This window comes from Sphingopyxis witflariensis (genome assembly GCF_002205635.1).
Classification (GTDB): Bacteria; Pseudomonadota; Alphaproteobacteria; order Sphingomonadales; family Sphingomonadaceae; genus Sphingopyxis; species Sphingopyxis witflariensis.
In genome coordinates this window covers 1-57671 of the sequence record NZ_NISJ01000007.1, presented here as the reverse complement: position 1 = coordinate 57671, position 57671 = coordinate 1, and the positions used below count along the sequence as shown (strand labels likewise).

The window sequence follows — 57671 nt, the reverse complement described above, 5'->3', positions numbered from 1 at the left end:
GTTGCTTCACCGCGGCCGCCGAGGACCCCTTGGACGCCAGATAGGCCGTGAATTGTTCGGGGGTCTGCTTGAACCGCAGCGCGAGGCGCGCAAATTGTTCGTTGATCAGATTCTCGTCGATCGTGATTTCGGCTGCCCGGGCTTCCTGGATCTGCAGCTTTTCGTCGATCAGATTGCTGAACACCTGGCTGCGCAGCCTTTGTTCTTCTTCGGCCGGCAATTCGACATTGTTGTTCGCAATGCGGATCAGCGCCATACGCTGGGCGATGTCGGTCGCCGTGATGATTTCGCCATTCACCGTCGCCGACGGGCGATAGACATTGGCCTTTGCATCGCCATAAAGCTGGACATTGCCCGGAATGGCGAGGCTGGTTGTCGGGACTTCGTTATCGGCAACGGTCTGCGCCAGCACTGGGGCCGCGCCGACGCTCGCTACGGCGATCAGGCCGATGATGGTCGAAAATTTGGTCATTGCTACCCTATTCGAGAAATAACGGCTTGCTCCGTATCAGCGGAGACGCCTGATGGTCCAGCGCAATCCGCTATTCGGACCTTTTACGGAGGCCGGGTTAGGCTTGCGACGCTGAACGCAAGCTGAGCGGAGTCGGCAGAGGGGAGATGTGCGACGGGGCGCCGGACTGCTTTTGCTGAACAAAAGCAGCGATCAGAACCCCAGATTGCGAAAAGCGATGCGGAAGGAAAAGCTGTTGCCGCGCCTTGCGTCGCCGGTGTCGATATAGTCGCGGCGCCAGGTCAGTGCGATCGACAGGCATTCGTCGTCATAGGCGACGCCCAGCCGGTGCCGAATCGGCTCGAACCCGTCGGCCTGGCTCCCCGGATCGTCATGCTGGCTGGTCAGGTCGACGATCGCCGAGCCGAAAATCGACCAGTTGTTCGCAACCGCCACACGGCCGCCGACGCGCGCTTCCTCGCGGTCCTGCAAATCTTCGGCCAGCATCGTGATATCGCGATTGAGCCGTGAATAGCCGAGTACGGCATAGGTCGACCGGCTGCCGATCGTCGCGTCGAACTCGTTACGGCGAACCGCCAGATTATCCTTGTCGAGGCGGAAGCGGTGGGTCAGGCGCAGGAAATCCTGATAGGCGATCGTCGTCCGCCCGACGATGTCGGACGTCCGGTCGGTCAGGCCGGTGCCATCGGGAAACAGCGACGATTTTTCGGACAAGCGATAGCTTTGGCCGACGACGCTGTTGACGCTGAACCCCGGCCGCGTGAAATTCCATTCGACGCCATAGGTGATGCGCGCGCCATCCTCGAACCGGTCATGACCGTTGAAGCGGTTGATCGCGAACAAATTGCCGTCCTCAAGGTCGAAAGCACGCGAATCCTCGTTCGGGATGTCGAGATTCCGGATCGGCGGGGTCGCGACGACCTGAACCCGCGGGGTCAGTGTCTGGGTGCCGCCCATGAATTCGCCGATGAACGGCCAGCGCATGTCGGCGGCGACCGCAGCGATTCCGCGGGCCTGCCAGCCCGATTTGCCGCGATAACCTGGAACGGCGGTCAGCAGATTTTCATCGCTGTGATACACATCGCCGCGTACCAGCGCGGTCAGTGTGACTTCCTGGCCCAGACCGGTCAGACCGCGCAGATCCCAGCGTGCACCGGCAAAGGCGCGCTGCGTATCCTGTCCCGCGGTACGCCCGATCGCCAGCGTGTTGAGCTGGAGCTCGACCTGCCCGCCCAGCAACGGGTCGGCCAGTCGCTGGCGATAATCGATGATCGGCAGTGCGATTGGCTGCTGTCCCTGGACGTCGCCCGCGCGCAGCGTCTGCGTCGCCCAGCCGGCAATCGACAAATAGCTTTGGCCGCCGATCCGTTCGAGTTCGAAGGTCGAACGCAGCCGGTCATCGCGGCTGATGTCGTACCGGCGCATGAAGGTGCGGTCGGTGGTGATGCGGCCCGAATAGCTGAAGCTCCAGCGCGGATCGAACTGGAACTTGCCCGCGCTTTCCAGATAGCCGCGGAATTCCTTGCTCTGAACGACGCCTGATCCCGTTCCCGTCAGGGGAACGACCGAACTATAGGTCGCATAGCCGTTCAGGCGGAACGAGCCGATGTCGGTCAGGGCGCGAAACTCGCCTTCGATCATCGGCGCCGCATTGGTGTAGACATGCGGTGTGATGGTGGCGTCGCGGTCGGGTGCGACGCGCAGATAATAGGGCACCGCGATTTCGAACCCGTTGGTGCGATCGAACCGCACTTCGGGAACCAGGATTCCACTTCCCGCTTCGCTGTTTGAAGGATGGCTGAGTCCGGGCAGCGGGATCAAAGGCAGGCCGAAAATCTCGACCCGCGCGCCCTTGTAGCGAATCTTGTTCTTCGCGTGATCATAAATCACCCGGACGGCGCGGATCCGCCATGTCGGATTCTTGGGGCACCCCGCATTATCCTCGACCGGACAGGGGGTGTAGGCGGCATTTTCCAGCTCGATATTGCCATTTTCGAAGCGGGTGCCGCGTATCGCAGCGAGGCGCGAGCCATTGTCGAGGACGACCAGAAGATTGTCGACGACGCCGTCGCGCAACGTGTCGGTGAGTTCGATCTTGTCGCCATAGGCGGTGTCGCCCTCGGGATTGGTGATCGCGACATTGCCCTCGGCGAAGACCTGGCCCGTCTTGCGGTTCCATGTGACCTTGTCGGCGCGCATCGCAATCGCTTCGCGATTCATCGCGACATGGCCCTCGGCGACGACGATTTCGGTGTCGGTATCGTAATTCAGATTGTCGGCCGCAAACCCGATCTGGTCTTCGGCATCGACAGCCGGGGCGTCGGCGACCGTTGGAGCAACGTCGGGAGTTTGCAGGTCGGGCTCGCCAGAGGCCTGCGGGGGAGCGGGCGAGTCGCCTGCGCTTTGGGCGTTCACCGGGTTGGCGACGATCGCCAGACCACTGGCGGTTGCCAGCCACAACAGCCGCCTGTTCGCTGCCCACGGGAGCAAAGCCAATGTCATTGCGTTACTTTGTCCCACACCTTTGTCGCGTCCGCCCGGGCTTGGACCGGCTGCTTTGTTTTTGCAACTCGCAAGCGAAACCCCTATCGGTCCGGCACGTTCCAATCAATCATCGCATAAGAGAGTTACAGGATGGACATTCAGTTTGTCGCACAAATCGATGCGTCTGCCGACGTCGTCGCCTTTCCGGTCCGCAAGGGCGAGCTGGCCGGGCTCGGCGGAGCGCACGGCGCACTGCTCGCCGCGGCCGCCGGGCAGGCACGCTTCGAGGGTGCGGCGGGCACGATCGCCGAGACCGCGGCGGTCGATGGCGACCGCGCGCTGCGGCTGATTCTCGTCGGGATCGGCGAAGGCACGGCGCATGACGTCGAACGCGGTGGCGCAGCGCTGACCGCGCGGCTCCAGACCAGCGGCGTGACGGCGGTTCAGGTCGATTTCGCGGGCGCCGGAAACAGCGACGAGGATGATGTGCTGGCCTTTGCCATGGGCGCACGACTCCGCAACTGGCGCATCGACACCTATCGCACGCGCCTCGCCGACAATGCGAAGCCCAGCCTGAAAATCATCACCATCGCGTCACCGCATGGCGATCTGTCGGGCCGCTGGGCCGAATCCGAAGCGATTGCCGAGGGGGTCGCGCTGACCCAGTCGCTGGTCGCCGAGCCGCCGAACATTCTTTATCCCGAGACGTTCGTCGAGCGCTGTCAGCATCTGGCTGACCTGGGCGTCGAACTCGAAATCCTCGACGAGCGTCAGATGAAGGCGCTGGGCATGGGCGCGCTGCTCGGCGTTGCACAGGGCTCGACTCGCCCGCCACGCCTTCTCGCAATGCGCTGGAACGGCGGCAAGGTAGGCGAAGCCCCCGTCGTGTTCATCGGCAAGGGCGTCACCTTCGACACCGGCGGCATCAGTTTGAAGCCCGGACCGGGCATGGACATGATGAAATGGGACATGGGCGGCGCGGGCGCGGTCGCGGGCGCGATCAAGGCGATCGCGGGCCGCAAGGCGAAGGCTAATGTCGTCGGGGTGGTCGGCCTCGTCGAAAATATGCCCGACGGCAATGCGATGCGCCCCGGCGACATCGTCACCACCATGTCGGGTCAGACGGTTGAAGTGCTCAACACCGATGCCGAAGGACGTCTGGTGCTGTGCGATGCGATCAGCTGGGCGCAAAAGGCCTATAGCCCGAAGGTGATCGTCGACCTCGCGACGCTGACCGGCGCGATGGTGATTTCGCTCGGCCATGAATATGCCGGCGTCTTCGCCAATGATGACGGCCTCGCTGCGCAGCTGATCGCGGCGGGCGACACCAGCAACAACCGGCTGTGGCGCTTCCCGCTGTCACCCGCTTACGACAAGCTGATCGACAGCCCGATTGCCGACATGAAGAATATCGGCCCGCGCGAAGGCGGATCGATCACCGCGGCGCAGTTCCTGAAGCGCTATGTCGACGAGGGCGTCATATGGGCGCATCTCGACATCGCTGGCACGGCCTGGGCCGACAAGGATGGTCCGGTGTGGGCGAAGGGCGCGACGGGTTATGGCGTGCGCCTGCTCGACCGCTTCATCGCCGAAAATCACGAAGGCTGAGCTGAACGGGGTAGGGGAGCATGGCGCGCGTCGACTTTTACCGGCTGACCCGCGACCCGGTCGAACGGGTGCTCCCCGTCCTCGCGACGCGCATCTTGAGCGCGGGCGACCGCTTGCTGGTCGTTGCCGCGTCCGCGATGCAGCGGCAGGCGATCGACGAGGCGCTATGGACGCTGCAACCCGCAAGCTTCCTGCCGCACGGCGCGGCCGGATCGCCCGACGAAGCGATCGAACCCATTTTGATCGCGGGCACAATCGATCCGACGCCTGCCAATGGCGCGCGGCTGGTCGCGCTGGCCGATGGTGAATGGCGCGATGAGGCGCTGGGCTTCGACCGCGTCTTCCTGCTTTTCGACAACAGCCGCATCGACGACGCGCGCGCGACATGGCGCACGCTCGCGGCGCGCGACGATGTCGACAATCGTTTCTGGAAACAGGATGAGAATGGGCGTTGGTCGGAGGGGCCATAGGCTTTGCATGCTGTGAGATATGTCACCGACAAGGAGGCCGGACGCGTGCCAATGGGGCTCGAAATGTTTCAACCCTGACAGGAGATCCTGCCATGACGACCCGCGTAAAATTCCCCGTCTTCGCCGCCATGGCCGTCGCGCTGCTCGTGGCGGGGTGCGGTTCGAAATCGGAGAAGGAGGTCGCCAGCGGTACTTATACCGACCCCGAAACCGGCAAGACCGCCGACTACAAGATCAGCGGCGACGGCGAAAACGGCAAGGTGACGATCAAGACCGAGGAGGGCGAGGTCCAGTTCGGCGGCGTCGCCAAATTGCCCGCAGGCATCACACCCTATCCGGGGTCGAAGATGACCGGCGGTTTCGCTGGTTCGGGCAAGGACGGAAAAGGCGGCCTCGCGAGCTTTGAGGTCAAGGGCAAGGCCGCCGACGTCGTCGCCCATTATCGCAAGCAGATCGACGGCGCCGGGATGAAGGTGACCTCCGAAATCGCCGCCGAGGATACGATCATCATTGGCGCGGAAAAGCCGGGCGACGCAAAGACGACGATCCAGATCAACGCGACGCAGAATGGCGACATGGTCGAAGGCGCGATCACCTACAGCGGGGCCTGACCCCGCCGCCTGTGGTTCGCGCTCTTTTCTTGCGGTGCAGCAAAAGCGCGGCTAGAGGCGCGGCCATCGCAACAGACAATAAACCAGGAGCTTTCCCATGGCGGTTACCCGCACCTTTTCGATCATCAAGCCCGACGCCACGCGTCGCAACATCACCGGCGCCGTCACCAAGATGCTGGAAGAAGCCGGTCTGCGCGTCGTCGCGTCGAAGCGCATCCACATGAGCCGCGAACAGGCCGAAGGCTTTTACGCGGTCCACAAGGAACGCCCCTTCTTCGGTGAACTCGTCGAATTCATGATCAGCGGCCCCGTCGTCGTCCAGGTCCTCGAGGGCGAGGACGCAATGCAGCGCAACCGCGACATCATGGGCGCGACCAACCCCGAGAACGCCGAGCCGGGCACGATCCGCAAGGAACTGGCCGAGAGCATCGAAGCGAACACGGTTCACGGTTCGGACAGCGACGAAAATGCCGCGATCGAAATCGCGTATTTCTTCAAGCCCGAAGAAATCGTCGGCTGACTCCAACGGGACAACTAACAAAAAAGGCCGCCGGAGCGATCCGGCGGTCTTTTCTGTTTGGTTGTAATGACAATTTTCCGAATCGTCATTGCGAGGAGCGGAGCGACGCGGCAATCCAGAGTGTGTCTAACCCGTTCTGGATTGCTTCGCTTCGCTCGCAATGACGAGCGTAATCAAAATTCGTCGGCGATGCCCATCAGTCCCGCCAGCTTCTTCGGTGCCACCGCGAGCCAGCTCTTGCGCAGCCATTCACCCACGGCCTCCCAGTCATTGTCGCCGCTATCGAGGCGCACGCCGACCCAGCTGTCGCCGAAATAGGCGGGGCGGTAATAGCGGTCTTCATCGAGTTCGATGAGCATCGCCTGTTCCTCGGCGCCGCTGATCTTGACCAGGATCGCGATCTTGCCGTCGCCATGATGGTCCTGCGTGAAATAGGCGAACTTCTTGCCCTTCACGATCCCGAAGCAGGGCATACCGTGCGAGGTGACTTCGTCGGCCTCGGGCAGCGCCATCGCGAGGTCGCGGACGCGGCCGAGCAGATAGTCGGGGCTGCGCTCGCGCATCACAAAGGCGGCGAGGGTGGGCGGATAAAGCTGATGCTCGGCGAACTGGACCCGCTTGGCGAGGCTTTCGGCGGTATCGCCGGGCGCGATCGCGACCGGGGTCTGCGCGAGGACGGGGCCGTCGTCGACCCCCGGGGTGACGATATGGACGCTGCATCCGCCAAAGGCATCGCCCGCGTCGATCGCGCGCTGGTGAGTGTCGAGGCCCTTGTAGAGCGGCAGCAGGCTGGGGTGGATGTTGAGCATCCGGCCCTGCCAGCGGGCAACGAAATCATCGCTGAGGATGCGCATATAGCCGGCGAGCGCGACAAATTCGGTTCCCGCTGCGCGAAGCTGTTCGTCGACGAGAGCGTCGAAGACGTCGCGCTTCATGCCCTTGTGCGAGAGGCCCCAGGTTGGGATGCCTTCGGCGCTGGCGAGCTTGAGGCCCGGTGCATCGGGGGCGTTGCTGGCGACGAGGATGATCTCATACGGGCAATCGGCGGCCTTCGCGGCGTAGAGCAGTGCCGCCATATTGGTGCCTGTGCCCGAGATCAGGACGGCGACTTTGGCCTTCGTCACAATCGCTTCCCCTTTTTCGTCATGCTGAACTTGTTTCAGCATCCATGGTAAGACATCGCGGTCTCAGGCCATGGACCCTGAAACAAGTTCAGGGTGACGAATTTATCAACCGTTGTGCGTCGCGGTCCAGGCCGCTTGCGCGCTCCAGATTTCGGTGCTGCCCGTGACCGTACAGCCCTTCGTACCCTCGGCGATATGGCCGATGCGGTGGACGGTCTCGCCGGCTTCGGTCAGCGCCGCGGTCACCGCGTCAACATCGGCTTCCGCAACGACGACGGCCATGCCGACGCCGCAGTTGAAGGTGCGCGCCATTTCTTCGGGCTCGATATTGCCCTGCGCCTGCAGGAACGCCATCAGTCGCGGCTGCTCCCACGCATCGGCATCGACATGCGCGTGGAGGTTCGCGGGCAGGATACGCGGGATATTCTCAAGCAGCCCGCCTCCGGTGATGTGCGCGAGTGCGTGAATCTTGCCGGTCTTCACCAGCGGGAGCAGGCTCTTCACATAGATGCGCGTCGGCGCCATCAGCGCGTCAATCAGCAGGATATTCTGGTCGAAGAGGGCGGGGCGGTCGAGCTTCCAGCCCTTGTCGGCTGCGAGTCGGCGCACGAGCGAAAAGCCGTTCGAATGCACCCCCGACGAAGCGAGGCCCAAAATCACGTCGCCCGCAGCGAGCTTGTCGGCGGTCAGCACCTGATCGCGCTCGACCGCGCCGACGCAGAAGCCCGCGAGGTCATAATCGCCCTCGCTATACATTCCCGGCATTTCGGCGGTCTCGCCGCCGATCAGCGCGCAGCCGGCCTGCTTGCAACCCTCGGCGATGCTCGCGACGACTTCGGTCGCGACATCATTGTCGAGTTTGCCCGTAGCATAATAGTCGAGGAAGAAGAGCGGCTCGGCGCCCTGCACGATCAGATCGTTGGCGCACATCGCGACAAGGTCGATACCGACGCCGTCATGCTTGCCCGATTCGATCGCGAGCTTGAGCTTCGTTCCGACGCCATCATTCGCCGCGACGAGCAGGGGGTCGTTGAACCCCGCCGCTTTCAGGTCGAAAAATCCGCCGAATCCGCCGAGGTCGGCATCGGCGCCGGGTCGCCGCGTCGCACGGGCGAGCGGAGCGATGGCACGGACCAGCGCATTGCCGGCGTCGATCGAGACTCCGGCTTGGGCATAAGTGTACGAGGCGGGCGGGTTCTGCTTGGCATCCATGGCTCGCGCGCCTAACGACTCCAGCCGACAATTGCCATGATTTCCTTGCCTGGCACCTTGCGTTTCACCCCGGTTCGGGGGCAAAGCATAGAGAAGATATGATTTCGACCGCTTTCCCCCGCCTGAAGTTTTGGCCCGCATCGGGCGCGTCGCAGCGTCGCGACTGGCGTTGGGCCGCACTTTTAGGCCTGTTCTTTGCGATTCTCCTCGTCGGGGTGGTCGAAGGGCAGATTAGTCGCGGGAATCGCGGCATCACCCCGATCAACAGCAGCGGCGATTTTCTGGCGAGCGGCATTCTTGTCGACGTCACCGGCGATAATGCCGAGGATGCGCGCGAAAAGGGCTGGCGCGAGGCACAGCGCAAGGGCTGGGCGCAGCTGTATCGCAAATTGAATGGCAGCGACGGTCCGGCGCTTGGTGATTCGGTCCTCGACGGCATCGTTACCGCGATCGTCGTCGAACAGGAACAGATCGGCCCGCGCCGCTATGTCGCAAGGCTCGGTGTCCAGTTCGACCGCGTTCGCGCGGGGCAGATTCTTGGCGTCAGCGGCCGGACGCTGCGTTCGCCGCCCTTGCTCGTCATCCCCGTCTATTCGATCGACGGCATTCCGCAGGTGTTCGAACAGCGCAGCGCATGGCAGCGCGCCTGGGCCGAATATAACACCGGTCAAAGCGCGATCGATTATGTCCGCACTGCGGGCACCGGCGCCGACACGCTGCTGATCAACGCCGGGCAGACCGGCCGCCGCGGCCGCGTGTGGTGGCGCGTGATCCTCGACCAATATGGCGCCGCCGACGTGCTGACCCCGATTGCGCGGGTCGAATACTCCTATCCCGGCGGGCCGATCAAAGGCACTTTCACCGCGCGCTTCGGCCCCGACAGCAAGCTGATCTCCAGCTTCACCATGACCGGGCCCAGCCCTGCGGCGCTGCCCGACATGATGGAAAAGGCAGTCGCACGGATGGATCGCATCTATATCGACGCGCTCGCGGCGGGCACGCTCAAGACCGACCACTATCTCGTCCTCGAAAAGCCGGTCGAGAAGGAAGATCTGCCTGAAGAAACCGCGACGACCGACACGGAGGTGATGCCCAGCGAAACCGACGCCAGCGTGCCGACCACGGCGCCCGCCGGGGCGCAGAGCTACACCGTCCAATATAATTCGCCCGACGTCGAATCGGTGACCGCGACCGAACGCGCCGTCGGCGGCATCGCGGGGGTCCAGTCGGCGTCGACCACCAGCCTTGCGCTCGGCGGCACCTCGGTGATGCGCGTGACCTTCCGCGGCGATATGGCCGCGCTCAAGGCGGCACTCGCCGCACGCGGTTACACGGTGCAGGAAGGCGGCAACACGCTGCGGATCAGCCGCTGATGGCGCGCGCTTCCGGCCAGATCGCCCTGCCGCTCGATTGGAGCGCGGGCGGGTTGAACGACGGGCCGCTGATCGTCGGCACGAGCAACGCCGACGCAGTGCGCTATTTACGGCATGTGTCGACCTGGCCGGTTCGTACTGCGGTATTGGTCGGCCCGCGCGGGTCGGGACGCAGCTTGATCGGGCGCCTGTTCGCCAGCGAAACGGGCGGTCGTGTGATTGACGGCCATGACAGCGTCAGTGAGGAAGAGACTTTCCACGCCTGGAACGCCGCGCAGGCCAGCAGTGCGCCGCTGCTCATCATCGCCGATGCGCCGCCTTCCGAATGGGGCATCGTCCTGCCCGACCTCGCCTCGCGATTGCGCGCGGTGCCGGTGCTGACGATCGGCGAGCCCGACGACTGCCTCGCCCGCGACCTCATCGAAGCGCTGTTCGCGCAGCGCGGCATGGCATTGTCGCCCGAGGTCGCATCCTATATCGTGCCGCGGATGGAGCGCAGTTATGCGATGATCCACCGCGTCGTTGCGGCGCTTGATGCGGCCTCGCTCGAACAGGGGCGGCGGCTCGGCATCCGTCTTACGCGTGAAACATTACTGTCACAGGGGCTGATCGATCCCGATCTCCTCGAACGACAGGATGTAGATATATGTCGCTAACCGGACGACCTCTGCGCGCTGACAATGACGCTAATGGGGCGGCGCAAATCCCTTTCGGTCCCGAACGTTTTTTCAACCGCGAACTCAGCTGGCTCGCCTTTAACCGGCGGGTGATGGAAGAAGCGCGCAACCCCGCGCATCCTTTGCTCGAACGGCTGCGCTTCCTGTCGATTTCAGGCAGCAACCTCGACGAATTCTTCATGGTCCGCGTCGCGGGGCTGAAGGGGCAGCAGTTGCAGGGGATTGATGACCCTTCCGCCGACGGCCGCTCGCCGGGGCAGCAGCTGGCGGAGATCGAGGCTGAGGTGAATCGCCTCGTCGATCAGCAGCAGTCCGAATGGCGGTTGCTCAACCGCCTGCTCGCCGAACAGGGCATCGTCGTCCATGGCACGGACACGGGTTCCGACGCCGAAAAACTGCGCGCCTCGCTGCGCCAATATTTCATCGACCAGATTTTCCCGATCCTCACCCCGCAGGTGCTCGATCCGGCGCATCCCTTTCCCTTCATTCCCAATCGCGGGCTCGGGGTGATCTTCGACCTCGAACGCAAGGTGGGCGGCGAACATATTCGCGAACTGGTGATGATCCCGGGCTCGCTCGCGCGCTTCGTTCCGGTTCCGGGCGAGCCGGGGACGTTTGTCCCGATCGAATATCTGATCGAGCTGTTCGGCGACACATTGTTCCCCGGCTACCGGATCCGCTCGCGCGGTGTGTTCCGTATCATCCGCGACAGCGATATCGAACTCGAGGAAGAGGCCGAGGATCTCGTCCGCCTGTTCCGCACCGCGATCCGCCGCCGTCGCCGCGGCCGTGTCATCCTGCTCGAACTCGAAGCCGATATGCCGGGCGAACTCGCTGCGGTGCTCAATGCCGATATTCAGGGGCATGAGGCGATTGTCGCCAAGATCGACGGCTTCGTCGGGCTCGCGGCGCTCTCGGCGCTGGTCGATGTCGACCGCCCCGACCTGAAATTTCCTGCCTTTTCGGCGCGCTTTCCGGAACGCATCCGCGAGCATGGCGGCGATTGCTTTGCGGCGATCCGTAGCAAGGACATCCTCGTCCACCACCCTTACGAAAGCTTCGATGTCGTCCTGTCCTTCCTTCGTCAGGCTGCGGCCGATCCCGATGTCGTCGCGATCAAACAGACGCTCTATCGCGCCGGCAACCAGTCGCCGGTGATCCGCGCCCTGATCGAGGCGGCGGAGGCGGGCAAGTCGGTGACGGCGGTCGTGGAGTTGAAGGCCCGTTTCGACGAAGAACAAAATCTGCTCTGGGCCAACCAGCTCGAACGCGCCGGGGTGCAGGTCGTCTATGGCTTTATCGAGTGGAAGACCCACGCCAAAATCTCGATGGTCGTGCGCCGCGAAGGGCAGGGGTATCGCACCTATTGCCACTTTGGCACCGGCAATTACCACCCGGTGACCGCGCGCATCTATACCGACCTCAGCTTCTTCACCGCCGACCCGCGCGCCGGGCGCGATGCGGCGCAGCTGTTCAATTATATCACCGGCTATGTCGAGCCCGAGCGGCTCGACATGATCACTATGTCGCCGCTCAATATGCGCGCGCATCTGTGCGACCTGATCGACGCCGAAATCGCGGCGGCGGAGGCGGGCAAGCCGTCGGGCGTGTGGGCGAAGATGAACAGTCTCGTCGACCCGGATATCATCGACCGTCTCTATGCCGCGAGCGCCGCCGGGGTCCCGATCGAGCTTGTCGTGCGCGGCATCTGCTGCCTGCGTCCCGGGGTTTCCGGCCTGTCCGAGACGATCCGCGTCAAATCGGTCGTAGGCCGCTTCCTCGAACATAGCCGCGTCTGGGCTTTCGCGAACGGGGCCGCGCTGCCACACCGCACCGCCAAACTCTATATTTCGAGCGCTGACTGGATGCCGCGCAACTTCGATCGCCGCGTCGAATATATGATTCCGATCGAAAATCCGACGGTGCACGACCAGATATTGGATCAGGTGCTGGTTGCGAACCTGATCGACAATGAACAAAGCTGGGTCTTGCAGCCTGAAGGCACCTATGTTCGGCTGACCCCCGGCGACAAGCCGTTCAACCTGCATCATTATTTCATGACGAACCCGTCGCTATCGGGGCGCGGCACCGCGCTGCACAAGAGGCAGGACGTCCCGACACTCGCTTTCAACACATACGAGGATTGACGCTTTGGGTTTGCAGCGCTCCTCACGGCAGGCGGTCCATCGCTCTGCCGTCATCGACATTGGGTCGAACTCGGTTCGTCTGGTCGTTTACGAAGGACCCGCGCGCGCGCCGGCGGTGATCTTCAACGAAAAGGTCGCGGCGGGTCTGGGGCGCGGCCTCGCAGCCGACGGTCGCATCGCCGACGAGGATGCGGCCCGAGGGCTGATGGCGCTGCGCCGCTATGCGCTGCTCGCGCGGCACATGGAGGTTGATAACCTGCAATGTGTCGCGACGGCTGCAGTTCGCGATGCGGTGAACGGACCCGATTTCATTGCTCGCGCCGCCGATGCGGGCCTGAATATCCGGCTGCTGTCGGGCGAAGAGGAGGCCGCAGCCGCCGGCTATGGCGTGCTTGCCGCAATTCCTGACGCGCATGGCATCGCTGTCGACCTTGGCGGCGGCAGCCTCGAACTGGCTGAAGTCGCGAACGGCGAGGTTGGGCGCTGCGCGTCCTTTCCGCTCGGCGTGTTGCGGCTCCCCGCGTTGCGCATAGCGGGACCACAACTATTTGAACGCGCGGTGCGCAAAATGCTGAAGGCGGCGGGTTGGCCGGGTAAACTCAGCGGATTGCCACTCTATCTGGTTGGCGGTTCGTGGCGCGCGCTGTCACGCCTCGACCTCGAACTCACGCACGATCCGCTCGCGGTACTCGATCAGCATCATCTGCCGCGCACCGCATTGCGCCGTCTTGTTCGCGCGACCAAACGGCTGAGTTTCGAAGAAATACGCGCGATCCCCGGCATGGCGTCGAACCGCGCGGCGAGCCTGCCCGACGCGGCCGCGTTGCTCGCTGCCCTCGTTAATATCATCGACGTCCCCGAAATGACGGTGTCGTCGTCGGGATTGCGCGAAGGCCTGCTTTATCAGTCGCTGGATGCCGAGACGCGCGCGCAGGACCCGTTGATCGTCGCCGCCGAATTCGAAGGCCGTCGCCTCGCGCGTTTCGCGCCGCATGGCCGCGCGATCGCCGACTGGATCGCACCGCTTTTCGCCAGCGAGGCGCACACCGACAGCCGTGTTCGCCTTGCCGCGAGCCTGCTCAGCGACGTCGCATGGTCGGCCAATCCCGACTTCCGCGCCGAACGCGGTACCGAAATTGGCCTGCATGGCAATTGGCGCGGGATCGATATCCCGGGTCGCGTCCTGCTTGCCCGAGCGCTCCATGCGGGGTTCGGCGGCGCCGATGGCGATTTCCCGGCGATGGGCGAACTGGTCGCACCTGAACGATTGGAGCGCGCGCGCCAATGGGGATTGGCGATCCGGCTTGCCCAGCGGCTGACCGGCGGGGTCGAGGCGCCGCTGCGCGCGAGTTCGATCGCGCGGATCGAAGGGAAACTCGTGCTCAGCCTCGCTTCAGGCTGGCATGATCTGGCGGGGGAATCGGTCGAGCGCCGCCTGCGCTCGCTGGCGCACGCGCTCGGCGCCAAGGCCGAACTCGTGCTGCTCTGACGCTCAGGCCTCGTCGGCGATCGGCGCTGCGTTGTCGATTTCGCTCATCACCAGCTTGCCGTCCTTGACCGCGAAGCCCATCCGCCCTTCGACCAGATCGAGCGCGGCATGGCCGAACACGTCGTTGCGCCAGCCTTGCAGCATCGGGATGCTGTCGCGGCGTCCGGCGGCCAGCGCTTCCAGCTCGTCGCTGCGCGCGATCAGGCGCGCCGCGACATTCAGTTCGCGGGCGCGGATCTTGAGCAGCAGCTTCAACAGGTCGGCGACCAACGTGCCTTCCTTGCCCAGCCCGGGGCCGCGCGGCGCGCGGTCGGGCATATCGTCCTTGGGCAGCGGCTTCGCGTTGGTGAGCGCGTCGATCAGGCGCGCGCCGATGTCGTTCGCTTTCCAGGTCGCCGACAGACCGCGCACGCGGCCCAGACCTTCCTGATCCTTCGGCGGATGCGCGGCGAGGTCGGCCAGCGTCTCGTCCTTGACGATGCGCCCGCGCGGCAAATTCTTTTGACGCGCCTCGCGCTCGCGCCATGCGGCGAGCGCCTGCAGGCGGCCGAGGACGTCGGGCTTGCGCGACGGAATCTTGATCCGGTGCCAGGCATTTTCGGGATCGACATTATAATTGGCCGGATCGGCCAGCTTTTCCATTTCCTCGTCGAGCCAATGGCCGCGGCCGGTTTTGACCAGCTTTTTCAGCATCATGGGGAAAATCACGGCCAGATGGGTGACGTCGCCGACGGCATAGTCGATCTGGCGCTTGTCGAGCGGGCGGCGGCTCCAGTCGGTGAAGCGTGCGCCCTTGTCGAGCTGGATGCCCAGCCAGGATTCGACGAGGTTCGAATATCCGACCTGTTCGGCCTGACCCAAGGCCATCTGGCCGATCTGGGTATCGAAAATCGGGTGCGGCGTCTTGCCGGTCAGGTTGAAGATGATTTCGACATCCTGCCCGCCGGCGTGAAAGACCTTCAGTACATCTTCATTGTTCACGAGCAGGTCGAGCAGCGGCTTCATGTCGATGCCATTCGCCATCGGATCGATCGCCGCGGCGTGTTCGCTGTCAGCCACCTGGATCAGGCACAGTTCGGGCCAGAAGGTGTTTTCGCGCATGAATTCCGTATCGACGGCGATGAAATCGCTGTTCTTGATAAGGTCGCAGAATGCGGCGAGCGCGGCGCTAGTTTCGATGAGCGGATGGACTTGCATAGCGCGCCTATACAGCTAGTTGTTTCGGACGCGCAGGAAAAATTGCCTGCCACTCTTCGGGTCGCGCAAGCCGGAATACCGGCAGCCAAAAAAAACGGCAGGAAATGCGAAGGGGACGGACGCCATGTTGTGGATCGGTTGGGTGCTGGCTGCGCTCGGTTTTGTGCTGCTTTTCGGGCAGTATTTGGCGGGGCAGGCGGATATTTTTCTGTCGATCGCCAATCCGCGCCCGCTGGACGAAGAGCATATGGTTGTGACCCTGAAGGGCTGGGGTTTCGCTGCCAGCGCCGCGCAGCCCTTTGTCACGCCCGAATCCGATCATGGTCTGTGCGACGTCCGCGTTTTTGCGACGCGCCGCCAGATGATCGTTGCCATCATCAGTTTCGGTTTCCTGCGCCCGGTGACGGTTGCGTGGCGCGCCCATGCCGGCGTGCTGCCGCTGGGAGACGCATGATGCCGATCGTGCAACTGGGCGCCGAGGGACGCTGGACCAATTATCATGGCACCGGCACCTGCGAGGTGGCGACGCGTTTTGCGCTGCGCAGCGGCGATGCGGAGCGCGGGCGCGACGAAATCGCGATCGCGGCGCGGGCGGTGCAGGACTGGCTGGGGCAGGCGCAGGCGGCGGGACGGCGCGTTCGTCCGATCGGCGCGGGCTGGTCGCCGTCGAACGTCAATATCGTGTCCGACAGCTGGCTGCTCCACACGCGCCGCTTCAACCGCTGTTTCCGTGTCGGGGGGGCGGATGTCCGGCCCGGTGTCGAGGCGGCGGCGCTGATGCTTGTCGAGGCGGGGGCGCTGGTCGACGAGGTGTCGGACAAGTTCGAACAGCAAGGCCGCTCACTGTGGACCAGCGGCGCGGGCAATGGCCAGACCTTCGCGGGCGCCTGCGCCACCGGTACGCATGGTTCAGTGGTCGGACGCGGGGGCATCCAGGATCATATCCGCGCGGTGCAACTGGTGACGCCCACGGGCATCCACTGGATCGAACCCGCCGCCGGGGTGATGAGCGACGCCTTTGTCGCCGCGACGGGTTCAACGGCGCTGCGCGATGACGAGCTCTTTGCCGCAGCGCAGCTCCCGGTCGGGGCGCTCGGTATTGTCACCGCGCTCGTCGTCGATAGCGTGCCGAAATTCCTCGTTCGCCCGATCCAGAATTTGCGGAAGGTCGATTGCGCGGCGCTCGATTGGCTCGCGGCGGGAGACTTCCGGAGCTTTTCGGCGGCCTATGCGCTCGATCAGGATCCCCACTTCGTCCAGATGATCGTCAATCCGTACAAGCCGTTCAAGCGGCCAGCGATGCTGCGTTTCCTCTATCGCGAGCCGTGGCGCGACGCTTATCCGCATGCGACGCCGGGCGAGCTGGGCGCCGGCTATGATGCGCTCAGCCTGCTCGGGCGGTTTCTCGACGAATATCCTTGGGCACGGGGGGCCTTGCTGCAATTTGCTATGAAGCAGGGCTATGCCGCCGGGCCCGATATCGACGACCCGCCGGTTTATGGCAGTTGGGGCGAGGGGCTCAATACCCACCGCCCGCTCGCCGACCTGTTCAACGCGTCGGTGACGATCGACCGCGCCGACCTAGCCCGTGCGTTCGAGCTGATCTGCGCGGTCTATGCGCGGCACGGGGGTTCGACCGTCGTCACGCTGCGCTTCATGGAGCGCGCGCAAGGTCTGCTCGCGCCCGCGCGCTTCCCGCACAATGCTGTGATCGACTTCGACGGTCCGCGCAGTGCGCGCACGGCCGAGGCCTATGCCCGCGTCGTCGAACGGCTCGATGCCGAGGGGATAGCTTTCACCCGCCACTGGGCGAAAAGCTGCCGCCTCGACGCCGCGCGCGTCGCCGCCGATTATGGCGAGGATTTCCGCCGCTGGCGCACCGCGCGCGACCGCCTGATCCCCGATCCGGCACACCGTGCGCTGTTCGGCAGCGCGGTGCTCGACGGGCTGGGTTTGACGGGTTGAAAAACCCGTCCACCCTTGACAAATCGCTCGCCGACCTGCCTTAGGCGCGGCCATAACGGCGCGGTTTTCGGCCATGCCTCTCCAGCTTTGAAAGACGAACCCATGCACGCCTATCGCACCCACAATTGCGGCCAGCTTCGCGCCGAACAGGTCGGCCAGACCGTCCGCGTCTCCGGCTGGGTGCATCGCAAGCGCGATCATGGCGGGCTGCTCTTCGTCGATTTGCGTGATCATTATGGGCTGACCCAGATCGTCGCCGACAGCAGCGACGCGGTTTTCGCAACGCTCGACGGTCTGCGCGCCGAAAGCGTCGTGACGATCACCGGTGACGTGGTCGCCCGCTCGCCCGAAACGATCAACACGAACCTGCCGACCGGCGCGATCGAAGTACGCGCGCGCGAAGTCAGCGTTCAGTCGGCGGCGATCGAACTGCCGATGCCTGTCGCGGGCGAACAGGAATATCCCGAGGATATCCGCCTGAAATACCGCTTCCTCGATCTCCGCCGCGAACGGCTCCACGCCAACATCATGCTGCGCTCGAACGTGATCGCCAGCCTGCGCCGCCGCATGACCGATCAGGGCTTCACCGAATATCAGACCCCGATCCTGACCGCCTCGTCGCCCGAAGGCGCGCGCGACTATCTGGTGCCCAGCCGCGTTCACCCCGGCAAATTCTATGCGCTGCCGCAGGCACCGCAGATGTTCAAGCAGCTGCTCATGGTGGCGGGCTTCGACCGCTATTTCCAGATCGCCCCCTGCTTCCGCGACGAAGACGCGCGCGCCGACCGTTCGCCTGGCGAATTCTATCAGCTCGATTTCGAAATGAGCTTCGTGACGCAGGACGATGTGTTCAATACCATCGAACCCGTGCTCGCGGGCGTGTTCGAGGAGTTTGCGAACGGCAAGTCGGTGACCCCTGCGGGCACCTTCCCGCGCATTCCGTATCGCGAATCGATGCTGAAGTACGGCAATGACAAGCCTGACCTCCGCAACCCGATCATCATCAGCGACGTGTCTTCGCACTTCACCGGATCGGGCTTTGGCCGCTTCGCCGATATCGTCGCTGCGGGCGATGTCGTCCGCGCGATCCCCGCGCCGGGCACCGCCGAGAAGAGCCGCAAATTCTTCGATGACATGAACAGCTGGGCGCAGGGCGAAGGCTTTGCCGGCCTTGGCTATGCGACGCGCAAGGGCGGTGAATGGGGCGGCCCGATCGCCAAGAATCATGGTCCCGAAAAGATGGACGTGCTGGCGAACGAACTCGGCCTTGGTCCCGACGACGGCGTCTTCTTCGCCGCAGGCAAGGAAGCGATGGCGGCGAAGCTCGCGGGCCTCGCGCGCACCCGCGCTGCCGAACAGCTTGAACTGATCGACCCCAACAAGTTCGAAATGTGCTGGATCGTCGACTTCCCGATGTTCGAGGCCGACGAAGACACCGGCAAGATCGATTTCAGCCACAACCCCTTCAGCATGCCGCAGGGTGAGCTGGAAGCGCTGGAAACCAAAGACCCGCTCGACATTCTGGCGTGGCAATATGACATCGTCTGCAACGGCGTCGAACTGTCGTCGGGCGCGATCCGCAACCATCGCCCCGACATCATGTACAAGGCGTTCGAAATCGCGGGCTATTCGCAGGCCGAAGTCGACGCGAATTTCAGCGGCATGATCAACGCGTTCAAGTTCGGTGCGCCGCCGCATGGTGGTTCGGCGCCGGGCGTCGACCGCATCGTCATGCTGCTCGCTGACGAGCCGAACATTCGCGAAGTCGTGATCTTCCCGATGAATCAGAAGGCCGAAGACCTGATGATGAACGCCCCGGCGGCGGTCAGCGACAAGCAGCTCAAGGAACTGGGCATCCGTATCGTCGACGGCCCCAAGGGTTAAGGCGTGACCGAGCCGCGGGAGCACCAGCTGGAAACGCCGGAAGGCGAGATCTGCTGGTTCGAATGGGGCGCGCCGTCGGAGCGGCCATCGGTCCTGCTGCTCCACGCGACGGGCTTTCACGCGCGGTTGTGGGATCAGATCGTCGCGGTCCTGCCGCCCGGCACCCACATTATCGCGCCCGACCAGCGCGGCCATGGGCGAAGCTTCAAGCCGGCCTCGCTGTCCGACTGGGCGGCGACGGCAGACGCGCTGCTGCCGCTCGTCGATCGCTTCGCGGGAACGCCGCTGGTTGGATGCGGGCACAGCATGGGCGGCTATGTCCTGACCCGTCTTGCGGCCGAGCGTCCCGATGCGTTCCGGCACATTTTCCTGATCGACCCGGTGATCATGGCGCCCACGCTCTATGTCGGCGCGGCGGACCAGCCCGTTCCCGACCCTATGTCGCACCCCGTCGCGCGGCGGCGCGCCCGCTGGGACGGCTGGGAAGCGATGAACGCCCATTTCGCGCAGCGCCCGCCCTATATGCACTGGCAGCCCGCAGCGCTTGCTGATTATTGCCGCCATGGTTTGCTCCCCGCAGCCGATGGCGATGGCTGGGACCTCGCTTGTCCGCCGGCGCTCGAGGCTTCGGTTTATCTGAGTGCGATCCGTACCAATCCGCACGACTGGCTCGGTCGTATAGCGGCCCCGTCCAGCGTCATCCGCGCCCGCACGGGCGATCGCGCCAACCCTCTCGATTTCTCGGTCAGCCCCACATGGCCCGGCCTCGGCGCCGCACTTGGCGCAGGGCGCGACGAGCAATGGGCCGAGCATAGCCATTTCATCCCGATGGAGGTGCCGGAGCGCCTTGCGAAGCTGATCGCCGACGAACTGGGTTAATCGCGTCGCATCGCCGTCGCCGCTATGTTAGCAACGGCGCCAGACCTTCAGGGGACAAGCGATGACGATCAGCCTTTCCGATTATGAAGCCGGAACCAAATATGACGGCGACTATGGCGACGCGCTGGACGCGTTGCAGGAACGGCTGGAGCGCGTGCAGGCGGCGCATATCACCCACGGCCACCGCAGCATCATCATGTTCGAAGGCTGGGATGCGGCGGGGAAGGGCGGCGTCATCAAGCGAATGACCGCGCTGCTCGACCCGCGCTATTTCGAAGTCTGGCCGATCAGCGCGCCGACCGACGAAGAAAGCGCGCGCCATTTTCTCTGGCGCTTCTGGAAACGCCTGCCCGGAAATCGCGAAATCTCGATCTTCGATCGCAGCTGGTACGGCCGGGTGCTGGTCGAACGCGTCGAGGGTTTCGCGAGCGAAGCCGAGTGGCGCAAGGGCTATGACGAGATCAACGAGTTTGAGGCGCAGCTGACGGGTTCGAGGACCAATCTCGTCAAGATTTTCCTCCATTTGACACAGGAGGAGCAGGACAAGCGCTTCGCCGACCGGCTCGACGATCCTTGGAAGCGGTGGAAGACGGGCACGGAAGATTATCGCAACCGGGCGAAGCGCAAGGAATATCTGGCGGCGATGACCGACATGTTCCAGCAGACTGATACGCGCTGGGCGCCGTGGAAGGTGATCGACGGCAACAACAAGAAGGCGGGCCGCATCGCGGCGCTGACCTATATTGCTGAGGCGCTGGAACGCGCGGTGCCGATGATCCCGCCTGATCTCGACCCCGCCGTGGCGAAGCTCGCGGGCAAGGCGTTCGGTTACAAGCCCAAAGCCTAGGTTTTTCGGCCCGCTCGGCTAGCAATCTGCGGCCTCAGCAGCTACATGGCGGTGATGAAACGCGCCAGACGATCCGATGATTGGGGTTTTCCCCGCTGGCGCCCCTATGGTTCGGGCCAGGAGGCGCAGCAGGTTCGCCTGTGCGACCGCCACGGCTGCGCCAACCCCGGCAACTGCCCCGCGCCCAAGTCGCCGAACAGCCCCGAGCGCTGGTATTTCTGCGAAACGCACGCCGCCGAATATAATCGCGGCTGGGACTATTTCGAAGGCCTGTCGGCCGAAGACGCCGCCGCCCGTGCCGCCGAAGAAGAGCGCGGCGCGCGCAGCTATGCCAAGGCGCAGCATTATGCCTGGGGCGGCCCCGGCGACGGCAGCCGCAGCAGCGATGAAATGCTGGCGCTGGAGGTGCTCGACCTCGAATCCGACGCCGATTTCGAAACGATAAAAAAGGCCTGGCGCGCGCTCGCCAAGGAAACCCACCCCGATGTGAAGCCGGGCGATGCCGAGGCCGCCAAACGCTTTGCGGCAGGGCAGGCGGCGTTCGATGTGCTGAAACAGGCCGAAGAGCGCAAGAGCTGGAAGCCTGCATAGGGAGCTTCCCGGCATCCTCACGCTGGAGTGACCGCAAGCGATCAATTTAGCCTTCGCGGGGCAACGGGCGCCTACTCGCTTCCTAGCCCACAGCCGCCATTTCTATTCGCCGCCGCCGCAGTAATGCCCGGCGCATTCATTCGATGGAGACTCCCCATGCAGATCGCGGTTTTGACGTTCGACGGTTTCAACGAGCTTGATTCGTTCGTTGCCGCCGCGATCCTCAACCGGCTGCGCGCGCAGGGGTGGGCGGCGCATATTACGTCGCCGACGCCGCGGGTGACGTCGATGAACGGAGTGACGGTCGATCGGCAAAAGTCGCTGGATTTTGCAGCCGAAGCCGATGCGGTGATCATCGGCAGCGGGATCAAGACGCGCGAATATGCGGCGGATGCGGCACTCCTCGGGCAGATTCGCCTCGACCCGGCGCGGCAGCTCATTGGGGCGCAATGTTCGGGGACACTGCTGCTCGCAAAGCTTGGGTTGATCGGCCGTCTGCCGGCCTGCACCGACCTCACCACCAAGCCTTGGGTAATTGAGGCGGGAGTCGAAGTTCTCGACGCGCCCTTTGTCGCACATGGAAATGTCGCGACTGCGGGTGGCTGCCTCGCGTCGCAATATCTGGCGGCGTGGATTATCGCGCGGCTCGCGACCCCGCGCGATGCAGAAGAGGCGCTTCACTACGTCGCCCCCGTCGGGGAGAAGGAACAATATATTGCGCAGGCGATGGCGGCGGTGCGGCCGTTCCTGCCCGTGGAGGCAATGGCCGGAGCAGCATAACCGCCGTTCCGGTACAATACGTCCTTGCCTTCACCCGCTATAACCCGGCATTTGCGACACGGGGAAAACAGGGGACAGGGCGATGGCGGCACCGTTTAATTTCGGGCAACTCAAATTTCTGAAGGCGCTGACCGAGGCGTTATTTCACGACGCCGACATGGCGATTTCGGTCGATCAGGTCGTCGCCAATATCTGCGACCTGTTCACCAAGGTCGGCGGCACCAAGCTCGACGAAATTCGGCTGTCGCTGACCGCGACCGAACTGGTGCTCGGCGGTCCCTTCTTCACCGAGGATGATGTCGCGAGCCGCGCCGAGAAGCTCGCCGACCGGTTTCAGAACAGCCAGATCGACCTGTTCCAGGACATGGCGCGGCTGCGCGGCATCGTTTACGCCTGCTATTACGGGCATTGGAACGCGGGCGATCAGGACGCCAATGCCGCTAATCCGGTTCACGCGCAAATCGGTTTCATCTTGCCCAAATTCCGCCAACGCGGCGCGGGCGAAGTGCCGATCGAGCCCGTGACCGGGCGGGAGATCGACCCCACGCATATCCTCGACGCCGCGAGCCTCGATGACGAATATGACGTGATCGTCATCGGCTCGGGCGCGGGTGGCGGGGTCGCGGCCTATAATGTCGCGGCGCAGGGTTATAAGGTGCTGATCGTCGAGGCGGGCCCCTTCTACCCCTCGCATGACATCACCCATCATGAGCTCGACATGATCGCCAATCTTTACAAGCATGGCGCACTGCAGACCTCGACCAACCGTGATTTCGTGGTGTTCCAGGGGCGTTGCGTCGGCGGGTCATCGACAATCAACAACGGCATCTGCCTGCGCGTCAACGAGGCGGGGCGAACGCACCCCGATGCGCTCGACGTCCTCGCTAAATGGGCGAGCATCGGCGCGCCGGTCGATGCCGCGGCCTTTCACGCCAGCTATGATGCGGTACAGGCGAAGCTCGGGATCGCAAAGATCGAACCGCGGAGCGGGCGCCACAACGGCCCGCATCTGATCAACGGTTGGGCCAGTTATGCCGCGGCCTCGTCCGATCCGCGCGACACGCGTGCGGTCGCCGACTGGTTCGCCAAGAATTTCGGCCCGCCGAACACGCCGACCGCCTGTTCCTATTGCGGCTATTGCAATTCGGGCTGTGCCTATGGCCGCCGCATGGGGGTCGCGCAAACCTATCTGCCCGCCGCATGCCGCGACCATGGCGCGCGCATATTGCCCGAAACCAAGGCCGATCAGATCGTCTGGCAAACGACGGTCGACGGCCGGCGCGAGGCCGAGGCGGTGAAGCTGATCCTGCCCGACGGGTCGAAAGCGTTGGTGCGCGCCCGCGTCGGGGTGATCGTCGCTGCGGGGACGATCGCCTCGTCAAAACTGCTCGACCGCAGCGACATTTCAGGGACGGGATATCAGGTGTCGCTCAATGTCGCCTCCCCGGTCGTCGCGCTGATGCCCGATGGCGTCGGCGGCAATGCGTGGGACGAGGACCAGATGTCGAGCTATGTCGACTGCGGCGACTTCCTGCTGGAAAGCCATTTTCAGCCGCCGATGTCGATGGCGTCGCTGATGCCCGGCTGGTTCGACGATCATGCAAGCCGGATGAAGAATTTCGGCCGCGTCCATTCGGCGGGCATTCTCTTTCCCGCCGACCGGCGCGGGCAGGTGAAGGACGGCAAGCTTGAATTCCGGCTCGACGCCAGCGATGACCTGCCCGTGCTGCGCCGCGCGATGGCGACGCTGACCAAGGTGCATTTCGCCGCGGGGGCGATCGAATGTTATCCGGCGCTCGCGCGTGGCCAGACGATCACGCGCGGCATGGATGTCGATGCCTTCTTCGCCGCCGCGATCCGCGAACAGGATGATGTCACCCTGTCGAGCAGCCACCCGCATGGCGGCAATGCGATCAACGAAAATCCGCAATATGGCGTCGTCGACCCCGAATGCCGCGTCCATGGCACGACCAATGTCCTCGTCACCGATGCCAGCGTTTTCCCGAGCTGCATCCGCGTCAACGCGCAATGGACCACCATGGCGATGGCGCATTATGCGACGGGCCGGGGCGATCCGTTCGGGTGAAATAGCCCGCCAAAATCCGTCATTGCGAGGAGCGAAGCGACGCGGCAATCTCCAGCTATCGACCTTAGGCTGAGATCGATAGCTGGAGATTGCTTCGCTACGCTCGCGATGACGATGGCTTTTGTTTGCGGCGGTGCGGGGGTAAGGGGCGGTCATCATGATCTACACCGTTGCCGCCCTCTACCAATTCGCGCCCTTCGACGACCCAGCCGCGCTGCGCCAGCCCTTGCTTGATGTCTGTGCTGCGCAGGGCGTCAAAGGTACACTCCTCCTTGCACGTGAAGGCATCAACGGGACAATCGCGGGCAGCGCGGACGGCATCACCGCAGTGATCGAGCATATCCGCAGCTTACCCGGCTGCACCGATCTCGACGTCAAATATTCGGCCGCCGCCGCGCTGCCGTTTCAACGGCTGAAGGTGCGGCTGAAGAAAGAAATCGTCACGCTCAAGGTCGCGGGTATCGACCCTGCGCGCGACGTCGGCCGCTATGTCGCCCCTGCCGACTGGAATGCGCTGGTCGACGATCCGGACACCGTCGTCATCGACACGCGCAACGCCTATGAGGTTGATTATGGCAGCTTTGCCGGCGCCGAAAATCCCGAGACGCGCAGCTTTGGCGAGTTCCCCGACTGGTGGCGCGCCAATGCCGATCGTTTCGCGGGCAAGCGCATCGCGATGTTCTGCACCGGCGGCATCCGCTGCGAAAAATCGACCGCTTTCCTGCGCGCCGAGGGCGTCGAGGATGTCGCGCATCTGAAGGGCGGCATCCTTGCCTATCTGGAGCAGGTTCCCGAAAGCGACAGCCGCTGGAATGGAAGCTGCTTCGTCTTCGATGAACGGGTCAGCGTCGGCCATGGGCTGGTCGAGGTTGGCGAGAAGGATTGATCGTTCCACGGCGAACGCCGGGGCCCCAGACTTCTGGGATGACATTCCCTCTCATGGGGCCCGGCTTTCGCTGGGGAACAGTCAGCCCGCGACCCGCGCCGTCCCATATTCGACCCAGCCGAACGGGCGCGGGGTCTTGGGCATATAGGCCGCGCCCTGCCGATCGACAGCAAAACCCGCCTTTTCATAAGCAGCACCGATCGGCCGGGTCAGATGGCAATTGCCGCCGACGCGTTTCCATACCGGTTCGATCCGTCGCTGCCACTTGGCGACCCCGGCATCGGGTGCCGCGCCATGCTCTAGGAACAATGCGGTCCCGCCGGGCTTCAGCACGCGGCGGATTTCGGACAGCACCGCAACCTGGCTCGCGACCGAGCAGAGGGTGAAGGTCGTGACGACGGTGTCGAACTGACCGTCGGCAAAGGGCATCGCTTCGCCAAACCCACAGTGAATGTCGGCCTTCATCCCATGCGTCGCCGCCGCCGCGCGGCTCATGTCGAGCAATTCGGGTGAGGGGTCGAGGCCGGTGAAGCTCGCGATCCGCTCGGGCACGTAAAATTCCATATTGATTCCGCCGCCGCAGCCAAGCTCGAGCACATCGCCCGCCGCGTGCGGCACCACCTTGCTGCGCGCCTTCATGATCTGACCTTGCGAACAGGCGCATTTGATCAGGCGCGGCACCCCATGTTTTTCCCACCAGCTCGCCATCGACACTCTCCCCCCTTGGCGCGCAGCCTGTCCCTTGCTAGCGCGGTTGGCAACACCCATTTAGGCGTATCCAGCCAAGCATAAGGACGATCATGCCGACCACCCACCATACCAAGATGCTGATCCTCGGCTCGGGCCCCGCGGGCCTGTCCGCTGCCATCTATGCCGCGCGCGCGGGGATGAAGCCGATCGTCGTTCAGGGTTTGCAGCCCGGCGGCCAGCTGACGATCACCACCGACGTCGAAAACTACCCGGGCTTTGCCGAGGTGGTGCAGGGCCCGTGGCTGATGGAACAGATGACCGCGCAGGCAACGCATGTCGGCACGTCGATGATCTGGGATACGATCGTCGACGTCGATCTGTCGCAGCGCCCGTTCCGCATCACCGGCGACGGCGGCGACGTCTATATCGCCGAAACTTTGGTCATCGCGACCGGCGCGCAGGCGAAATGGCTCGGCGTCCCGGGCGAGCAGGAACTGGGCGGCAAGGGTGTCTCGGCCTGTGCCACCTGTGACGGTTTCTTCTATCGCGGCAAGAAGGTCGTGGTGATCGGCGGCGGCAACACCGCGGTCGAGGAAGCGCTGTACCTGACCAACCACAGCGACGATGTGACGTTGATCCACCGCCGCGATCACCTTCGCGCCGAAAAAATCCTGCAGGACCGCCTCCACGCCAATCCCAAGATCAAGGTCCTCTGGAACAAGAAGGTCGATCGTTTCGTCGCGGGTGAAGGCGTTTCGGGGCTGGTCGGCGTCGATCTGATCGACACCGAAACCGGCGAGGCGAGCCACGAGCCGACCGACGGCGGCTTCGTCGCGATCGGCCACAGCCCCTCGACCGAATTGTTCAAGGGCAAATTGCCGCTCGACGCTGACGGCTATCTGGAAGTCACCCCCGGCACCTCGCTGACGTCAATCCCCGGCGTGTTCGCGGCGGGCGATGTCACGGACAAAGTCTATCGTCAGGCCGTGACGGCAGCGGGCATGGGCTGCATGGCCGCGCTCGACGCCGAGCGGTTCCTGGCCGAGGCCGAATATCACGCGTTGGTCGATGCCTGAGCGCGCCGTCATTGCGAGGAGCGTGGCGACGAAGCAATCTCCTGCCGTCGTCCATCGAGGCCGGTGGCTGGAGATTGCTTCGCTGCGCTCGCAATGACGATTATTGGAGAGCGGTGAGTATTTTCGCCGCCAGCCAGTCGGCATCATCGCCGGCAAAACTGTGCGAGGGGCTGGCAAGGCGTTCCACGGGTATCGACCCCAGTTCGCAATTCTCGGCAAAGGCTAACGCCGTCCGGTCACCGGTCGCGAGCAGGATCGTTGCGGGGCAGGAGAGCGCCGCCATCGCCGCATCGAGCCGCGCAGGCAAGCTGTCGGGAGCGGCGGGCGGCGCGGATTGGCCGAGTGCTGAAAGGCCGCGCGCGAGTCTCCTGAAATCAATCTCGCCTTTTAACAACCGGAGCAAGCTTTTCGGGTCTTTCAGCCGCGACCAATAGCGCGCGCGGATCGCCGATGACGGCGGTAACGCGGGTTCGCCTGCTTCCTCCGCGTCGCTCTCATACGTCCACGGATTAGCCAGGATCAGCGCATCGAGCGTCAGCGGCTGGTGCAGCAACAATGCGCTCGCCGCGTCGCAATTGCCGAAGGCGATCATGCGCGTGACGTGCGGTGCAGCGTCGCGGAAGGCGCCGATCGCGGCGGAGATATCGTCGCAGCTGCTTTCGAAGCCTGCGTTGTCGCCTTCGCTGTCGCCGATCCCGCGCCGGTCAAAACGAAACGCCGGATACCCCGCCGCCGCGATGCGCTGCGCCAGCCCCGCCATACCGCAATGCGCGCCGCTGCGGATTTCATTGCCGCCCGACACGATCAGCAGGCCGGTGGTGCCCGGCGCCTCATCGAGGCTTGCGGCGAGCAAGGCGCCGTTGCAGGCAAAGCTCAGCTGATGCCGCATGCCACGCTCCAGGCGGCGATGTCGGCGGCGATCGCCTCGGCCATCGCGCGATCTTCGCCGGGTTCGGCGCGCAGCCATAAAGGGGTGCCTGCGATCGCGGCGTCACCGCCGCCGAGGATGACCGTGCGCTGCGGCGCGATGGACTGGACCTCGGCGCTGCCCAGTTGCGCGACCATCGTCGGCGACAGGCGGTTGCCTGCGAGTAGCAGCGGTTCGGCCTTCGCTATTTCCTGCAGGCTTTCGAGCGACGAGGTGATGCCCGCCTCGCGATCGGCGGCGACGCGTGCGCGCATCAAAGTGCGCAATAAGGAGGCGCCGCCAACGGGACCGAGCCGCCACCATGCTACGGCCTTCGCCTGATGATCGATCAGCGCGCCGCCGCGTAGCGACGCGATGATGAGCGGGCCGTCGATGGCGTCCGCAACATCGGCGAGCGCCGCCTGCCATCGCGCGAGATCGACATCTTCTAGCGGAACGAGGCTTTCATTCTGCCCGGGGAGGTCGGGTAGCAGGCCCGCGAAACCTTGCGCGGCAAGCGCGCGCATCGCGAGCACCAACGTGCGGCGGGTGCGGTTCGCTTCCTCGAACAGCGGCGGAACGAACAAGATGGTGGCGGGCGGTGTCGATTTGTCCGGTCGGATCCAGAGTTGTTGCTCTGCCATCGCCAATCACCCGCAACCGTTTGTGCTGAGCTTGTCGAAGCACTGTTCTTCTTTTTCCTGTCCTTTGAAGAATGAGGACGGCCCTTCGACAAGCTCAGGGCGAACGGAAAAAGAAGATGTGGCCATGCCGTCAGCCGGCAACCTTGCGCTGCGAAAAGGCCAGCAGGTTGCCATAGGTTTCGAAAATTTCGCCATCGATCTCGTCATCGTCGATGATGATACCCAGCCGGTCTTCCATCTCGGTCAGCACGGTAGCGACCGCCATCGAATCAAATTCGGGCAGTTCGCCGAACAGGCCGCTGTCGGCGGTCAGCGCGGCGGCGCGTTCTTCGCCAAGGCCGAGAATGTCGGCGAGCAGCGCGCGCAGGGTGGCGTCGACGCCGGATGCTTTGGGGGCGGTATCTGTCACGGTCTTTTCCTCAGCATGGAACGCGCAAAGGCCTTCAATGCCGGTCCCCATGCCGCGACCCGCGACGGATTGAAAGCCTCGATACGCCATAACGGGTCGTGCCGGTTCATCCAGTCGCGCTTGTAGCCATCATTGCCGGTGCCGAAATCGACGCGCTTCACGCCGTCGACGTCGATGACATGGCGAAACAGCGCTGCCGACAACAAGGTGCCGGGCGAGGCTTTCAGGCTATCCTCGACATGCGCGAGCTTGTGGATGAAGGCGGTGCCTTCTTCGACCGTCCAATATTGCGCCGCGACGGGCACGCCGTCGATCCGTGCGAGCCCCATGCGAAAGGTGCCGCGCGCGCTTTCGCTCTCGGCAAAGGCGCGCAGCAGGGCATGATTCCCCTCCTCGGGTTTCCAACTCGCGGCATAAATATGCTCATAGGCGGCCCAGCTTCCGTCGTCGAAGGTGGTGAGCAGTTGAATATCGACCACGCCTTTCTTTGCCTTGCGCGAAACGGTGCTGCGCAGCGCGCCGGGGCGGCTTGCCCACCATGCGTCATGGTCCATGTCGGTGAGATCGAGCCAGTGGCGGTCGCCGGCGGGCGCCGCCTTTACCCACCATCCGGCGCCGCGCAGCGCGGCGACCAGATTTTCGGGATCGCCAACGGGATAGAGCGTCAGCCGCGCCGCTCTCTTGCGCAGCTTTGCGAGCAGGTTGCGCAGCGCGGAACTCCGATCGCCTTCGCCGGTAAAAAGCGGTCGGATCGCAAAGCTGTACCAGTTGGTAAGGCCTGCATAATCGCCCGGTTTTTCGAGCCGCAGGGGGAGCCAGGCGGTGGCATTTTCGGCGCTTCCCTTGGCATCGAAACGGCCCCGACCCGCGAAGCCATAAGCCTCCAACAGATCGAACCAGCTCGCGCGATCGAAGGGCGATGCGACGTCGACCGCGCGCGCGGTCGCGGGCAGCCGATTGTCATTAGCCTGATCTTCACCGTTCCCTTGCATCGTGTGGCCCTCTATCACCGCACTCCTAACAGCCGATGACCAAAGCCGAAAACCCTCCTTCGCGTCCGATCGACCATCTTGCCCGTTGCGGCGGTGCCGATGCGCCTGCGCTGCTGATCGGGGACAATGCCACGACCTTCGCCGACCTCGACGCCGGGGTAGGGCGGCTCGCGGCGTGGCTGCGCGGAGCGGCAGGCGGGCCGGGCGAACGCGTGGCAAGCTGGACTGCGAAGACGCGGCTCGCATGCCTGATGCCGCTCGCCGCCGCGCGCGCCGGGCTGATCCATGTGCCGGTCAATCCGCTGCTCAAGGGGCCGCAGGTTGCGCATATCCTCGCCGACAGCGGCGCGAAATTGCTGATCACCAACGCCGCGCGGGCCGACATGCTGGGCGATGCGCGCCCGGCCGGATGCGCGGTGCAGGATGCGAAGACTGCCGACGCGGCGATCGATTCGGACGGCGAAGGCCTGCTGCCGTCGGACGCCGCGCCCGACGATCTGGCCGCAATCCTCTATACCAGCGGATCGACCGGACGGCCGAAGGGCGTGATGCTCAGCCACGCCAATCTGTGGCTAGGGGCCGAAAGCGTCGCTTCCTATCTGAAGATCGCCCCCGACGACCGCGTGCTCGGCGTCCTGCCGCTCAGCTTCGACTATGGCCAGAACCAGCTGCTATCGACCTGGTACGCCGGAGCGGCGGTCGCACCGCTCGATTATCTGACCCCGCGCGATGTCGTAAAAGCGGTCGCGCGGCACCGGGTCACGACGCTCGCGGGGGTGCCGCCTTTATGGGTGCAACTTGTCGAAAGCGACTGGCCGGCGGAGACCGCCGACCTTCTTAAACGCCTGACCAACAGCGGCGGCGCGCTGACGCCGTCGCTGATCGACGCGATGCGCGCGACCTTCCCGAATGCCGATATCTATCCGATGTACGGGCTGACCGAGGCGTTTCGCTCGACGTATCTCGAGCCGAAATATGTTGCCGACCATCCAACCTCGATGGGTCGCGCGATCCCGCATGCGGAGATTTTGGTGTGCCGCCCCGACGGGACGATCACCGCCGACGAGGAGGCGGGCGAACTCGTCCACTGCGGGCCGCTTGTCGCCAAGGGCTATTGGAACGACGCCGAACGCACCGCCGAACGCTTCAAACCCGCGCCGCGTGCGTCGGAATATGGCGGGATGGCGGTGTGGTCGGGCGATACGGTGCGCCGCGACGCCAACCACCTGCTCTATTTTGTCGGCCGGGCCGATGCGATGATCAAGACTGCAGGCAATCGCGTCAGTCCAACCGAGGTCGAGGAGGCGGCCATCGCATCGGGGCTGATTTACGAGGCGGTGGCCTTTGGCGTTCCCGATGCGCGGCTCGGCGCGGCGATCGTCCTGATCGTGCGCGGCAAGGGCGAGGACCGCGACGAGGAGCTGACGGCCTACTTGCGCCAGAATCTGCCGAACTTCATGCAGCCGCAGACGATCGAATGGCGGCGCGATCTGCCGCGCAATCCCAATGGAAAGCTCGACCGGGTGGCGATTTCTGCCGATTGGGTGCAGGGGATGGCTCGATGAAACCCCATGGTCCGATCCCGCCCGGTTTTGCCGCCGATGACGATGCGATGCTGCTGATCGGCGGCGACCGCGCCGAGGCGCTGGTCGATGCCGCGGGCGACACACCCTTGTTCGTCTATGACAGCGCGATGCTGACGGCGCGGGTCGCCGAATGGCGCGCCGCGATGCCAGATGCGGTGCAGCTTCATTATGCGATGAAGGCGAACCCCTATGCCCCCTTGCTCGCCTTCATGGCGCGGCTGGTCGACGGGTTCGACGTTGCATCGGGCGGCGAGCTCAAGGCGGCGATGGACAGCGGCATGGCACCCGCGCACATCAGTTTTGCCGGCCCCGGCAAGCGCGACCGCGAGCTTGAGGCGGCGATCGCGGCGGGCGCGACGCTCAACCTTGAATCGGCGGGCGAGGCCGACCGTGCCTTGTCGATCGCCGCGCGGCTCGGCATCACGCCGCGGCTCGCGGTACGGGTCAACCCCGACTTCGACCTTAAAGGGTCGGGGATGAAAATGGGCGGCGGCGCCAAGCCCTTCGGAGTCGATGCGGCCGAGGTTCCGGCGCTGGCGCGGCGGTTGATCGCCTCGGGCGCCGATTGGCGGGGCTTTCATATTTTCGCGGGATCGCAGGCGCTTGATGCGGCGGCGATCGCCGACACACAGGCGCAGACGGTGGTGCTCGCGGGGCGGTTGGCGAATGAAGTTGGCGCGACCCCACCGCTCGTCAATCTGGGCGGCGGGATGGGGGTGCCCTATTTCCCCGCCGACAAGGCGGTCGATGCTGCGGCGGTCGGCACGGCGCTCGCCGAAACGCTGGATGGCCGTGATGCGGTGCTGGCCGACAGCAGCTTTGCGATGGAGCTCGGGCGCTGGCTCGTCGCCGAGGCGGGGGTCTATCTGACCCGCATCGTCGATCGCAAGACCAGCCATGGCGAGACCTTTCTCGTCACCGACGGCGGCCTCCATCATCAGCTCGCGGCGAGTGGAAATTTCGGCACCGTCATCCGCCGCAACTATCCGATCGCGCTCGCTAACCGCTTCGGTATCGAGCCCACCGAGACCGCGACGGTTGTCGGTTGCCTGTGCACCCCGCTCGACCGGCTGGGCGATCAGGTCGCGTTGCCGGTTGCGGAAGTGGGTGACCTGGTTGCGATTTTTCAGGCCGGGGCCTATGGGGCTTCGGCAAGCCCTGCCGCTTTTCTTGGGCAGGGGTCGGCGCGCGAAATGCTCGTTTAAACGGCGAATCCGTTCCGTTTTGGGACAGGATTGCCAGAGCACGGTCGGATTTATTTCAATACTAACATTATGTTCACCCTTTTCGAGCAATGGCTGAACCTGATTTAATGGTTGTCGCGCAGGTATTTGGGCTGCGGCATCCGCTGAACGCTCGAAAGGTTGATGGTTTATGGCTTCCTTCCCCCCGCTTCGCGCCGCTCGCGCTGCGCTGGCCTGTGGCATTGCCGCGACCGCGCTGACTGGTTGCATGGGGGCTAATGGCGCCGCGCCGCAGCTTCCCAGCGCGACCTTCGTTCAGAACCAGGAAGGGCCGGGCGAGGAGTATATCATCGGCCCGCTCGATGAGCTCCAGATCTTCGTATGGCGCAACCCCGAACTCGGCGGCAAGGTGCAGGTGCGGCCTGACGGGCGTATCACAACCCCGCTGATCACCGACATGCCCGCGACCGGCAAGACGCCCACGATGCTGCAACAAGATATCAAGCTCCAGCTCAGCCAATATATTACCGACCCGATCGTCAGCGTGATCGTGACGAGCTTCAACAGCACCTTCTCGCAGCAGGTGCGCGTCGTCGGCGCGACCGAAAAGCCCGCGTCGATCCCGTTCCGCGCCAATATGACCGTGCTCGATGCGATGATCGCGGTTGGCGGGCTGGGCGAATATGCTGCGGGCAACAAGGCGCGGCTCGTGCGTTATGACAAGGGCAGCGGCAAACAGCAGGAATTCGGGCTGCGCCTGAACGATCTGATCAAGCGCGGCGACATTAAGGCGAATGTCCGGCTTCAGCCGGGCGATGTCATCATCATCCCCGAAAGTATGTTCTGACGCGGCAAACAGCGACAGGCTTCCGATCCGCCCAGCGAGACTGAGACCAGAGTATGAATGGCCTTTACGACGAATTCCGGGTGGCGCTGCACAGCGTCTGGACGCGCCGGTGGCTGGTGCTGGCGGTCGCATGGGGCATTTGCATCCTCGGTTGGCTGGCGGTCGCATCGATTCCCAACCGCTATGATTCGCGCGCCCGGCTGCTCGTCGACGTCAATGAAATCCTGCCGGACGAAGTTCAGGCGGGTTCGTCGGGGCGGCAACAGATCGACCAGATCCGCGAAACGCTGACTAGCGCGCGCAACCTTGAAAAGGTTGCGGTCACCACCGGGCTATTGCCTGCGGGCGCGAACGAGCGCGAAAAGGCCGGCGCGGTCGGCATGCTGCGCGGCAGCATCAAGGTTATTCCGCAACAGGAAAATATCTTCGAACTCACCACCAGCGTCGGGGTCCCCAGCCTGTCGGACGCCGACAATGCCAAGCTGGCGAGCGGTATCCTCGACAGTCTGATCACCGTGTTTCGCGACGATCAGCTACGCGGCGGCCGGATGAATGCGCGCGAGGGCCTCAAATTCCTCGACGCCCAGATCGCCGACCGCGAAAAGGCGCTGCGCGAGGTCGAGGCCCGTCGTGCGGCGTTCGAGGCGCAGAATATCGGCCTGATCCCCGGCGGTTCGGGCTCGCCCGCCCAGCGCGTCGAAGCCGCGCGCGCCGAACTCAGCCAGATTGATTCGCAGATGATCGCCGCGCAGGCGCAGCTTGCGGCGGCCAACGGCCAGCTTGCTTCGACCCCCGCAACGATCAACGTCCCCGGCATGGGCAGTGTCGGCGGCGGCGTCGCCCGCCAACAGCTCGCCGGCGCGCAAAACGAACTGTCGTCGATGCGCTCGCGCGGTCTCACCGACGCGCACCCCGATGTCATCGCGCTCAAAAGCCAGATCGCCTCGCTCAAAGCCCTGGCCGACCGCGAAGGCCCGGGCGCCAGCGGCGGCGGCAACGCGCAAAACCCGGCCTATGCCTCGCTCTCGGCGATGCGCGCCGAACGTCAGGCGACGGTCAGCGCGTTGTCGACACGTAAGGCGCAGCTATTGGCCGAGATCGCCAAAATCACGTCGCACCAAATCCAGAATCCCGGCATCGCCGCCGAATATGACCGGATCAACGGCGAATATACCGCGTTCAAGGCGCAGTATGACAAGCTTCTCGCCCAGCGCGAACAGGTGCGCATGCGCGGCGAGGTGCAGACCGAAACCGACGCGATCAAGGTCGAACTGCTCGACCCGCCGTCGAAGCCGACCAGTCCCGCATCGCCGAACCGGCCGCTGTTCCTGACCCTCGTGCTGCTCGTCGGCATCGGCGGCGGCATCGGCGCGGCCTTTGGCCTGTCGCAGGTCCGCACCAGCTATGCGACCGCGGCGAAGCTCGAACGCGCCAGCGGATTGCCGGTGATCGGATCGATCACCGAAGTCGTCACGCCCGAACGTCATATCGACCGGCGCAAGAAGCTCGTTTGGCTTGCCGGTGGAAGCGGCGCGCTCATTGGCCTTTATGCCTTGTTGCTGGCCGCCGAATTTATCCAGCGCGGCCTGGTTGCGTGACGGGGAAGAAGAAAATGACCGATCAACGCCCCGTCAAGCGCCCGCCGTCGCTGCTCGAACGCGCCGCCGACATGTTCGGTATCGATCCCGTCGCCAATGCGCCAACGATCGATGTGTCGAAACTGCCGCCCGAACCGATGAAAAAGGCGCGCAAGGCGAATCCGGCTGAGGAGCCCGTCGTCGCGGCACCGCAGCCCGAATTTGCACCACCCGTCGTTGAAACCGCCCCGGCGGTCGAGCCCGCGAAGCCCGCGCCGCGCATGGACATCGCCCGCGCCGCGCCCGCCGTCGTGCCGACGCGGCAGGGTACGATCGACCGCGCCCGGCTCGCTGCGCGCGGCATGGTCGTCCCCGGCGCGCCCGTCACCGGCATTTCCGAAGAATATCGGATCGTGAAGCGCGAACTGATCCGCAATTTCGCCGGCACCGCCGGACGCCCCGCGCTGCCGCGCGGCCACCGCGTGCTGATCGCCTCGGCCAATCCGGGCGAGGGCAAGACCTTCTCCGCCGTCAATCTGGCGTTGAGCCTCGCGGCCGAGGCCGACCATGATGTGCTGTTGATCGACGCCGACATCGCCAAGCCCAGCGTGCTTGAAGTGCTGGGGCTGGACGATGGTCCGGGGCTGATGGACGCGCTCGCCGATCCGCATTTTCCGCTCGGCGATTGCCTGATCCAGACCGACGTTCCGGGGCTGAAGGTCATGCCGGCGGGCATGCAGCATATGGACGACACCGAATTGCTCGCCTCGGCGCGGACCGAGGCGCTGCTCGCCGAGCTTGAACGGGGCGTGCCGGGCCGCATCATCATTCTCGACTCGCCGCCGGTGCTTGCGGCGTCGCCCGCGGCGGTGCTCGCGGGGCATGTCGGCCAACTGATCATGGTCGTGCGCGCCGACCAGACGCTCGAAAGCGGGCTGCGCGATGCGATCGGCCTGATGGGCGGTTGCCCGCATATTCAGCTGCTCCTCAACGGGGTCAAATTCTCGCCGGGCGGCCGCCGCTTCGGCACCTATTACGGACAGGGTGGCGGCGCGTGAGCTACAGAAAATCTTCGATACGTCCATTCGGAACGTTGGCCGCGCTACTGCTCGCTGGGACGGCGACGGGCGCGCACGCGCAATTTTCGGGCGATGCCGGACCGGGCGGACAGGATAAGCCGCGCGCTGCGACCGACGCTGGCGGCGGCGAGGGCAAGCGTCCGCGCGCCCAGCGTCAGGTCGATGTCAGCCCCTATCTCTCAGTCGATCAGATATTGACCGCCGACCTCAAAAATGGCGGCGACGTGCTGACCTATACGACCGTTGCGGTCGGGGTCGATGCTACGGTCGTCACGCGCCGCGTCGAGCTGTCTGCGACGCTGCGCTACGAACATCAGTTCGGCCTTTCGGCCGGGTTGGGTGATCAGGATGTGATCAGCGGCCTTGCGCGCGGAAATCTGCAATTGTTGCGCGGCCTGAACCTCGAAGCCGGAGCGCTGGCGACCCGCACCCGCGCCGACGGTCAGGGCGCCGACAATGGGATCATCACCGGCCGGTCGAGCAATGTCGCCAATCTTTACTCGGTCTATGCGGGGCCGACGCTGGCGCGGAAAATCGGCGGGCTCGACGTCGGCGCGGGCTATCGCTTCGGCTACAGCAAGGTCGATGTCGAAACCCCCGCGCTGCTGCCGCCGGGCGCGGTGGCACAGGATGTCTTTGACAGCTCGACCAATCATAGCGCCTGGGCCAGCATTGGCGCACGGCCGGGCGATCTGCCGTTCGGATGGGAGCTTTCGGGCGGCTATGAACGTGAGGATGCCAGCCAGCTCGACCAGCGCTATGAAGGCAAATATGCGACGGCCGGGGTGACGGTGCCGATCAGCCGGACCGTGGCGTTGCTCGGCAGCGTCGGTTATGAAAATATCGAAATCGGCCAGCGCGACCCGCTCCTCGATGCCAATGGCGTGCCGGTGCTCGACGCCAACGGCCGCTATGTCACCGACAAATCATCCCCGCGCAAATTGTCGTTCGACACCGACGGGCTGATCTGGGACGCCGGGGTGATGTGGCAGCCAAGCCGCCGTACCTCGCTGACTGCCAGTGTCGGCCACCGTTATGGCGACACCATCTATACCGGCAGCTTTTCCTATCGCGCTGATCATGCGACGATGGTGCAGGTCGATGTCTATAATGGATTGTCGAGCTTCGGTCGCGGGCTGTCGAGTGGGCTTTCGGCCCTCCCGACACAATTTGACCCGGCGCGCAACCCGATCGGCGGCGAAGTCGATCCTTGCGTCTTCGGTGGTGAAGGGGGCAGTTGCCTCAACAACCGGATCGGCAATGCGACCTCTGCGCAATTTCGCAATCAGGGCGTTCAGGCAGTGCTGTCGTCGCGCTTCGGCGGCTGGAGCTATGGCGTCGGGGTCGGCTATGACCGTCGCCGCCTGCTCACGCCGCGCCTGTCGCCGATCGCCAATCTCGATGGCATCATCGACCAGAGCTATTATCTTTTCCTCTCGGCGGGGCGCCGTCTCGACGCCGAATCGGACCTCAGTCTGTCGGGCTATCTCAACTATTTCGACAATGGTTCGCCGGGGGTCAGCAATGTCCAGTCGGCGGGCCTGTCGGCAACCTATTCGCGGCGTTTCTGGCGCGGCTTGACGGGGAGCGCGGGGGCGAGCCTCGATGCTTTCGACCAGAATGGCTTCAACAGCGAACTTATTGGGTCAGCCTTGGTGGGACTGCGTTACAACTTCTGATCCCGGAACAGGAATTTTACGATGTACGATCAGTTTTATGGTTTCACCGGACGCCCGTTCCAGCTGACGCCCGATCCGCATTTTTACTTCGAGAGTGGAACGCATCGCAAGGCGATGTCCTATCTTGGCTATGGCCTCGCGCAGGGCGAAGGCTTTATCGTCATCACTGGCGATGTCGGTGCGGGCAAGACGACGCTCGTCGGCCATTTGATGAACACCATCGATCCCGACCGCCTGACCGCGGTCAAGCTGGTGTCGACGCAGGTCGAGGGCGACGATCTTCTGCGCCTCGTTGCCGAACAATTCGGGCTGGAATGGGAAGGGCAGAGCAAGGCTGAACTGCTGCGTTCGATGGAGCAATATTTGCGCGAACAGGCGCGTGCCGGAAAGCGCACGCTGCTGATCGTTGACGAAGGGCAGAATCTCGCCATCTCGGCGCTCGAAGAATTGCGGATGCTGTCGAACTTCCAGCTCGGCGGCCATTCGCTGCTCCAGATTTTCCTGCTCGGCCAGCCCGAGTTCCGCCAGACCCTCTTCCATTCGCCGGCTCTGGAACAACTGCGTCAGCGGGTGATCGCGACGCATCACCTCGATCCAATGGAGCCCGAAGAGGTCGAACCCTATATCCTCCACCGCCTTGGCAAGGTCGGCTGGACCGGAAACCCCAGCTTCAGCCCCGACGCGTTCGAGGAAATCTTCGATTATTGCGCGGGCGTGCCGCGCAAGCTGAACGTGCTGGTCAGCCGCCTTTTGCTCTATGGCGCGGTCGAGGAAATGAACCGTATCACCGGCCAGCAGGTCCGCTTGGTCGTCGCGGAGATCGAGGCTGATCGCGGTATTGACCAGGCCGCGCCTGCACCTCCTCCGCCGCCGATCGAACAGCTGATCGCCTATGCCGCGGCGGCCGCCGCGCCGACCGCTGAAGCCTTGCCCGAATGGGCAGAGACCGCCGTGCCGGCGCCGCTTGCCGAGCCCGGCACTGACGCCGACGCCGATGTGCTGGAACTGGTGCCCGCCGCCGCTGCACCTGCCGCGATCGACGAAGCCCATGTGGCCGCGCTGCAAACGCAGATCTCCGGGCTCGAGGCGCGGCTGACCGAACAGGATGCCGCTCTGCGCCGCGTGATCGATCTGCTGATCGAATGGGTCGAGCGCGATCCCGATAATGCCCCCAATCCGGCATCGTCACAGACTTGGGCGGCCTGACGGGCTAAGCATCGTCCGCGAGGCGGATCGATGAAGGTGAGACATGATGCAAAACGGCCTGTCGGTCGATGTCGAGGACTGGTTCCAGGTCGGCGCTTTTGAGCGGACGATCGCCCGCGCCGACTGGCCGACGCTCGAATGTCGGGTCGAGGCCAATTGCGATGCGGTTCTTCAGATTTTCGCCAACGCGGGCGTCGTCGGCACCTTCTTCACCCTCGGCTGGGTCGCCGAACGCTATCCCGCGCTGATCCGGCGCATCGTTGCTGCGGGACATGAGCTGGCGAGCCACGGTTATGACCATCAGCGCGTGTTCAATATGACCGCGGACAGCTTCTCCGCCGACCTTAGAAAGACGCAGGCTATCCTTGAGGATCTGGGCGGCGTCGCGGTGCGCGGTTATCGGGCGCCGAGCTTTTCGGTCGATCAGCGGACCCCGTGGGCGCATGCAGTACTCGCCGAACAGGGCTATGCCTATTCGAGCAGCGTCGCGCCCGTCGTGCACGATCATTATGGCTGGCCGCAAAGCCCGCGTCATGCGTGGCGCCCGCTTTCCGACAGCGATCTGGTCGAATGGCCAGTGACGACCGCGCGGGTCGCGGGCCGGACGTTGGCGGCGGGCGGGGGCGGCTTCATGCGCATGCTTCCCTATGGCTTCACGCGCTGGGCGATCGCGCGGATGAACGCCGAAGGTCATCCGGCGATCCTTTATTTCCATCCGTGGGAAATCGACCCCGGCCAGCCGCGCGTCGCCGATGCGCCGCTGAAATCGAAAATCCGCCATTACAGCGGCCTGACGGCGATGGCCGGCAAGCTGAAGAAATTGCTGGCCGATTTTGAATGGACGCGCGCCGATGCGCTTGTCCCCGCACAACAGGCACGCGCTCAGCCGTGGCGCGCGGCGGCGTGAATGCGCCTGCAATGGCTGCCGTGCCGCTGACCGATGCGGCGGCGTGGGACGCCTATGTCGCCGGGCATCCGCACGCGACGCCCTTTCACAGCCGCCGTTGGTGCGAGGCGATCACCAAGGCGACAGGTCACCCATGCCATCTGGTCACCGCGCGCGACGCCGAGGGTGCGCTGACCGGTATCCTGCCGCTTCACCATATTCGTTCGCCGCTGTTCGGGCAGGCGCTGGTCGCCAGCGGTTTCGCGGTCGACGGCGGCGTCCTCGCCGACAATGATGCGATTGCGGCGACGCTCGCCATCGGTGCGGCCGACATCGCAAAATCGCTCGGCGTCCCTTCGGTCGAACTGCGCGGCGGCCCGCTCCCGGACGGCGACGGCTGGCACCGCGAAGAGGGCGTCTATGCCGGCTTCGCGCGCGACCTCGCCGCCGACGATGACGCCGAACTGCTCGCCATCCCGCGCAAACAGCGTGCCGAGGTCCGCAAGGCGCTTGAAAGCGGCCTCACCATCACCACCGGCACTGGCCCACAAGAACGCGCCGATCACTATCGCGTCTACGCGACCAGCGTCCGCAATCTTGGCACCCCCGTCTTCCCCAAAGCGTTGTTCGACGCAGTGCTCGATGCTTTTGGCGACGACGCCGACATATTGACGGTGCGCGAGGAGGGGTTTCCGCTTTCAAGCGTCCTCAGCCTCACCTGGCGCGGCACGGTAATGCCCTACTGGGGCGGCGGCATCGCTGACGCACGGCGATTGCGCGCCAATGAACTCATGTACTTCGCCGTGATGCGCCACGCCCGCGCAAAAGGTTGCACGCGCTTCGACTTCGGCCGGTCAAAGGTCGGAACCGGGCCTTTCGCCTATAAGAAGAACTGGGGTTTCGCGCCCCAGCCGCTCGTCTACGCACGCTGGCTCGCGCCGGGTGAAAAGCCGCGCGACACCAATCCGAACAGCGCCAAATATCGGCTGCAGGTCGATCTGTGGAAGAAGTTGCCCTTGTGGGCGGCGAACCGGATCGGGCCATTGATCGCGCGTGGACTCGGTTGATGGCCGAAATCCTGTTCCTCGTTCACCGCGCACCCTGGCCCCCCGACCGCGGCGACCGCATCCGCAGCTGGCATATGTTCGAAGCGCTGACGAAGCTCGCGCCGATGCATGTCGCGGCGCTGGCCGACAATGGCGCCGATGCGGCGCTCGCACGCGAAAAGATGGCACCGCTGTGCGCAAGCCTGTGCATCGAGGTGCGCGACGTGTCGCGTCCGATCGCGCTCGCGCAGGCGGTGTTGCGCGGCGAGCCCGTCTCGAACCATCTGTTCAAAAATGCCGCGCTCGCGCAGCACGTCGGCAAATTGCTGCTCAGCGGCCGGATTACCCATATCGTCGCCTTCTCGGGACAGATGGCGCAATATCTGCCCGAGCGCTTCAACGGGCCGGTCATTATGGATTTCGTCGATGTCGATTCGGCGAAATTCGCGACCTATGCCGAACAGGATAAGCGCCAGCCGCTCCACTGGGTCCATGCGCGCGAGGCGCGAAAGCTGGGCGCCTTTGAAGCTGAAATCGCGCGTCGCGCCGACGCCAGCCTGTTCGTGAGCGAAGCCGAGGCGGCGTTGTTCCGCGAGCGCAGTGGCCTCGGTACCGATAGGGTTCACACGGTCGAAAATGGCATCGATACCGACCGCTTCGATCCGGCTGTCCAGCTGAAACCGGTTGGTGCGGGGGAGGGGCCGCTCGCGGTGTTCACCGGCCAGATGGACTACCGCCCCAATATCGACGCGGTGCGATGGTTCGCCGCCGACATTCTGCCGTTGATCCGTGCGCATCATCACGAGGCGTGCTTCGCCATTGTCGGGCGTGCGCCGACCGACGAAGTGCGCGCGCTCGAAAAATTGCCCGGCGTGATTGTGACCGGCGAAGTGCCCGACGTCCGCCCGTGGCTCGCTGCCGCCGATGCCGTCGTCGCGCCGCTGCTGCTCGCGCGCGGGGTGCAAAACAAGCTGCTCGAGGCGATGGCGATGGCGCGCCCCGTCGTCGCAAGCGCCGCCGCTGCTGAAGGGATCGACGCGATACCGGGCGAACATCTGCGCGTCGCTGACGATGCGCAGGGCATCGCGGATGCCGTCCGCGCGATCTTCGACGACCCTATCGGTGCTTCGCAAATGGGCGCCGCCGCGCGGGGCCGTATGATCGCGCGCTACGGCTGGGATGCCCGGATGGCGCCGCTTAGTAATTTGCTGGGCATTGGCGCATGATGCCATGGCGTCAGCATCTCGCCGCGCTCGCGCTGCTCGCCGGCGCGATGCTTGCGATCTTTCACAGCGACGCGGCCGACATGGCGGGCATATGGTGGCATAGCTCGACCTTCACCCATTGCCTGCTGATGATCCCGATGATCGGCTGGCTCGTGTCCCTGCGCGTGCCGCTGATCCGATCGCTGACGCCCGTCTATTGGTGGCCCGCGCTGGTCTGGATCGCGGGTGCAGGGCTGGTCTGGCTCGTTGGCGAAGCCGCCGGAGTAGCGCTGTTCCGGCAACTCGGCCTTGTCCTGATGTTGCAGGGCGCCGTCGCCGCGACGCTCGGCGAAAAGCTGGTGCGCGCGCTGCTCTTCCCGCTCGCCTATGCGCTGTTGCTCGTTCCGTTCGGCGAGGAACTGGTGCCGTTGCTCCAGACGCTCACCGCGCATATCAGTGTCATCCTGCTCCATCTGTCGGGCCTGCAGGCCGAGATGGAGGGGGTGTTCATCACCACCCGTGCGGGTTTCTTCGAAGTCGCCGAGGCCTGTTCGGGGGTTAATTTTCTGATCGCCATGCTCGCCTATGCGGTGTTCGCCGCGCATCTTTGCTTCAAAAGCTGGACGCGGCGTTTTGTCTTTGTCGCGGCGGCGCTCGCGACGACGGTCCTCGCCAATGCGCTGCGCGCCTATGGCACGATGGTCGCCGCTGAAATCTGGGGGATCGAGGCCGCGGGCGGGATAGACCATATTTTCTACGGCTGGATCTTCTTTGGCCTTGTCGTGCTGATCGTGATGCTCGTCGCGCGCCGCTGGTTCGATCGGCCCGCCAATGACGCGGCGGTTGATCTGGCCGGATTGGATGGCATAGTGCGCTTCACCGGTTCGGCAAAGATGGTGCTTCCGGCTGCGCTCGTGCTGCCGCTGTTCTTCATGGCTTGGGCGGCGCTCGCCGGAGGGCGCACGGCGCCCTTGCCTGCAACGATGGCGGTCGAAGCGCCCGCAAGCTGGAGCGGAGTGCGCGCCGGCGGTGAACCATGGGAACCGCGCTTCGACGGTGCCGACCAGCGGCTGATCCGCCATTTCATCGATGCTAACGGGCGGCGGGTGACCGTCGCGATCGGTGGTTACGAACGTCAAGCCGAAGGACGCGAAGTCGTGAGCTTCGGCCAGGGTGCGGTCGACCCCGACAGCCGTTGGGCTTGGAGCGCGGCGCTGCCCGCGATCGACGGCGCCAGGACCGAACGCCTGCTGCACCCCGGCCCGGTGCTCCGCGACGCCGCGACCTGGTATGTCGTTGACGGCGGCGTCACGGGCGATCCGCGCCGCGCCAAACTCGCGGGGCTGAAGGCGCGGTTGCTCGGTGGCGATCCGCGCGCGCTGTCGCTGATCTTGTCGAGCGAGGCGGGGCAGGGTGGCCGCGATGCGATCGCGGATTTCGTTGTCGCATCGGGCGGAGCGCAGGCAATGGCTGACCGCGCGCTCAAAACCCGCTAAGCGTTCGGAATATGTGCGGCATTGCAGGTATCTATCATCTCGAAACGGCCAAGCCGGTCGATCCCGCGCGTCTCCGCGCGATGCTTTCGCCGATGCAACATCGCGGCCCCGATGGTTCGGGCGAATGGACCGCGCCGGGGGTCGGCCTTGCGCACCTGCGTCTGTCGATCATTGACATCGCGGGCAGTCCGCAGCCGATGGCGAGTGACGACGAACTGATCACGCTCACCTATAATGGCGAAATCTATAATTTTCGCGAACTGCGCGCCGAACTCGAGGATCGCGGCCACCGCTTCCGCACCAGCGGCGATACCGAGGTCATTATCGCCGCATGGCGCCAATGGGGCCCCGAATGCCTGTCGCGGTTCAACGGCATGTTCGCCTTTGCGCTCCACGATCATGCGCGCGGATGCCTGTTCCTCGCGCGTGACCGGCTGGGGGTCAAGCCGCTCCACCATGTCCGCCTGTCCGACGGGTCGGTGGCCTTCGCGTCCGAACTCAAGGGGCTGCTCCGCCATCCGCTGCTTCGACAGGAAGCGAACCTGACCGCGATCGAGGATTTCCTCGCCTTCGGCTATGTCCCTGATGACAATTGCATTGTTGCGGGGGTCGAAAAACTCCCCGCAGGGCACTTCCTGCTGCTCGAACGCGGCAAGCCGGTTCCGGCCCCGACCTGCTGGTGGAGGCCCGATTTTTCGCGCCGCATCCGCGCGAGCGAAGGCGAGGCGGCCGAGCATCTGACCTGGTTGATGCGACAGGCGGTGACCGACCGCATGGTCGCCGATGTGCCGCTGGGGGCCTTCCTGTCGGGAGGGGTGGATTCGAGCGCGGTCGTAGCGCTGATGGCCGAGGCGAGTTCGAAGGCGGTCAAAACCTGCACGATTGGCTTCGACCAGGCGGCGCTCGACGAGACGGCTTATGCACAGCAGATTGCCGAACGCTTCGCGACCGATCATCGTACTCGCACCGTATCGGCGAGCGACTTTGCGCTGGTCGACAAGATCGCCGACATGTTCGACGAACCCTTTGCCGACGCGAGTGCGCTGCCGACTTATCGCGTGTGCGAACTCGCGCGCGAGGAGGTTACGGTGGCGCTGTCGGGCGATGGCGCCGACGAGGCGTTCGCGGGATATCGCCGATTGGTGTTCCAGCACCAGGAAGAACGGCTGCGCGGGCTGATCCCCGGTTTTCTGCGCCGTGGCGTCCTCGGTCCGCTCGCGCATGTCTGGCCGCAGATGGATTGGGCGCCGCGTCCCTTGCGCGCGCGTGCGACGCTCGCCAGCCTGTCGAAGAGCGGAGCAGAAGGCTATGCCGAAGCGGTCGGCGTCACCGGGCTCCAGCAACGATCGCGGCTGTTCAACGACGCTGCGCATCATGCGCTGGGCGATCATGTCGCCGAGACGCGTTACTGGCAGGCGATGCACGACGCCCCGGCGCGCGAACCGCTCGACCGCGCGCAATATGCCGACCTCAAGATCTGGTTGCCCGGCGATATATTGACCAAGACCGACCGGATGAGCATGGCGGTCGGCCTTGAGGCGCGTGAGCCTCTGCTCGACTATCGCCTGGTCGAATTCGCCGCGAGCCTGCCTGCGTCGATGCGCGTCAAGCGGGGGACAGGAAAGGCGATCATGAAGCAGGCGATGGAACGCTATCTGCCGCACGACATCCTTTATCGCCCCAAAATGGGGTTCGTGACGCCGGTGTCGCAATGGTTCCGCGGGCCGCTGGTCGAGCAGGCGCGCGCTTTGGCGACGTCATCGACGCTCGCGCGCAGCGGCTGGTTCGATATGGCCGAAATCGAGCGGGTCGTCGCTGCACACCAGTCGGGCCGCCGCGACCACGGTCGGCTGATCTGGCAATTCTTCATGCTCGAAAAATCGCTGGCAAAATTGTTCGGGATCTAGGGTGTGGCGCCACCCGTTTTTAACGCTTCGCTGTTAGCGCGCTGTCGATGACGGTCCATCCCGCCTTTCCCCTCGACGCTGCTCCGGCCGCGCCGTTGACCGTGCGCATTGTCGATCCGCTCGCCTTGTCACCCGAACTCGCGGCGGCGTGGGACCGGTTGGCCGACGAGGCGAGCGAGCCCAATCCCTTTGCTGAACGCTGGTGTCTGCAATCGGCTCTGCATTTGCTCGATCCCGCGCGCCACGCGCGATTGGTGATGGTGCGCGACGGCCATGACGGGCCGGTGATCGGGATCATGCCGGTGGCACCCGCGCGCCGATATGGCCGGTTGCCGTTGCGCCATGTTACCGGCTGGCGGCATCCCAATCATTTTCACGGCAGCCCGTTGGTGCGTGCGGGCTTTGAAAGCCTGTTCTGGTCGATCTTGATCGGTTGGTGCGACGCGTCGCCGTGGGCGCACACGCTGATCCATGTGCCACGGTTGACGGAGGATGGGCCGCTGCACCGCGCACTGGTCGATGTTGCGCAGGTGCGTCGCGGCGCGGCAGAGGTCGTCCACCATGAGGAGCGGGCGCTGCTCGAAAGCGAGCTGTCGCCCGAAGCTTATTGGGACACGGCGGTGCGGGCCAAGAAGCGCAAGGAGTTGCGGCGTCAGGCGAACCGGCTGGCGGAGCAGGGAGTCGTCGCATTTCGCCGCTGGCAGGTCGGTGAGGCGATCGCACCGTGGGTCGATGCGTTTCTTGATCTTGAATCGCGCGGCTGGAAAGGGCGCGCCGGCTCGGCGCTTGCGAGCCAGAATGATACCGAGGCGTGGTTCCGTGCCATATTGTCGGCCGCTGCCGATGCTGGAAAGCTCGACATGCGTTCGCTCGACCTCGATGGTCGGCCGCTCGCGATGCTGATCAACTTCCTCTCTCCGCCGGGTGGTTTTTCGTTTAAGACAGCGTTCGACGAGGATTATGCACGCTTCTCCCCGGGCGTCTTGCTGCAACAGGCGAATCTCGATCTGCTGGGGGACGCGCGGCTCGACTGGATCGACAGCTGCGCCGCACCCGGCCACCCGATGATCGACAGCGTATGGCGCGAACGGCGCCGGCTCATTTGGGTCAATGTCCCGCTTTCGGGTGCCGCCGACCGGCTGCGCTTTGCTATGCTCGTCCGGGCCGAACGCGTCTGGCGTCGCTGGCGAAGGCCTGTGCCTGCCGCTATCATGCCACAGGATCAGCCATGACCGAGCATCAGATCATCGCCGCTCCCGTCTTTCCCGCCGAAACGCTCGCACGTATGGCGACGCTCTATCCGGCGCAGGCGGGGTTGCTGCACCATTTTTTGCCGGACCACCCACTTTTGTCACTTGAGGCGCTGGCGCTCCTTGCCGAAAGCCTCCCCGCCAGTCAGGTAGAATATAATCCGGGGGATGTCCCCATCGGCATCCGGCCCGAGGATGTGCCGTCGAACGGCCTGTCGATCGGTCAAACGATCCGCACCATCGACACCAATCGCAGCTGGGCGGTGCTCAAAAATATCGAAAGCGACGCGGCCTATCGCTCGCTGCTGATGAACCTGCTCGGCGAGCTTAGGCCTGTGGTTGAGCCGCGTACCGGCGCGATGCTGACACCGCAGGGGTTCATTTTCGTCTCCTCGCCCGGGTCGATCACGCCGTTTCATTTCGATCCCGAGCATAATATCCTGCTTCAGCTTCGGGGCGCGAAGATGATGAACGTCTGGCCCGCCGGTGACGAACGCTTCGCGCACCGCCGCGAGCATGAGCGCTATCACAGCGGCGGCCATCGCAACCTGCCATGGCATGATGACTATCATAATGCTGCGCAGCAGGTGCCGCTGGCGCCGGGCGACGCGGTGCTGATGCCGGTCATGGCGCCGCATTTCGTCACCAACGGCGATGCCCCGTCGGTCTCGCTGTCGATCACCTGGCGCAGCGAATGGAGCTATCGCGAGTCAGAGGCGCATGCCGCCAATGCTGCGCTGCGCCGCATGGGGCTCGATCCTGCCATGCCGCCGCGCTGGCCAGGCTACGCATGGGCAAAAACGATCGGTTGGCGCATCGCACGCAAGCTGCGGCTCGTGTCCTGAGCCGTTTGATGCCAGCTTTCCTTTTTCTGCAATCGCGGCTATGGGCGCCCATCACCGATTTTGACCCGACTGAGGATTGATGGCGAAAGAAGAACTTCTGGAAATGCGCGGCCAGGTGGTCGAACTGCTTCCCAACGCGATGTTTCGCGTCAAACTGGAAAATGACCACGAGATTTTGGGTCATACCGCCGGCAAGATGCGCAAGAACCGCATTCGCGTGCTGGTCGGCGACGAAGTACTCGTCGAACTCACGCCCTATGACCTGACCAAGGGTCGGATCACCTATCGCTTCAAGTGAGTAGCGCGGCGAACATTCCCGCGCTGGTGCTCGCTTCCTCCTCGCCGCGTCGCCGCGAATTGCTGGCGCGAATCGGCGTGGAACCGATACGCATCGCATCGCCCGACATCGACGAGACGCCGCTGAAGGCCGAGCTTCCCCGCGACTATGTCGCGCGGCTCGCCAAGGGCAAGGCGCTCGCGGTCGAGCGCGCGCCGAACGAGGCCGTACTCGCGGGCGACACGACCGTTGCAGTCGGGCGTCGCATCCTGGAAAAGCCGGCTGATGAAGCCGATCTGCGCCGCATGCTCGGCTTGCTTTCGGGCCGCCGTCACCATGTCTATTCGGGGATTTGCGTAGTCGGCACCGACGGGCGCGCCCGCGTCCGCGTCGTCGATACGGTCGTCGCGTTCAAGGTCCTCACCGCCGCCGACATCGACTGGTATGTCGCGAGCGGAGAGGGCATGGGCAAGGCGGGCGGCTATGCGATTCAGGGCCGCGCCGAAACCTTCGTCCGCTTTCTTTCGGGCAGCCATTCGAACGTCGTCGGCCTGCCTATTTATGAAACCGGGGTCTTGCTGACCAGCGCGGGAATCACCCTTGGCTGAATGGCTCTATGAAGCGGGAATCGGCGAGGCGAGGGCCGCGCTGGTCGAAAATGACGAAATCATCGAAGCACGGATCGAACGCGATGGCGAAGGGCCGCGGATCGGCGCGATCCTTGCCGCGACGCTGGTCGATGCGGGGCGTGGCGGCAAGGGCGCGCTGGTCGCGCTCGACTGGCCGGGGACGCCTCCGGCGACCTTAACTGAGGTGCCGCCCGCGACTTCGATCGGTGCAACACTGATCGTCGAAGTGACCCGCATGGCGCTGCGCGAACGCGGGCGTGACAAGCCCGCACGGGCACGGCTGGCTGAGGCTGGCGCCGCGATCGCTGACGGTCCTGATCTGCGCGCGCGAATTGCCGCTACCGGAGCGCCGGTTGTTGACCTGCGGCCCATCGATGCCGACCGGCTCGAACAGGCGGGCTGGTCCGAACTAATCGACCATGTCCGTGCTGGCCACTGGCCATTCACCGGTGGTGCGCTGTGGGTCGATGCGACCCCGGCGATGCTGCTCATCGACATCGACGGAGAGGGGAATGCGTTCGCGCTCGCGCAGGCGGGGGCGAAGACGGCGGCCCATGTCATCCGCTGCTGCGATGTCGGGGGATCGATCGGTATCGACTTTCCGTCGCTTGGCGGTCGTGCCGAAAGGCTCGCGATCGACGCGTTGGTGGACCAATATTTGCCGCAGCCCTTTGAGCGCACTGGGGTCAACGGTTTCGGCCTGATGCAGATTATTCGCCGCCGCGACCGGCCTTCGCTGATCGAACAGGTGCGATTCGACCCCGTCGCGACCGATGCCGGGTTGCTGTTGCGGCATGCCGAGCGTGCGGTGGGGGCAGGCGTGCTGCAACTGACGGCGCGCCCGGCTGTAATAGAGCATATCGCCGGGCGGCCCGAATGGGTTGACGCGCTGCAAAAACGCACTGGCAGGCCGGTGACAATGATCGCCGATGCCGAGGTAAAAGGAGTGGGTCATGCCCAATAATGCGAACGCCAAACCGCGTCGCTGCCCGTTGTGCAGCCAGCCGCGCGCCGAAGAATTTAAGCCATTTTGCAGCCGCGGCTGCCGTGATCGCGACCTTTTGAGCTGGTTCGGCGAAGGCTATCGCGTGCCCGTCGACCAGGCGCCGGACGGCACCGCCGACGACGATCGTTTCGACGAAGGCTAAGCACGCAAAAAGCCGCAACAAAGCCTCTGGACATGCGCGAAAGCCGTGCCTATAGCCGCCGCTCGCCAGCACGACCATCCGGTCGCAGCGGCATTGCCCGGGTAGCTCAGTTGGTAGAGCATGCGATTGAAAATCGCAGTGTCGGCGGTTCGAATCCGTCCCCGGGCACCATTTGTTCTCATCAGAACATCTCAAAATTTCCCAAGAGAAACAGTCCTTTGCTTTGAAAGCAAAGTCTTATTGACCCTTGGCGTCTCAGGGCGCCCTGTTGCATCCCAGCCCCTATTTTGCATGGTTTACGGTAGCTAAAAAAGGCTAGTTACCGTCAGGAGTCATCGCCATGTCATAGAGCGCCGCCGCTGTCGCCCGTGCCAAGTCGCAAGCCACACCCTATAAGCTGTGTGACGAGCGCGGCCTGTATCTGATCGTCGTCCCGGATGGATCGCCGCGCTGGCGATTCGACTATCGTTATGAGGGCAAGCGCCGAACCATGTCGTTCGGCATCTATCCCGACGTCACCCTCGCCGACGCACGCGGCAAACGCGACGCGGCGCGCAGGCTCGTCGCAAACGGGGAAGACCCGTTGGCCGCGCGGCGCGAGAGGCCGAAGGCCCTCTGTCTCGACGGCGAGAGCTTCGACGCACTTGCGGACGAATATGTGCGCCGTCTCAAATTGACGGGCCGGTCCGAGTCCACGATCGAAAAGAACCGCTGGCTGATGGGTCTGGCTCGGCCACAGCTCGGTAAGCTGCGCATGCGGAACATCACGGCGCCCGAACTGCTCGAAGTCTTGCAGAAGATCGAGGCGCGCGGGCGATATGAAACCGCGAACCGGCTCCGCGGGACGTTGAGTACGCTCTATCGCTACGCGATTGCCACAGGCCGTGCCGACCGCGATCCCGCCGCCGATCTTCGCGGTGCGCTGATCCCCGCGAAGGTCACGCACCGCGCGGCCATTACCGATCCGAAGCAGGTGGGCGAATTGCTGCGTGCGATTGACGGATATGAGGGCAGTAAGATCGTCAGGATCGCGCTGCTGCTGTCCGCGCACCTGTTTATGCGGCCCGGCGAGCTTCGCCTCGCCTCCTGGTCCGAGTTCTACTTCGAGATTGGCATCTGGACCATTCCCGCCGAGCGGACGAAGATGCGCCGTATCCACAAGGTGCCGCTGAGCGAACAGGTCATGACCTTGTTCGAGAAGCTAGACGCGATGACTGGTGATGGAAAACTGCTGTTCCCGAGCGTGCGTTCGGCGGAGCGCGCCATGTCGGACAATACGCTCAATGCCGCGCTGCGGCGCCTCAGCTATGCGCAGGACGAAATGACCGCCCATGGCTTTCGCGCCATGGCGACGACGATTCTCAACGAAAGCGGCAAATGGCATCCCGATGCCATCGAGCGCCAACTCGGTCATGTCGAAGGCAATGACGTCCGCCGGGCCTATGTACGCGGCGAGCATTTGGCCGAGCGGGTTAAGATGATGGGCTATTGGTCGGACCGCCTTGATGAGCTGCAAGCCGACGGCAGGGTCGTTCATCGGCGCTTCGGTGCATTGCGCGGCCGCCGGGAGGCGGCATAGCGAGCCATGTCGCACCCGTCATTTTAGCGGCAAAGCTGTGGTAGTGGAGCGCGGCCGCAATTGAGCGCACACCGACGGTGGCAGAGGTCGCGCGTTTTCACGGTGGGCCGCGCGTACGCCGCCGCGACTGCGGCAGCGCCAAGGGCGCATTTTCTTGTCCAATGATGACTTACCGGGCTGACCGCACGGCGCCGATGTTGTTGACCCGCTGCGGCGCGAAAAGGAAAGAGGCGGCGCGAAGACATGCTTCGCGCCGCCCTCCACGATGGATGCAGTGCATATCATCGCCCCCACCACCGAACGAACGCCTTGCCCCCATGCCGACGCATGTGGAGCGTGAGGGCCTCGGGAAAGATTGGCGGATCGATCCACGGATCTTCCAACGCTATAGGAAACTCGACGATGGGCTTCGGTTTGGGGCCGCGTTTCACTCGCTGCGGCTTTTCACAGTGTCGCTTTCGATATTGGACGCGCGGGACTGCCCTCCTTCCTTTGGTTTTCGCACTCTTCGTCTGCTCCTTTGTTTGGGGGAGGGGGGAGTGTGCATCGCCGGTTGGCTCCCAGGGTTGGATATGTCGAATGTGTCTCGTCGCGGCGGGCTTGCCGGAAATTCGCGTAAATCACGGAGAAGATCAGGACGAAAAATCTCGCGCAACGACGCTTGTCTTCGTGCGTGGGCGCTGGTAGAGGCGCCCCTCGTTGCCGCTTTAGCTCAGTTGGTAGAGCACATCATTCGTAATGATGGGGTCACAGGTTCGAGTCCTGTAAGCGGCACCAGTCCCCGTCCCGATAAGTGGCGGAAAACCTTCATTTTTTAGCTCTGATGTGCTATACGCAAGGCGTTGATCGTCTGTGTGCGTCCACGCAAATCCGTGGCTGTCTGACCCTCGTTGGGGGCCATTTTTTCGGCGATTGACCAGTTCGAGTCCTGAATTGGAGTTGCCATGCTGACGGTCATTCAAATCCAAAATCTCAAGCCCAAGGCAAAGCCCTATAAGGTGTCCGATACCGACGGGCTGTTTATCCTCGTCCAACCTAACGGATCGCTCCTGTGGCGTCTCAAATACCGGACAGATGGCCGGGAGAAGAAGCTGGCGCTTGGGAAATACCCACAAGTCAGTCTGAAAGCCGCGCGGGAGAAGCGCGACGAGGCCCGGAAGAAGATCGCCGAAGGCGTCGATCCCGGTAAGCAGCGGCGCGAAGCGAAGATCAAGGCTATGACAGAGGCGCGCAACACGTTCCGCCTCGTTGCCGACGAATATATTGAGAAGATGGCTGTCGAGGGAAAGTCCCCCGCTACGATCAGCAAACTGCGCTGGTTCCGCGATCTCCTCAATCCCTACATCGGCCACGTCCCGGTCGCAGAAGTGTCGCCACATGAGCTGTTGGCGGCGCTCAAGCGGATCGAGCGGCGCGGACACCACGAGACGGCGCTGCGGACCCGCTCATTCGCTGGCCGCGTTTTTCGCTATGCCATCGCGACGCTTCGCGCCCAGTATAACCACGCCGACGTGCTGCGCGGCGCGCTGGTCATTCCCAAGGTCAAGCATCGCTCTGCCATCCTCGAACCTAAAAAGGTCGGCGAACTGCTCCGCGCGATCGGTGACTACACTGGTCGCGTAGAAACGCGGATCGGCTTGCAACTGGCCGCGCATGTCTTTCTGCGTCCCGGCGAAATCCGCACCGCCGAATGGGATGACATCGATCTGGCCGAAGCGGTCTGGCACGTTCCCGCCGCCAAGATGAAAATGAAGCGGCCCCACACCGCGCCCCTGTCGCGTCAGAGCGTCGAACTGCTGCGCGAACTCCAGTCGCTCCAGCATCCGTCCACCTACCTCTTCCCGGCCTTCCACACGCCAAAAAAGACGATGAGCGAGAACACGCTCAATCAGGCGCTGCGCCGGATCGGCTATACCAATGAAGAGATGACCGCGCACGGCTTCCGCGCGGTCGCTAGCACGCTGCTCAACGAGTCCGGGCGCTGGCATCCCGACGCCATCGAGAAATCGCTCGCGCACCACGATCCCGACCGCGTTCGCTCGGCATATAATCGCGGCACCTTTTGGGACGAGCGCGTCCGCATGGCGCAATGGTGGTCCGATTACCTCGACAAGCTCCGCGACGGCGCCGACGTCGTGCAGCTCGATTTGATGCGAGGCTAAGGTGTTCGGCGGAAGCACGTTGAGCGCGGACGAGCGGCGCAGGCTGCGTCGTTACGAACGCGCCGTTGACCGCATGATGCCGATGCAGCGCGCGATCTTCCTCGGCCATGTTGTCGAGGATCTGACATACCGCGAACTTGCCGACAAACACGATATCAGCATCATTGAAGTCGAATGCCATATGTGGCGGGCACTCGCGCAGGTGGACGATTGTCCAACGGAAAAGAACCATTCTTGGTGGCAATTCTGGCGCCGCTGACGGCGCTTCTAACTTGCCAATCAGCCGCCGTCTCGACAGGGTGCCGCCAGCATGAAAACCGACCTCGATCATCTTCCGGCGAACAAGCAGCGCGAACTTGAACGCGTGAAGCAGATCATCTTCGAAGAGTTTGAGGACGCGCTCGCACTCGGCACGATGAGCTGGAAGAAGAAGGGCCGGATCGACAAGATCATCCTCTATGGCAGTTATGCGCGCGGCGGTTGGGTGGACGAGCCGCACACCGCCAAGGGTTATCGGTCAGACTTCGATTTGCTGATCATCGTCAACGACAAGCGGCTGACCGAACGCGTCGATTATTGGTTGAAACTCGAAGACCGGCTCATTCGGGAGCTGGCGATCGACAGGACACTTCACACGCCGGTCAACTTCATCGTCCACACCTTACAGGAGGTGAACGACGGGCTGGCGCACGGCCGCTACTTTTTCATGGACGTAGCAAAAGACGGCATTGCCCTGCACGAATTCGACGACAAGCCGCTCCACACCCCGAAGCCAAAAACGCCCGAGCAGGCGCTCACGATGGCGCGGGAGTATTTCGAAGAGTGGTTTCCCACTGCCTCTGACTTTCACGGCAGTGCGAACGACGCCATCGCCAGTGGGAAAACGAAACTAGCGGCCTTCCTGATGCATCAAGCGACGGAGCGGCTTTACCACTGCGTTTTGCTGGTTCGCACGTTCTACACTCCGCACGTCCACAACCTCGCTTTCCTTCGCACCCAAGCTGAGCGGCTTGATATGCGGCTGGTCGACGCTTGGCCTCGTGAACGACGCGAGGATCGGGGGCGCTTTGAGAAACTGAAAGAGGCCTATGTGAAGGCCCGCTATTCGAAGCACTTCCGCATCACCGAGGATGAACTGCAATGGCTCGGCGGCTGCGTTGAGGAATTGGGTCGCGCGGTCCACGCCATTTGTTCCGAACGCATCGCTGAACTCGAAGCGTTCGCGGGTCAGAATCCTCCCCTCGCTCCCATCTGATACCCAGCCCCAAACCGTTATGTTGCCGGGCCGCGATGCTTCGCATCGGACCCACAATTTGGATACACACCTCACGCACGGGTGAATGCAGCATTTCCGCCACTTTTCGAGCTGCCTATCCGCTGCCTCGTTTTGGCGCTGCCTAAAAAGTCTCGGTTTTCCGCCACGTTTGGAGGCAGCGCTCCGGCACCTCTATGGACGGGAGACCGAGAAATGGAGCGGCGGATCAGTCGCTCTTCTCGAAGGCGTGTGGTGACGCCTTGCTTCGCCGGTCGCGCCAGTCACGCCGTTGTTCAGACCGCATTGTGCTGCTAGGTGCGCAGTTGAAATAGGTTAGGTCGCGAAGGAAAATGACGATGGAAGATTCCGAAACCTTGGTCACGCTGACCGCCGATATCGTCGCCGCGCATGTCAGCAATAACAGCGTCGCCATATCGGACATCCCGCTAATCATTCGGTCGGTACACGATGCGCTCGCGGGCCTTGGCAGCGCCGATGTTCCCGAAATCAAACAGGAACCGGCAGTTTCGATCCGCTCGTCGGTTAAGCCGGATTACATCGTCTGTCTTGAGGACGGGAAGAAGCTGACGATGATGCGGCGTTACCTGATGACCAACTTCGAGATGACGCCCGACGAGTATCGCGCCAAGTGGAACTTGCCGAAGGATTATCCGATGGTCGCGCCGAATTATTCGGAACGTCGGCGTGTGCTCGCGAAGGAAATCGGACTGGGAACGAAGGGGCGTGGCGGTGGACGAAAGCCCGCCGCACGCGGACGCACCAAAGCCAAATAGCCTCGCCCCGGAGAGTGCGGATCGCACTCTCGGACAACGGCTAAAAACCGTGCTTTCCTGCTCGGGCGGCCAGAGTGTAGTCGGATCGCACTCTCAAAAAGTGGCAGAAAACCGTTATGCGCCCGTGCGTGAGGTGTGTATCTGGATTACGGGTCCGATGCGTAGCATCGCGGCCCCGCTGCCTAGCTGAATGGCGAGCATCTCAGACATGATTTTACGCATGCTTCACGCGCTCGACGCGGTGCCTCGCGGTTTCGCCAAGCAACCGAGGACCATTCGGTCATCCAAACCGCTGCTTGACGTAATCCATAACGCTGTTTCCTGACAGCTCAGTCGTTGCATTCCCGCCCCGCACAAAAAATCGTTGCTGATTACCATCCTTCACAAAGGCAGCCCTCGGACCTCTTTCGCATCTGATAGTCAAAACGCGTTCGCCGTCTTGGTCCTCAAAATGCTGGTGCACGTACGGAAGAAATACGTCACCAATGCGATCCTTGACCAGATTGACCAAATGCAAGCCCATCTTGTCATCGTTCGGGAATCCATCGGCGGAAAGACCTAAAACTTCCCCATCATCCGCAACCCCAATTAGAAGAGTGCCACCTTGTGCGTTTAGGAACCCCGCAATTGTCTTGAGCGCTGAGAGGTGAATCTTCTCGTCGTGCTGGCCGGTATGCAGATTCGTCCGCAACGTGGATTTAAATTCAATTGCGCCCGTCTCACCGGCCGCGATCAATTCTGCGACGCTGGGCGGAGGAGAGGGTTCGGTCTTGGTGTCTCCAATTAGCGCTTCCCACGCCTCGCGAACCACTTGCGCCATGCGTAGTCGCCGCGCCACAAGGAATTCTTCATAGTTCATATCCCACCACACTGGCGGAAGGGCATGCAGTTTATATACGCGCTCTCGGTCCGCTGCTGACATGGCGGCATCAAGCGCGGGCACGTAATTCGCCGGTGCTTGCTTTCCGATCTTGATATTTGCCGGCCATTCCACCGGAGCAAAGTTCGCAATCTGGTTGATGATTTTGAAGTCTTTAATTCCTTCCTCTTCCAGGTAGCCGCGCGGAAAGAGGTGGTGTTGTTCAAGCGCCGCCTTTGATCCCTTTATTGCCGGGTCAACCATCGCAGCCAATTTCATCGGGCTAAAAAGCACGGGCGCATCCAGCTTTATAAGGGCAGCCTGATAGGCAAAAAGTGAGGGGCTGCGGGCCGCGGAGGTGGCAAGCTGGCTCGGGAGCGTTATATCCCAATAGTCGCCCGTCAGCGTGGTCGCACATATCTCTCGCAGGCGAGACACAAACGCCGTTCCGTCCGCGAGATCTCGAACTTTTGATAGATCGGCTTCAAATCTTGTTTCAGGTGAATTGGTGTAACGCCCGGTCATTGACGCCATAAAGAAGAATTCTGCGATCACCTGCCGGATGACAGCTCGGTCAATCCCGTAATCGCGGATGCCAATCAGATAGAGGACATAACAGTAAATGATCGCAGCTTCAGAGCTGATCATTTTCTGCCCTCGATAACCCGCTAGCTTGAGAGCATCGAGGAAATGATGCCAGTTCGCTAAGTTAAGGACTGCCGTCTGTGCTTCGCGCATCAAAGCAAATTGTGCGTCACGCTTTTCCGGATTGTCACTGCCCGTCGATGCATCCCGACCGCGAAGAGCGCCGTAGACGTTTTCCAAACGTGCGCGCTTTAAGGCGAGGCCGACGGTCGCACGTAGCATTTGGTCCGGCGAGGGCTTCAAGAAGTGGTTGAAAGGGGACGACTGTCCATCGCTTGGCATTGCGGCCTTCAGCGCGAAGTCTTCCAGATCGACGCGGCCCTCCTCCCAAAAGACCGACATCAATGTCATTATAAAATCAGCTTGGTTGAGCGCTTTGCCCTTGACCGGCCCCCACCGAGTGGTCCGGGTGGATTGTTAGTGCATTGACGCCTCCCTCGCCAGTGTTGGCCGTAGGTGGAGCGAAGCGGAACCGGAGGGCAACACTGGCGAGGGAACGGCCTCCGGCGC

Annotated in this window: 53 protein-coding genes, 2 tRNA genes and 1 pseudogene (1 of these 56 running past the window's edge); 44 read left to right on the top strand and 12 right to left on the bottom strand. The window is 63.7% G+C overall.

Annotated elements, in window-relative coordinates; genetic code table 11:
- Positions 1 to 472 carry the start of a peptidylprolyl isomerase gene (locus CDQ91_RS13405; protein WP_088473240.1) on the bottom strand. The gene continues 869 nt to the left of window position 1, outside the view, so the window shows 472 of its 1341 coding nt (coding positions 1–472); the start codon lies at positions 470 to 472; its stop codon lies beyond the left edge, outside the window.
- A gap of 192 nt (positions 473 to 664) precedes the next feature.
- Positions 665 to 2974 carry an LPS-assembly protein LptD gene (locus CDQ91_RS13400; RefSeq protein WP_088473239.1) on the bottom strand — a complete coding sequence of 770 codons (2310 nt, stop codon included), beginning with the start codon at positions 2972 to 2974 and terminating at the stop codon, positions 665 to 667.
- Positions 2975 to 3106: 132 nt separating this feature from the next.
- Here CDQ91_RS13400 and CDQ91_RS13395 point away from each other — a divergent pair, with 132 nt between their 5' ends.
- The 4 genes from CDQ91_RS13395 (at position 3107) to ndk (ending at position 6165) form a co-directional block, all read left to right on the top strand.
- A complete protein-coding gene (locus tag CDQ91_RS13395; RefSeq protein ID WP_088473238.1) occupies positions 3107 to 4564 on the top strand; it encodes a leucyl aminopeptidase in 1458 nt (485 codons plus the stop codon).
- 20 nt (positions 4565 to 4584) lie between these two features.
- Positions 4585 to 5034: a DNA polymerase III subunit chi gene (locus tag CDQ91_RS13390; RefSeq protein ID WP_088473237.1), complete on the top strand. Its 450-nt coding sequence runs from the start codon at positions 4585 to 4587 to the stop codon at positions 5032 to 5034.
- Positions 5035 to 5126: 92 nt separating this feature from the next.
- On the top strand, positions 5127 to 5645 hold the full coding sequence (locus CDQ91_RS13385) for a hypothetical protein (RefSeq protein ID WP_088473236.1): 519 nt from the start codon (positions 5127 to 5129) through the stop codon (positions 5643 to 5645).
- 97 nt (positions 5646 to 5742) lie between these two features.
- On the top strand, positions 5743 to 6165 hold the full coding sequence (gene ndk, locus CDQ91_RS13380) for a nucleoside-diphosphate kinase (protein WP_088473235.1): 423 nt from the start codon (positions 5743 to 5745) through the stop codon (positions 6163 to 6165).
- A gap of 173 nt (positions 6166 to 6338) precedes the next feature.
- On the opposite strand, the gene purN is transcribed toward ndk, so the two are convergent.
- On the bottom strand, positions 6339 to 7289 hold the full coding sequence (gene purN, locus CDQ91_RS13375; protein ID WP_088473369.1) for a phosphoribosylglycinamide formyltransferase: 951 nt from the start codon (positions 7287 to 7289) through the stop codon (positions 6339 to 6341).
- Between the two features lie 105 nt (positions 7290 to 7394).
- The gene (gene purM / locus CDQ91_RS13370; RefSeq protein ID WP_088473234.1) at positions 7395 to 8501 is read right to left on the bottom strand and encodes a phosphoribosylformylglycinamidine cyclo-ligase; all 1107 of its coding nucleotides are present in this window, start codon (positions 8499 to 8501) and stop codon (positions 7395 to 7397) included.
- A gap of 98 nt (positions 8502 to 8599) precedes the next feature.
- On the opposite strand from purM, the gene CDQ91_RS13365 reads away from it, so the two are divergent.
- Genes CDQ91_RS13365 through CDQ91_RS13350 form a run of 4 tightly spaced genes read left to right on the top strand, consistent with a single transcriptional unit; the run spans position 8600 to position 14187 of the window.
- Positions 8600 to 9874: a hypothetical protein gene (locus tag CDQ91_RS13365; protein ID WP_088473233.1), complete on the top strand. Its 1275-nt coding sequence runs from the start codon at positions 8600 to 8602 to the stop codon at positions 9872 to 9874.
- Positions 9874 to 10530: an HdaA/DnaA family protein gene (locus CDQ91_RS13360; protein ID WP_088473232.1), complete on the top strand. Its 657-nt coding sequence runs from the start codon at positions 9874 to 9876 to the stop codon at positions 10528 to 10530. The genes CDQ91_RS13365 and CDQ91_RS13360 overlap by 1 nt, the downstream gene beginning before the upstream one ends.
- Entirely contained in the window at positions 10521 to 12698 is a 2178-nt protein-coding gene (locus CDQ91_RS13355) for an RNA degradosome polyphosphate kinase (protein ID WP_088473231.1), read from the top strand. The genes CDQ91_RS13360 and CDQ91_RS13355 overlap by 10 nt, the downstream gene beginning before the upstream one ends.
- 4 nt (positions 12699 to 12702) lie before the next feature.
- Positions 12703 to 14187, top strand: coding sequence for a Ppx/GppA family phosphatase (locus CDQ91_RS13350; RefSeq protein ID WP_088473230.1), 1485 nt, complete (start codon positions 12703 to 12705; stop codon positions 14185 to 14187).
- A 3-nt stretch (positions 14188 to 14190) separates the two neighbouring features.
- Here CDQ91_RS13350 and rnd read toward each other — a convergent pair whose 3' ends face one another.
- Complete coding sequence (rnd, locus tag CDQ91_RS13345; RefSeq protein ID WP_088473229.1) at positions 14191 to 15384, bottom strand: ribonuclease D; 1194 nt, start codon at positions 15382 to 15384, stop codon at positions 14191 to 14193.
- 124 nt (positions 15385 to 15508) lie between these two features.
- Here rnd and CDQ91_RS21310 point away from each other — a divergent pair, with 124 nt between their 5' ends.
- From CDQ91_RS21310 to trhO, 9 genes are all read left to right on the top strand, one after another.
- The gene (locus tag CDQ91_RS21310; RefSeq protein WP_158213676.1) at positions 15509 to 15838 is read left to right on the top strand and encodes a hypothetical protein; all 330 of its coding nucleotides are present in this window, start codon (positions 15509 to 15511) and stop codon (positions 15836 to 15838) included.
- The gene (locus CDQ91_RS13340) at positions 15835 to 17349 is read left to right on the top strand and encodes an FAD-binding protein (RefSeq protein WP_158213675.1); all 1515 of its coding nucleotides are present in this window, start codon (positions 15835 to 15837) and stop codon (positions 17347 to 17349) included. Before CDQ91_RS21310 ends, CDQ91_RS13340 begins: the two co-directional genes overlap by 4 nt.
- Before the next feature lie 102 nt (positions 17350 to 17451).
- Positions 17452 to 19233, top strand: coding sequence for an aspartate--tRNA ligase (aspS, locus tag CDQ91_RS13335; protein ID WP_088473228.1), 1782 nt, complete (start codon positions 17452 to 17454; stop codon positions 19231 to 19233).
- Positions 19234 to 19236: 3 nt separating this feature from the next.
- Entirely contained in the window at positions 19237 to 20112 is an 876-nt protein-coding gene (locus CDQ91_RS13330; protein WP_088473227.1) for an alpha/beta fold hydrolase, read from the top strand.
- A 61-nt stretch (positions 20113 to 20173) separates the two neighbouring features.
- Positions 20174 to 20959, top strand: a complete 786-nt coding sequence (locus tag CDQ91_RS13325; protein WP_088473226.1) for a polyphosphate kinase 2 family protein — start codon at positions 20174 to 20176, stop codon at positions 20957 to 20959.
- Between the two features lie 54 nt (positions 20960 to 21013).
- Complete coding sequence (locus CDQ91_RS13320) at positions 21014 to 21550, top strand: J domain-containing protein (protein ID WP_088473367.1); 537 nt, start codon at positions 21014 to 21016, stop codon at positions 21548 to 21550.
- A 156-nt stretch (positions 21551 to 21706) separates the two neighbouring features.
- Complete coding sequence (locus CDQ91_RS13315) at positions 21707 to 22330, top strand: DJ-1/PfpI family protein (protein ID WP_088473225.1); 624 nt, start codon at positions 21707 to 21709, stop codon at positions 22328 to 22330.
- Between the two features lie 82 nt (positions 22331 to 22412).
- Complete coding sequence (locus tag CDQ91_RS13310; protein ID WP_088473224.1) at positions 22413 to 24416, top strand: GMC family oxidoreductase N-terminal domain-containing protein; 2004 nt, start codon at positions 22413 to 22415, stop codon at positions 24414 to 24416.
- Positions 24417 to 24573: 157 nt separating this feature from the next.
- Positions 24574 to 25302, top strand: coding sequence for an oxygen-dependent tRNA uridine(34) hydroxylase TrhO (trhO, locus tag CDQ91_RS13305; RefSeq protein WP_088473223.1), 729 nt, complete (start codon positions 24574 to 24576; stop codon positions 25300 to 25302).
- Positions 25303 to 25383: 81 nt separating this feature from the next.
- Here trhO and CDQ91_RS13300 read toward each other — a convergent pair whose 3' ends face one another.
- Entirely contained in the window at positions 25384 to 26010 is a 627-nt protein-coding gene (locus CDQ91_RS13300) for a class I SAM-dependent methyltransferase (RefSeq protein ID WP_088473222.1), read from the bottom strand.
- A 92-nt stretch (positions 26011 to 26102) separates the two neighbouring features.
- Here CDQ91_RS13300 and trxB point away from each other — a divergent pair, with 92 nt between their 5' ends.
- The gene (trxB, locus tag CDQ91_RS13295; protein WP_088473221.1) at positions 26103 to 27068 is read left to right on the top strand and encodes a thioredoxin-disulfide reductase; all 966 of its coding nucleotides are present in this window, start codon (positions 26103 to 26105) and stop codon (positions 27066 to 27068) included.
- 100 nt (positions 27069 to 27168) lie between these two features.
- On the opposite strand, the gene CDQ91_RS13290 is transcribed toward trxB, so the two are convergent.
- The 4 genes from CDQ91_RS13290 to CDQ91_RS13275 all read right to left on the bottom strand — a co-directional run bounded on the left by CDQ91_RS13290 (position 27169) and on the right by CDQ91_RS13275 (position 30020).
- The gene (locus CDQ91_RS13290; protein WP_088473220.1) at positions 27169 to 27957 is read right to left on the bottom strand and encodes a hydrolase 1, exosortase A system-associated; all 789 of its coding nucleotides are present in this window, start codon (positions 27955 to 27957) and stop codon (positions 27169 to 27171) included.
- Complete coding sequence (locus CDQ91_RS13285; protein ID WP_088473219.1) at positions 27942 to 28619, bottom strand: alpha/beta hydrolase family protein; 678 nt, start codon at positions 28617 to 28619, stop codon at positions 27942 to 27944. Before CDQ91_RS13285 ends, CDQ91_RS13290 begins: the two co-directional genes overlap by 16 nt.
- A 130-nt stretch (positions 28620 to 28749) precedes the next feature.
- Positions 28750 to 29028 (bottom strand): phosphopantetheine-binding protein, encoded by a 279-nt coding sequence (locus tag CDQ91_RS13280; protein WP_237245981.1) that lies wholly within the window; start codon positions 29026 to 29028, stop codon positions 28750 to 28752.
- Complete coding sequence (locus CDQ91_RS13275) at positions 29025 to 30020, bottom strand: GNAT family N-acetyltransferase (protein WP_088473217.1); 996 nt, start codon at positions 30018 to 30020, stop codon at positions 29025 to 29027. The genes CDQ91_RS13280 and CDQ91_RS13275 overlap by 4 nt, the downstream gene beginning before the upstream one ends.
- A gap of 35 nt (positions 30021 to 30055) precedes the next feature.
- On the opposite strand from CDQ91_RS13275, the gene CDQ91_RS13270 reads away from it, so the two are divergent.
- From CDQ91_RS13270 to CDQ91_RS13150, 26 genes and pseudogenes are all read left to right on the top strand, one after another.
- The gene (locus tag CDQ91_RS13270; RefSeq protein ID WP_088473216.1) at positions 30056 to 31585 is read left to right on the top strand and encodes an acyl-CoA ligase (AMP-forming), exosortase A system-associated; all 1530 of its coding nucleotides are present in this window, start codon (positions 30056 to 30058) and stop codon (positions 31583 to 31585) included.
- Positions 31582 to 32811, top strand: a complete 1230-nt coding sequence (locus CDQ91_RS13265; protein WP_088473215.1) for a pyridoxal-dependent decarboxylase, exosortase A system-associated — start codon at positions 31582 to 31584, stop codon at positions 32809 to 32811. Before CDQ91_RS13270 ends, CDQ91_RS13265 begins: the two co-directional genes overlap by 4 nt.
- Before the next feature lie 169 nt (positions 32812 to 32980).
- The gene (locus CDQ91_RS13260) at positions 32981 to 33637 is read left to right on the top strand and encodes an XrtA/PEP-CTERM system exopolysaccharide export protein (RefSeq protein ID WP_088473214.1); all 657 of its coding nucleotides are present in this window, start codon (positions 32981 to 32983) and stop codon (positions 33635 to 33637) included.
- Between the two features lie 53 nt (positions 33638 to 33690).
- The gene (locus tag CDQ91_RS13255) at positions 33691 to 35235 is read left to right on the top strand and encodes an XrtA system polysaccharide chain length determinant (RefSeq protein ID WP_088473213.1); all 1545 of its coding nucleotides are present in this window, start codon (positions 33691 to 33693) and stop codon (positions 35233 to 35235) included.
- A 14-nt stretch (positions 35236 to 35249) separates the two neighbouring features.
- A complete protein-coding gene (locus tag CDQ91_RS13250) occupies positions 35250 to 36272 on the top strand; it encodes an AAA family ATPase (protein ID WP_088473212.1) in 1023 nt (340 codons plus the stop codon).
- Positions 36269 to 37972, top strand: a complete 1704-nt coding sequence (locus tag CDQ91_RS13245) for a hypothetical protein (RefSeq protein ID WP_237245980.1) — start codon at positions 36269 to 36271, stop codon at positions 37970 to 37972. Before CDQ91_RS13250 ends, CDQ91_RS13245 begins: the two co-directional genes overlap by 4 nt.
- A 21-nt stretch (positions 37973 to 37993) precedes the next feature.
- Complete coding sequence (locus tag CDQ91_RS13240) at positions 37994 to 39178, top strand: XrtA/PEP-CTERM system-associated ATPase (protein WP_088473211.1); 1185 nt, start codon at positions 37994 to 37996, stop codon at positions 39176 to 39178.
- Between the two features lie 43 nt (positions 39179 to 39221).
- Entirely contained in the window at positions 39222 to 40085 is an 864-nt protein-coding gene (locus tag CDQ91_RS13235) for an XrtA system polysaccharide deacetylase (protein ID WP_088473210.1), read from the top strand.
- 11 nt (positions 40086 to 40096) lie between these two features.
- Positions 40097 to 41131, top strand: coding sequence for a FemAB family XrtA/PEP-CTERM system-associated protein (locus CDQ91_RS13230; protein WP_088473365.1), 1035 nt, complete (start codon positions 40097 to 40099; stop codon positions 41129 to 41131).
- Positions 41131 to 42336 carry a TIGR03087 family PEP-CTERM/XrtA system glycosyltransferase gene (locus CDQ91_RS13225; protein WP_088473209.1) on the top strand — a complete coding sequence of 402 codons (1206 nt, stop codon included), beginning with the start codon at positions 41131 to 41133 and terminating at the stop codon, positions 42334 to 42336. The genes CDQ91_RS13230 and CDQ91_RS13225 overlap by 1 nt, the downstream gene beginning before the upstream one ends.
- Positions 42333 to 43811: an exosortase A gene (xrtA, locus tag CDQ91_RS13220; protein WP_088473208.1), complete on the top strand. Its 1479-nt coding sequence runs from the start codon at positions 42333 to 42335 to the stop codon at positions 43809 to 43811. The genes CDQ91_RS13225 and xrtA overlap by 4 nt, the downstream gene beginning before the upstream one ends.
- A gap of 11 nt (positions 43812 to 43822) precedes the next feature.
- A complete protein-coding gene (locus CDQ91_RS13215) occupies positions 43823 to 45718 on the top strand; it encodes an XrtA/PEP-CTERM system amidotransferase (protein WP_088473207.1) in 1896 nt (631 codons plus the stop codon).
- 47 nt (positions 45719 to 45765) lie between these two features.
- A complete protein-coding gene (locus tag CDQ91_RS13210) occupies positions 45766 to 46950 on the top strand; it encodes a GNAT family N-acetyltransferase (protein WP_088473206.1) in 1185 nt (394 codons plus the stop codon).
- Complete coding sequence (locus CDQ91_RS13205; protein ID WP_088473205.1) at positions 46947 to 47813, top strand: cupin-like domain-containing protein; 867 nt, start codon at positions 46947 to 46949, stop codon at positions 47811 to 47813. The genes CDQ91_RS13210 and CDQ91_RS13205 overlap by 4 nt, the downstream gene beginning before the upstream one ends.
- A 79-nt stretch (positions 47814 to 47892) precedes the next feature.
- On the top strand, positions 47893 to 48111 hold the full coding sequence (gene infA / locus CDQ91_RS13200) for a translation initiation factor IF-1 (RefSeq protein ID WP_010162480.1): 219 nt from the start codon (positions 47893 to 47895) through the stop codon (positions 48109 to 48111).
- Positions 48108 to 48698 (top strand): Maf family protein, encoded by a 591-nt coding sequence (locus tag CDQ91_RS13195; protein ID WP_237245979.1) that lies wholly within the window; start codon positions 48108 to 48110, stop codon positions 48696 to 48698. Before infA ends, CDQ91_RS13195 begins: the two co-directional genes overlap by 4 nt.
- A complete protein-coding gene (locus CDQ91_RS13190; RefSeq protein ID WP_088473204.1) occupies positions 48691 to 49683 on the top strand; it encodes a ribonuclease in 993 nt (330 codons plus the stop codon). The genes CDQ91_RS13195 and CDQ91_RS13190 overlap by 8 nt, the downstream gene beginning before the upstream one ends.
- On the top strand, positions 49673 to 49867 hold the full coding sequence (locus tag CDQ91_RS13185; RefSeq protein WP_088473203.1) for a DNA gyrase inhibitor YacG: 195 nt from the start codon (positions 49673 to 49675) through the stop codon (positions 49865 to 49867). The genes CDQ91_RS13190 and CDQ91_RS13185 overlap by 11 nt, the downstream gene beginning before the upstream one ends.
- 95 nt (positions 49868 to 49962) lie before the next feature.
- Positions 49963 to 50038, top strand: a tRNA-Phe gene (locus CDQ91_RS13180).
- A 199-nt stretch (positions 50039 to 50237) separates the two neighbouring features.
- Positions 50238 to 50777, top strand: a pseudogene (locus CDQ91_RS22045) (tyrosine-type recombinase/integrase); the annotation flags it as partial.
- Positions 50778 to 50840: 63 nt separating this feature from the next.
- The gene (locus tag CDQ91_RS13175) at positions 50841 to 51446 is read left to right on the top strand and encodes a tyrosine-type recombinase/integrase (RefSeq protein ID WP_419722567.1); all 606 of its coding nucleotides are present in this window, start codon (positions 50841 to 50843) and stop codon (positions 51444 to 51446) included.
- Positions 51447 to 52147: 701 nt separating this feature from the next.
- Positions 52148 to 52223, top strand: a tRNA-Thr gene (locus tag CDQ91_RS13170).
- Positions 52224 to 52390: 167 nt separating this feature from the next.
- Positions 52391 to 53608, top strand: coding sequence for a tyrosine-type recombinase/integrase (locus CDQ91_RS13165; RefSeq protein ID WP_088473201.1), 1218 nt, complete (start codon positions 52391 to 52393; stop codon positions 53606 to 53608).
- Positions 53609 to 53627: 19 nt separating this feature from the next.
- Positions 53628 to 53867: a sigma factor-like helix-turn-helix DNA-binding protein gene (locus tag CDQ91_RS13160; RefSeq protein WP_144036771.1), complete on the top strand. Its 240-nt coding sequence runs from the start codon at positions 53628 to 53630 to the stop codon at positions 53865 to 53867.
- Positions 53868 to 53918: 51 nt separating this feature from the next.
- Positions 53919 to 54863: a HEPN domain-containing protein gene (locus tag CDQ91_RS13155; RefSeq protein WP_088473199.1), complete on the top strand. Its 945-nt coding sequence runs from the start codon at positions 53919 to 53921 to the stop codon at positions 54861 to 54863.
- A gap of 356 nt (positions 54864 to 55219) precedes the next feature.
- Complete coding sequence (locus tag CDQ91_RS13150) at positions 55220 to 55657, top strand: Ros/MucR family transcriptional regulator (RefSeq protein WP_088473198.1); 438 nt, start codon at positions 55220 to 55222, stop codon at positions 55655 to 55657.
- 280 nt (positions 55658 to 55937) lie between these two features.
- Here the strand turns inward: CDQ91_RS13150 and CDQ91_RS13145 are convergent, their stop codons facing one another.
- On the bottom strand, positions 55938 to 57512 hold the full coding sequence (locus CDQ91_RS13145) for an RNA-binding domain-containing protein (RefSeq protein WP_088473197.1): 1575 nt from the start codon (positions 57510 to 57512) through the stop codon (positions 55938 to 55940).
- A 66-nt stretch (positions 57513 to 57578) separates the two neighbouring features.
- Positions 57579 to 57671 (bottom strand): integrase catalytic subunit (locus tag CDQ91_RS21035; RefSeq protein ID WP_144036679.1); only part of this gene is annotated, 93 nt, incomplete at its 5' end.

Coding starts and splice junctions, on each gene's coding strand:
- CDQ91_RS13150 (WP_088473198.1), top strand. CDS start 55,220: ATGGAAGATTCCGAAACCTTGGTCACGCTGACCGCCGATATCGTCGCC.
- CDQ91_RS13385 (WP_088473236.1), top strand. CDS start 5,127: ATGACGACCCGCGTAAAATTCCCCGTCTTCGCCGCCATGGCCGTCGCG.
- ndk (WP_088473235.1), top strand. CDS start 5,743: ATGGCGGTTACCCGCACCTTTTCGATCATCAAGCCCGACGCCACGCGT.
- CDQ91_RS13230 (WP_088473365.1), top strand. CDS start 40,097: ATGGCTGCCGTGCCGCTGACCGATGCGGCGGCGTGGGACGCCTATGTC.
- CDQ91_RS13240 (WP_088473211.1), top strand. CDS start 37,994: ATGTACGATCAGTTTTATGGTTTCACCGGACGCCCGTTCCAGCTGACG.
- CDQ91_RS13255 (WP_088473213.1), top strand. CDS start 33,691: ATGAATGGCCTTTACGACGAATTCCGGGTGGCGCTGCACAGCGTCTGG.
- CDQ91_RS13145 (WP_088473197.1), bottom strand. CDS start 57,512: ATGACATTGATGTCGGTCTTTTGGGAGGAGGGCCGCGTCGATCTGGAA.
- CDQ91_RS13390 (WP_088473237.1), top strand. CDS start 4,585: ATGGCGCGCGTCGACTTTTACCGGCTGACCCGCGACCCGGTCGAACGG.
- CDQ91_RS13325 (WP_088473226.1), top strand. CDS start 20,174: ATGACGATCAGCCTTTCCGATTATGAAGCCGGAACCAAATATGACGGC.
- CDQ91_RS13250 (WP_088473212.1), top strand. CDS start 35,250: ATGACCGATCAACGCCCCGTCAAGCGCCCGCCGTCGCTGCTCGAACGC.
- CDQ91_RS13210 (WP_088473206.1), top strand. CDS start 45,766: ATGACGGTCCATCCCGCCTTTCCCCTCGACGCTGCTCCGGCCGCGCCG.
- CDQ91_RS13275 (WP_088473217.1), bottom strand. CDS start 30,020: ATGCAAGGGAACGGTGAAGATCAGGCTAATGACAATCGGCTGCCCGCG.
- CDQ91_RS13235 (WP_088473210.1), top strand. CDS start 39,222: ATGATGCAAAACGGCCTGTCGGTCGATGTCGAGGACTGGTTCCAGGTC.
- CDQ91_RS13165 (WP_088473201.1), top strand. CDS start 52,391: ATGCTGACGGTCATTCAAATCCAAAATCTCAAGCCCAAGGCAAAGCCC.
- CDQ91_RS13225 (WP_088473209.1), top strand. CDS start 41,131: ATGGCCGAAATCCTGTTCCTCGTTCACCGCGCACCCTGGCCCCCCGAC.
- CDQ91_RS13340 (WP_158213675.1), top strand. CDS start 15,835: ATGATGCCGATCGTGCAACTGGGCGCCGAGGGACGCTGGACCAATTAT.
- CDQ91_RS13300 (WP_088473222.1), bottom strand. CDS start 26,010: ATGGCGAGCTGGTGGGAAAAACATGGGGTGCCGCGCCTGATCAAATGC.
- CDQ91_RS13205 (WP_088473205.1), top strand. CDS start 46,947: ATGACCGAGCATCAGATCATCGCCGCTCCCGTCTTTCCCGCCGAAACG.
- CDQ91_RS13310 (WP_088473224.1), top strand. CDS start 22,413: ATGGCGGCACCGTTTAATTTCGGGCAACTCAAATTTCTGAAGGCGCTG.
- CDQ91_RS13185 (WP_088473203.1), top strand. CDS start 49,673: ATGCCCAATAATGCGAACGCCAAACCGCGTCGCTGCCCGTTGTGCAGC.
- CDQ91_RS13320 (WP_088473367.1), top strand. CDS start 21,014: ATGAAACGCGCCAGACGATCCGATGATTGGGGTTTTCCCCGCTGGCGC.
- CDQ91_RS13265 (WP_088473215.1), top strand. CDS start 31,582: ATGAAACCCCATGGTCCGATCCCGCCCGGTTTTGCCGCCGATGACGAT.
- CDQ91_RS13365 (WP_088473233.1), top strand. CDS start 8,600: ATGATTTCGACCGCTTTCCCCCGCCTGAAGTTTTGGCCCGCATCGGGC.
- CDQ91_RS13395 (WP_088473238.1), top strand. CDS start 3,107: ATGGACATTCAGTTTGTCGCACAAATCGATGCGTCTGCCGACGTCGTC.
- CDQ91_RS13355 (WP_088473231.1), top strand. CDS start 10,521: ATGTCGCTAACCGGACGACCTCTGCGCGCTGACAATGACGCTAATGGG.
- CDQ91_RS13260 (WP_088473214.1), top strand. CDS start 32,981: ATGGCTTCCTTCCCCCCGCTTCGCGCCGCTCGCGCTGCGCTGGCCTGT.
- aspS (WP_088473228.1), top strand. CDS start 17,452: ATGCACGCCTATCGCACCCACAATTGCGGCCAGCTTCGCGCCGAACAG.
- CDQ91_RS13215 (WP_088473207.1), top strand. CDS start 43,823: ATGTGCGGCATTGCAGGTATCTATCATCTCGAAACGGCCAAGCCGGTC.
- CDQ91_RS13270 (WP_088473216.1), top strand. CDS start 30,056: ATGACCAAAGCCGAAAACCCTCCTTCGCGTCCGATCGACCATCTTGCC.
- trhO (WP_088473223.1), top strand. CDS start 24,574: ATGATCTACACCGTTGCCGCCCTCTACCAATTCGCGCCCTTCGACGAC.
- CDQ91_RS13400 (WP_088473239.1), bottom strand. CDS start 2,974: ATGACATTGGCTTTGCTCCCGTGGGCAGCGAACAGGCGGCTGTTGTGG.
- CDQ91_RS13285 (WP_088473219.1), bottom strand. CDS start 28,619: ATGGCAGAGCAACAACTCTGGATCCGACCGGACAAATCGACACCGCCC.
- CDQ91_RS13315 (WP_088473225.1), top strand. CDS start 21,707: ATGCAGATCGCGGTTTTGACGTTCGACGGTTTCAACGAGCTTGATTCG.
- infA (WP_010162480.1), top strand. CDS start 47,893: ATGGCGAAAGAAGAACTTCTGGAAATGCGCGGCCAGGTGGTCGAACTG.
- CDQ91_RS21310 (WP_158213676.1), top strand. CDS start 15,509: ATGTTGTGGATCGGTTGGGTGCTGGCTGCGCTCGGTTTTGTGCTGCTT.
- CDQ91_RS13155 (WP_088473199.1), top strand. CDS start 53,919: ATGAAAACCGACCTCGATCATCTTCCGGCGAACAAGCAGCGCGAACTT.
- CDQ91_RS13290 (WP_088473220.1), bottom strand. CDS start 27,957: ATGCGGCATCAGCTGAGCTTTGCCTGCAACGGCGCCTTGCTCGCCGCA.
- rnd (WP_088473229.1), bottom strand. CDS start 15,384: ATGCAAGTCCATCCGCTCATCGAAACTAGCGCCGCGCTCGCCGCATTC.
- purM (WP_088473234.1), bottom strand. CDS start 8,501: ATGGATGCCAAGCAGAACCCGCCCGCCTCGTACACTTATGCCCAAGCC.
- trxB (WP_088473221.1), top strand. CDS start 26,103: ATGCCGACCACCCACCATACCAAGATGCTGATCCTCGGCTCGGGCCCC.
- CDQ91_RS13360 (WP_088473232.1), top strand. CDS start 9,874: ATGGCGCGCGCTTCCGGCCAGATCGCCCTGCCGCTCGATTGGAGCGCG.
- xrtA (WP_088473208.1), top strand. CDS start 42,333: ATGATGCCATGGCGTCAGCATCTCGCCGCGCTCGCGCTGCTCGCCGGC.